Genomic DNA, 57671 nt, shown 5'->3' on the forward strand with positions numbered 1-57671 from the left:
GATGAAGATACCTACAAGATCAGCTACACAACAGATGGTAACGGATCAGCAAATCCTGAAGATGAGACACATCAGGTACTTGATACTCAGGATAAGATAGGTGGCTCCGAGGCGAAAGCAAATGCTGGATATGTATTTGAAGGCTGGTATAAGGGTGAGGAGAAGGTAGCAGATACAGCAACAATCAGTGCAGAGGTTGTATATGCAAACCTCAACACCAGAGCAAAAGACGGACTTCATGATGATACAACCTTCGAAGCAAGATTTGTACTTGATGTTAATGACACCTACAAGGTAGAATACAAGACCGATGGAAACGGAACAGCAACACCTGCAGAAGAGTCACATCAGGTACTTGATACTGCATCCATCACAGGATCCAAGGCGGAAGCTAATCCTGGATATGTATTCGATGGCTGGTATAAGGGCGATGAGAAGATTGCAGGCGCAGGCGAGACAATCGCTCCCGCCTTCGTAATCGACAACCTCGATAAGAGAGAGGACGGACTTCCTGCAAAAGTAACAACCTTTACAGCTAGGTTTAAACTTGACGAGAATGCGAAGTTCACAGTAACTTATCTCACAGACGGCAACGGAACAACAACACCGAGCGAGGAGACACACCAGGTACTTGCAATTGTATCTGATATTACAGGTTCCCTTGCAAAGGCAAATGAAGGTTACAAGTTTGACGGCTGGTACAAGGGCGATACTAAGATCGAAGGAGCAACAGAGCAGTTTAGTCCCGGTCTTGTATATGCAAACCTTGACAAGAAGGCAAACGGACTTCCTGACAACACAACTTACACAGCTAAGTTTGTGAAGGATGAGACTCAGACCAATGAGATCACCTACACTGTTAACCACATAGTTGATGGTGAAACAAAAGCAACTACTAATTACACCTCTAAGGTATGGGTTGGAGATCCTCAGACTGTTAAGGTAACAGCTGAAAGTCTCAAGCCTAACACCTATGACGGATATGAGTACAGCAAGACTGTATATGCAGAGGGCGGCGCAGAAGCCAAGGCTGATGATGAAGTTAAGGATAAGACAGTTATCAACGTGATCTATGAGCCTATAATGATTAACGTCCGCTATGAGTACAGACCTGCAGCAGGAGTAACCCTTCCAAGTGACTTCCCTGCAGCGCCTGCAAGCTTCAAGGTTAAGTACAACGAGCTCTTCGATGTGGCTGACGTACCTACTTACAAGGGATACAAGCTCACTGATTGGGCAATGGAGAGAGATACAAGCGGATTGCTGGAATTCTTTACAGCAGGTGGAAATACATTTAATTTCCTCGGTTTGTTTGCTGCAGGATCCCAGGGACAGATGAGAGCACCTGCTTACGATGTAGTTCTGTACTCTATCGTAACCAGGACCTCAACACCTACACCGCCTACGCCTCCTACACCTAACCCGCCTACACCGGGACCTACACCTACTCCTACACCTGACCCGACACCTGCACCTACACCGACACCTACCCCGGCAGCACCCGTAGCTGCAGCAGGCGGCGGAGAAGCAGTTCTCGGAGCAAGACGTGACACAGGTAACGGACAGGCCGTTCTCGGAGCAAGAAGAGCAAGAACCGATGACACCACCAATCAGACAGCAAGAGGCTTTGCAATTCTTGTATCAGCAGCGGTAGCGATTTCTCTACTTTTCGCAGGAAAGAAAAAAGAAGAGGAAGAGCAGAAATAATAACCAAATAATATTTACTTAACGGTAACTGAAAGTTTCCCCCGGGATGCCCGTACAATGCGGATATCCCGGGGGACTTTTGTATCGTAGTTTTGTCTAACAAAATTGTTATATTATAGTTAAATATTTATATGGAATTTGATATGGATATCTGCTAAAATTAAATCTCGCTCGAGAGAAATAAAATATGAATTAATATTTCGGGGATAATGTAACTGTTTTTTGTTTTTGCCGCTGCATCTGTATCTGCGGCGGATTGGGATGGATAGTATGGGAAGTATCAAAGGGAGCGGGGGGGCTGCGTCCTTACCTTCTAAGTGGGACAACAAGCGCATAATTGCAGTGGTAGTGCTGACTGCAATTTTTATTTTGTCTTATTTTCTCATTCATTTTTTCCTTATTGAAAAAGCAGAGAGCACCAGTGCCAAGTCCGAGTTTGCCAAGGGCAGGGTTGTCAGCGTTTTGCAGGACAACACCCAGAGGGATGAGAGCACCGAAGGAGTCCTTAGAGGCTCCCAGGAGGTAATCGTAGAGATCCTGTCGGGAACTCAGAAGGGGAAGCAGTTTCTGACCACCAATTACCTGAGTGCTTTGTACAATATCAATGCAAAAGAGGGCGCCAAGGTCATCGTAAGACTTGATCCGCAGGGGGATAGCGTCAGCGCCTTTATATACAGTTATGACAGGGGGATGGTCATTCTTGTACTTATTCTTATCTTCGTAGCAAGTCTCCTTATCATCGGCAGAGGAAAAGGCGCCATGGCCTTCATCGCTCTGTTTATCACATTTGTCAGCATAGTAGGGATTCTGTTTCCTCTTTTGGAATACGGATTTCCCGCAATACCTGTTACAGTCTTGATTGTTTTCTACACCACAGTTTTTACCTTTGTTCTAATAGACGGAATTAACAAAAAAACGATAAGCGCGGCCCTTGGAACGCTCTCCGGTGTCGTTATAGCTTCACTGTTTGCGGCTATCGCCGGTGCATTTGCGCATATTACGGGATTCCAGACCAATGAGTCGGAGGAACTCCTTCTTATAGGAAGAGATCACGGTATGAAGATCGGCGGACTTTTTACCTGCGGAATCCTTATCGCAGCCCTGGGAGCTGTTATGGATGTGGCCATGAGCATAGCTTCGGCGGTTCATGAGCTAAGGAGCGTTAACACAGCCCTTTCCGCAAGAGAGCTCTTTGAATCCGGCATGAACATCGGCCGTGACGCCATGGGCACTATGGCCAATACACTTATCCTGGCTTTTGCGGGATCTTCTTTTACACTGCTTTTACTGGTTTATTTTTACGATATCACACCCCTTCAGCTTCTTAGTACAGATCTGATAGCAAGGGAAGTAATACAGGGCGTGTCAGGCAGCATCGGCATTGTCCTTACGGTACCTATTGTGGCGCTTTTATCCGCAAGGATAGAGACCATGAAGAAGGATACCAAGGTGTGATCTGCTTCGGTTCCATCAAAAGGCTTAATTGGGAGAGTGAGTCTTTTGTCTGAACATAAAGTATTGTTTCAAAAGAAAGGTGGGAGCGTATGAAAAACAGAAAACGCATACTGGCGATTCTCCTTGCGGGATTTATGTCAGTATCAACGGCATTCTCGGTTAACACTTCCGTAGCATTTGCTGCAGAGACTACCGAGACTGTTCAGTCCGAGACAGAGAGTGAGGCATCCGGCGAGGCTTCATCAGAGAGCTCATCGGCAGCATCAAGTGAAGCATCAAGTGAGGCATCGAGTGAGGCTTCATCAGAGGCATCAAGCGAAGCTTCATCCGAGAAGCAGACCGAGGCTGCAACTGAAGGCACTACAGAGGCAGCTGCTGTGGAAGCTACAGCAGAGACTGAGGCTGACAAGGAGATCGAGCTTACAACAATCGCTGAGGCCAAAAGCGGCGCAGAAGGCACAACTTACAATGTTAAGGGTGTCGTTAACTACGTATCAGGCAAAAATGTCTATGTAGAGGATGAGACAGGAGCTATCTGCCTCTATCTGTCTGAAGCAGACAAGACAATAAAGGTTGGTAACCTTCTTACTGCAACAGGTGCCCTCAAGAACTACAAGGGACTTGCAGAGCTTGACGCAGCAACAATCGTTGAGAAGGATGAGACCAATACTTTTGACTATGGTTTTAACACCATAGAGGCAGCAAATTTCAAGGATTTTGTTGCAAACTACAACGATTATGAGTGCAAAAAGGTGGAGCTTGAGGGTGTTAAGTTTGCCTCCATCAATGACAAGAAGAACAACGTATATGTAGAAGTTGACGGAACTAAGGCTCTTGTATACGGAAGCAACCTGGACAAGCTCTTTAGCTTCGAGGTTGGTACAACCGTAAACATGACAGCTGTTGTATGCGATTACAACGGAATAGAGCTTCTCCCTATTACAAATGGTGATCGTCCTGCAGTAGAGAAGGTAGATGAGGCAGGCGAAGATCAGCCCGCTGACGATGTGACAGTTGATGATTCTGTTACTCTTCAGGTTGCCAAGTGGGCAGGCACAAATCTTGCTGAGCACATTTCAGACCTTGTTGTTTACGCTGACAAGAGCGCTGACAACGACTTCGCTGATACAGCTCATGAGATCACTGCTTTCGTAGGTGGCAAGCAGGTAGCTCCCGTGTATGACTACACCAGCAGTGGCAGCAAATTAGCTGTTATCGGCTCCAAGGGAATGAAGTCCGGGGATTACTATCTTGTTACTGTTTCAGGTAAGGGCTATGGCCTGTACACACTTCATTTTGACATGAAGGGATCAAACACAGGTGCCAAGAACTGGAAGGCAGCTTACAGTACAGACGGCGAGAACTTCACAGAGATCGGAGATAAATTCGAAGTATCAACAAGCTGGAAGGATGATATCACCTTCAGCGTACCTGCAGAAGTTGCTCACGTTGACAAGGTATACTTCAAGGTAGGCCCTGCAGACAACACTTCCATCAATGGCAAAGAGGTTGCTGCAACAGGAGCTAACCGTTTCACAACCATCAAGGTTACAGCTAGCCCCGCAATTACATCAGACATGGTTGCAGGCGTAAATGTAGAGCCTGAATCAGGCGAGGTTCCTTACGGACAGGCTCTTACAATGGTTACTCCCACCAAGAATGCAACTATCTACTATTCAGTAAATGGCGCAGAGTTCGCAGCATATGACGAGGCTAACAAGCCTGTTCTTGCAGCAGAGGATTTTGTAGCTGCATCAGAGCTTGATCCTGTTAAGAAGGCTATAGTAGTAGCATATGCAACAGCTGAAGGCAAGACAGACTCCATCAAGAAGTCCTTCGTATACAGCCTTGCAGCTGTAGGTAACGTTAAGGCAAGCCCCAACGGCGGCGCTGTAAGAAAGAGCCAGTTCATCACTCTTAAGACAGCTACAGAGGGCGCCAAGATCCTTTACTCCCTTGATAAGGGTGAGACATGGACTGAGTACACAGATCCTTTCAAGCTCTCTGACCTTCCTGCAACAGTTCAGGCCAAGGCTACCTGCGAGGGATATTCAGACAGCGCAGTCTCAACTTTTGAGTTTACAGAGAGAGTTAACGAGGAGTACAACATCTATTTTGGTCAGCTTCATTCACATACCCAGTACTCAGATGGTTCAGGTACCTGTGAGGAGGCATTTAACCACGCAGCCAACGAAGTTGAGAACCTTGACTTCCTGGCAGTAACTGACCACTCCAACTCTTTTGACAACGACACATCAGCAACAATTTCAGACGGCAGCGCATCCTCAGAGTGGAAAGAGGGTCACGAGCTTGCTGACAAGTACACAAGAGACGACTTCGTATCTCTCTATGGCTATGAGATGACCTGGTCAGGCGGAGCTCCCGGTCACATGAATACCTTTAACACCAATGGATTCATGAGCCGTAACATGACAGGCTATGAGAGCAAGTCAAGAACAGCTCTTCAGAACTATTATGCACAGCTGGTTAACACACCTGATTCAATCAGTATGTTCAACCACCCCGGAACAACCTTCGGTGATTTCTATGACTTTGCTTACTATTCAAAGGCAAACGACCAGCAGATCACACTTATCGAGGTTGGTAACGGTGAAGGCGCTATCGGATCCAGCGGATACTTCCCTTCATATGAGTACTACACAAGAGCTCTTGATAAGGGCTGGCATGTAGCACCTGCCAACAACCAGGATAACCACAAGGGAAGATGGGGAGATGCCAACACAGGCAGATCCGTAATCCTTGCTGATTCACTTACAAGAGAAAATATTTACGACGCTATCCGCAACATGCGTGTATATGCAACAGAGGATAACGACCTTTCCATTTACTACACACTTAACGGTGAGATAATGGGAACAGTTCTTGATGAGACACCTTCAGAGGTTAACATCAAGGTTAAGACTTCCGATCCTACAGATTCAGGAATGATGACTGTAGAAGTTGTTACTAACGGCGGATTCGTTGTAGCAAGCAAGAGGGTTAACGAGGCTTCTGACGTAGCAGAGTTTAACCTTTATCCTGACAAGAACTATTATTACATCAGAGTTACACAGGCTGACGGAAATATCGCAGTTACAGCACCTGTATGGGTTTCAGCCGTTGAGGCTGTAGGAATCAGCTCTCTTTCAACTGATACATCACTTCCTGTAGCAGGACAAGAGCTCAATATCAATGCAACCTTCTATAACAATGAAGCAACAGATTTTGACGTAAGATCAATCGTTTACTCAGCTAACGGCGCAGTTATCCACGTAACAGATGTTACAGGAGATATGAAGGCTATCAAGTCTCAGGGCGAGATCAACGATACTTTCAAATATCTGTGCGACAAGGCCGGCAAGCAGACTATCGATGTAATTCTTCTTGGATACTTGAACGGCGTGGAAAAGAAGTACACAGCTACCCTTGATCTTGTTTATGTATCAGACGAGATGGTTACACACGTAGTAGTTGACGGATCACACCTCAATGACTATGTATCAGGCTATTACAGCGGAAACGTTGGTAACTTCGCAGATATCGCAGCAAGCGATTATGTTAAGGTAGACGTTGTTAATACAGAGATCACCAAAGAGACTCTTGCAAATGCAGCAGTTTTTGTTGTTTCAGCACCTAACAAGAACACCAAGAACGGTGAGATCAAGCACTTCGAGGATTCTTTCATAGAACTGGTAAAAGAGTATGTTGCAGGCGGCGGCAACCTTATTGTCTGCGGTCTTGCTGACTATCAGGATACCAAGGACTGCCAGTCATCTGTTGAGATCAACAAGCTCCTTGCAGCTATCGGAGCAACCACAAGGATCAACTCAGATGAGGTCTGCGATGATGATAACAACGGCGGACAGAACTACAGACTGTATCCTACTAACTTCAACAGAAACAGCTACCTCCTCAAGGGCGTAACAAGCACTCAGAAGTACAGCGCTTACAGCGGATGCTCAGTCCTTGTTGATGAAGAGGCTGTAGCAGCAGGTAAGGCAGAAGCTCTTGTTATGGGCTATGACACAACCTACACCAAGGATTGCAAGCAGTTCGACGATCAGTACAAAGAAGTTCCCAAGGGAAGCGTTGTATTTGCAGCAAGAGAAGAGCTGTCATCAGGCTCAGACGTTCTTGTGACAGGTACAGTATTCCTCAGTAACTTCGAGGTTAAGTCAGAACTTGATAATGGCGGAGACGAGTACTACGCTAACAGAAACATCCTTCTCAACTACCTTTCAAACAACAGAAAGGAGATCAAGGTAAGCACAATTGCCGAGATGAGAAAGGGTAACCCCGGCGACATCTTCACAGTTGAGGGTTATGTAACAGCCGGAACAGCAGTTGAAGGCAACAAGTTCTTCGACACTATCTATGTTCAGGATGAGACAGCAGGAACCACGGTATTCCCTATAGCAGATGCAGGTATCGAGATCGGAACCAAGGTAAGACTTACAGGTTTCGTTGACGGATATCAGGGCGACAAGGAGATCCAGATCTACAACTACAAGGTTCTTGATGCTGAGCCTTATGTATTTGCTCCTAAGGCAGTAACCACCAAGGAAGCAGCTGATTACGAAGCCCTCGGTGGATCACTCCTTCAGGTAGAGGGTAAGGTAACAAAGGTTGTAACCAACACAGCAGGCGTTGACTACTTCTACGTTGTAGATGAGTCAGGCGTAGAGGCAAGAGTATTCATCGACGGATACATCCTTGCATCTGACGGAAACGACACTGTTAACGAAGACGTTGTTGTTGGCAACACCATCAAGGCGGTTGGTCTGTCATACTATAATCCTGACGGAGCATGCCTCAGAGTTCGTGACAGAGCAGAGATCGAGCTTGTAAAAGTAGCTGAGCCCGAGGTAAAGGCAACTCTTATCACCAAGTGGGGATCAACCTACTATGTTGACGAGAAGGGCAACAAGCTTAAGGGATTCCAGGTAATTGACGGAGATACCTATTTCTTCAACCTTAAGAGCGGCGGCATGGTAAGGCAGGACTTCGTTACTGTAGACGGCAAGAAGTATTACCTTGATTCCAAGGGTAAGCTTGTAAAGGGCCGCTTCATGGATAAGTGGCTGTCCACCTACTACTTTGATGAGAATGGTGTAATGGCTACCGGTATGACAGATATCGACGGAGCACGTTACTACTTTGACAATAAGGGACATCAGGTTAAGCAGGCATGGATCAAGGAGAACGGCGTTAACAAGTATTACGCCAAGGCTGACGGCAAGCTTGCCAAGAGTGAGACAATCACTAAGTGGGGCAAGAAGTACAGCTTCGATGAGAACTATGAACTTATCAAATAATTGACTTGGAACTAAATAAGAGTCTGTGATACAAACTCCGCGGTGGGCTAACCCATCGCGGAGTTTTGTGCTATACTATAATGAGTAATGTCTGTGGTTTGGGGGAAGAGGACAGGAATATGCCAAATAGATCACGAGTGAAGTTAAAAGGAAAACTTAAGACTTATCTTCGTATTTTTACATATCTGGGGATTCTGCTTGTTTTGGTAAATGCGGCGGTATTTACGGTTAATTTTACTGCCGGGCTTATCGTGCTTGCGTTTACCGGACTGTATTTTATAGCGGTTCTGTATCTCAATTTCTATAACAAACCCATTATCATGAATGAGCTTGTGAGTTTTGCCACCGAGTACGGACAGATTCAGAAGAGACTCCTCAGGGAGCTGGATCTTGCCCATGCGGTTCTTGATGACACCGGCAAGATTGTATGGACCAATGCAGCCTTTGAGAGGATAGTTCACCAGGACAAGGGCTACAGGAAGAGTATTACCAATCTTTTCCCGACCATCACACCCGACAAGTTTCCGGAAGGACCGGAGGAGCTGTCCTTTGATCTTGACTATGACAACAGCAATTTTACCCTCAAGATGAAGAGGATATCTCTGTATGAGATGGCTCAGAACAGCGATATCATCGATGCTGATGGCTACGAGGGCAGTCTTATAGCCGTATACCTTTTTGACGAGACGGCTCTCAAGCTGGCGATCCAGGAGGTTGATAACCAGTCACTGGCAGCAGGTCTTATCTACCTTGATAACTACGACGAGGCTCTGGACAGTGTCGAGGAAGTCAGAAGATCTCTTTTGACAGCTCTTATAGATCGTAAGATCAACAAGTACATCGCTTCCTGTAACGGTATCGCCAAGAGACTTGAGAAGGACAAATACTTCGTTGTTATGCCCAAGAAGTCCTGCGAGATGCTAAGGGAGCAGAGATTCGATATCTTGGAGGATGTTAAGACCGTTAACATCGGCAATGAGATGGCGGTTACCTTGAGTATAGGTATGGGACTTGACGGTCTGTCCTATGCACAGAACTACGAATTTGCCCGCAATGCCATTGATCTGGCCCTTGGACGAGGCGGAGATCAGGCAGTTGTTAAGAGCGCAGACCACATCGCCTATTACGGCGGTAAGAGTCAGCAGATGGAGAAGAGCACCAGGGTTAAGGCAAGAGTTAAGGCTCACGCCCTTAGAGAGATCATTTCCGGCAAGGACAATGTCATTGTTATGGGACACAGGATCGGAGATGTGGACTCTTTTGGCTCATCGGTTGGTATCTACAGGATTGCCAAGACTCTGGACAGGAAGTGCCATATTGTTCTTAATGATGTGACCACCTCCATGCAGCCTCTGGTTGACCTGTTCAAGAACAATCCGGATTATGAGAATGACATGATCATCAATAATCAGCAGGCCATCGATATGGCAGGCAGCAACACGGTTCTGGTGGTTGTAGACGTTAATAAGCCCAGTATCACTGAGTGTCCGGAATTACTTCGTTTCTGCAAGACCATCGTTGTGCTGGACCACCACAGGCAGGGCACAGAGGTTATCGAGAATGCAACGCTGTCCTATGTTGAGCCCTATGCTTCATCAGCCTGTGAGATGGTATCGGAGATACTTCAGTATATCGGCGAGAATGTGAAGATCAGCAATGAAGAAGCTGACAGCATGTATTCAGGAATGATGGTAGACACCAACAACTTCATGAACAAGACAGGTGTCAGAACCTTTGAGGCGGCAGCTTTCCTTAGAAGAAACGGCGCGGATGTCACAAGAGTCCGCAAGCTCTTCAGAGAGGATGCAAGAGAGTACAAGGCCAAGGCTGATGCAGTCAGCCAGGCTGAGATCTACAGAGAGCGCTATGCTATGTCGGTGCTTGATACAGAAGGCCTTGCCAGTCCCACTATTGTGGCGGCCCAGGCGGCCAATGAGCTCCTTAATATCAAGGGAGTAAGAGCAAGCTTTGTCTGCACCGAATACATGGGCCAGACCTATGTCAGTGCCAGATCCATAGATGAAGTCAACGTTCAGATCATCATGGAGAAGCTTGGCGGCGGCGGACATATGAGCAGCGCAGGATGTCAGTTTGAGGGAATATCAGCGGCTGCAGCCATTGAAAGAGTCAAGGAGACTCTGGATAAAATGACAGAAGAAGGAGATTTGAATTAATATGCAGGTTATTTTATTACAGGATGTTAAGACCCTTGGTAAAAAGGGAGAAATAGTAAAGGTTAGCGACGGATATGCCAAGAACTACGTAATTCCTCAGAAGCTGGGAGTAGAGGCAACCGACAAGAACAAGAACGAGCTTAAGAATCAGCAGAAGAGAGACGCCATCGTTGCACAGCAGCAGCTGGACGAGGCCAAGGCCTTTGGAGAGAAGATTGGCGAGAAGACTGTTCAGGTGACCATGAAGGCCGGTGAGGGCGGAAGAGTATTCGGAAGCGTATCCTCCAAGGAAATCGTAAGTGAAGCCGAGAAGCAGTTTGGCTTTAAGCTTGATAAGAAAAAGCTTCAGCTTCCTGAACCCATCAAGGCTTTCGGAACCTACGAGATTCCCGTTAAGCTTCATCCCCAGGTAACAGCAACACTCAAAGTTTGTGTAAAGGAACAGTAATCTATGCCGGAAGAACAACTCTTAAAAAGAGTGGCCCCCAACAGCCTTGAGGCCGAGCAATCGGTGGTGGGAGCCATGCTCATAGACAAAGACGCCATAGAGGTGGCTTCGGAGATTGTGAATCCGGAGGATTTCTACAACAGGCAGCTGGGAACGCTGTTTGAGACCATGGTTGAGCTAAACAGAGAGGGCAGCGCCGTTGACGTTGTTACCCTTCAGAACAGGCTCAGGGAAAAGAATGTTCCGCCCCAGGTTTCCAGTGTTGAGTTCATCGGTGAACTGGTATCCGCTGTTCCCACTTCCGCCAACGTCAAGTATTATGCCCAGATCGTTGCGGACAAGTCCACTTTGAGGAAGCTTATCAAGGTCAGCGAGGATACCATCAACAACTGCTACACCAACCAGGAAGATATGGAGGCCCTTCTCAATGATGTTGAGAAGGACATCTTTAAGATAACCCAGAAGAGAAGTGCCGGAGACTTTGTTTCCATCGATCAGGTGGTTATGAATACTCTTAACAGTATTGAGATCGCCAGCAAGATGAAGGGCAATGTTACAGGTCTTTCCACGGGCTTTCTCGATCTTGATTACAAGACCGCAGGTTTCCATCCTTCGGAGCTTATTCTTATTGCGGCCCGTCCCGCCATGGGCAAGACCGCTTTTGTACTTAATATTGCAGAGCATATGGCCTTCCACGATGGCAAGTGCATCGCCATCTTTTCGCTGGAAATGAGTAAGGAGCAGCTTGTACAGCGTCTCCTTGCCATGGAATCCCATGTAGACTCCCAGCACATCAGAACCGGTAATATGTCGGATATGGATTGGGAGAAACTTATCGAGAGCGCTGATGTAGTGGGCGGTTCCAAGCTCATCATCGATGACACTCCCGGTATCACCATCCAGGAGCTTCGTTCCAAGTGCAGGAAGTACAAGATGGAGTTCGGCCTTAACCTTATCATGATCGACTACCTGCAGCTCATGAGCGGTGGCGGCGGTAAGAGCTCAGAGTCCAGACAGCAGGAGATCTCAGAAATCTCAAGATCCCTGAAGGCCCTTGCCAGAGAGCTGGACGTACCTGTAATCGCTTTGTCACAGCTGTCTCGTGCCGTTGAGTCAAGACCTGACCACAGACCCATGCTGTCAGACCTTCGTGAGTCCGGAGCCATCGAGCAGGACGCAGATATGGTAATGTTCATCTATCGTGATGATTATTATAATAAGGATTCGGAGAAAAAGGGCGTGGCGGAGATCATCATCGCCAAGCAGAGAAGTGGACCTATCGGAACCATTGATTTGTTGTGGTTGCCGGAATATACGAAATTCGCAAACATGGAGCGATCCCACTGAGCAATGCAAAAAAAGGAATATGAATTCACCGTGTGAGCTTGCTCACAAAGGTGAATTCATATTCCTTTTTTTATACTGCGAAGCAGCGACAACGAGGAACAAGCGAAGCGTTTCCGAGTCTGGCGGCATTGCGAAGTGGGGAAGACTAAAGGGACGCAAAGCGAAGCCAAATGTCAAATAAAAAAAGCACGTTCAATCAAGTAAACTTGATGAAACGTGCTTTTTATTATTTGTCGCTTGGACTCAACCCTGAGAGATAGCAGATACAGGGCACTGAGCTGCGCAAGAACCGCAATCGATACATGTATCAGCATCGATAACGAACTGAGCGTCTCCCTGAGAAATAGCAGATACAGGGCACTGAGCTGCGCAAGATCCACAACTGATGCAACCATCACTAATAACGTATGCCATAATTAAATCTCCTTCCGTAAATACTTAGTTAATTTGAGCATAAAATCACGGCTGGGCTTGCCACACCAACCTTTGATACTTAATTATCATAATATAAGAAAAGTCTTTAATCAATACTCTTAGCGAAAACTTTTTTCAGTTGAAATCATTAAAATTTGGTAAATTGGCAGATAATACAGAAAAAGTCTATGATTGTAAACGCTTACATAAATTCCCGCTAAAGCCTTGAAAACATTGACATTTGTATGGTTAAAATGATACTATTGATTACGGCAGAATATGCTAAAAACACCCGTCACATCTAATTTTCTAGGGAGGAAAAGAATGTGAACGGATTTTTGTGTGCTTTTTTACAAATTATCTGCCAAAAGGATTTAGTGTGAATATATTATTCAAATACAAACCCTAAAACAAGGTAGGAGGAAACAAAATGGCAAGAAACATGAAAACCATGGACGGTAACGAAGCTGCTGCATATGCTTCATATGCATTTACTGAAGTTGCCGCTATGTACCCAATCACACCATCATCTGTTATGCCTGAGCATGTAGATGAATGGGCAACAGCCGGAAAGAAGAATATTTTCGGCAGAACAGTTCAGATTACAGAGATGCAGTCTGAGGCTGGTGCAGCTGGTGCTGTACACGGATCACTTGTAGTAGGTGCTCTTACATCTACATACACAGCTTCTCAGGGCCTTCTTCTTATGATCCCTGACATCTACAAGGTAGCCGGTGAGAGACTTCCCGGTGTATTCAACGTATCAGCTCGCTGCGTAGCTTCACACGCACTGAATATCTTTGGTGATCACTCTGACGTATATGCTTGCCGCCAGACTGGTGCTGCTATGCTTTGCGATTCAAGTGTACAGGAGGTTATGGACTTAACACCTGTTGCTTACTGCGCAGCTATCGAAGGCAGAATTCCTTTTATCAACTTCTTCGATGGATTCCGTACATCACACGAGATCCAGAAGATCGAGGTTTGGGATTACAAGGATCTTGATGAGATGGTTAACCATGATGCAATCGATGCATTCAAGGCCGGCGCTCTCAATCCTAATCACCCTTGCCAGATGGGCTCAGCTCAGAACCCTGATATCTTCTTCCAGACAAGAGAAGCTTGCAACACAGGTTACAACGAGCTTCCTGCAATTGTTCAGAAGTACATGGACAAGGTTAATGCTAAGATCGGTACAGATTACAAGCTCTTCAACTACTACGGCGATCCTAACGCAGAGGTAGTTATCGTAGCTATGGGTTCTGTTAACGATACAATCGAAGAGACTATCGATTACCTTGAGAAGCAGGGCAAGAAGGTCGGCGTTGTTAAGGTTCGTCTCTACAGACCTTTCTCAGCTAAGGCTCTTGTTGATGCTATTCCTGATTCAGTTAAGAGAATCGAAGTTCTCGACAGAACTAAGGAGCCCGGCTCTTATCGTGAGCCTCTTGCTCTTGATGTTATCGCAGCTCTTAAGGGAACCAAGTTTGAGTCAGTTCCTGTATTCTGCGGACGTTACGGCCTTGGTTCCAAGGATACAACTCCTGCTCAGATCGTTGCTGTATTCAACAATGATACTAAGGAAGAGTTCACAATCGGTATCGAGGATGATGTAACAAATCTTTCACTTGATGCAGGTGCTCCTCTCGTTACAACTCCCGAGGGAACAACTAACTGTAAGTTCTGGGGACTTGGTGCTGACGGTACTGTTGGTGCTAACAAGAACTCCATCAAGATCATCGGTGATAACACAGACATGTATGCTCAGGCATACTTCGACTATGACTCCAAGAAGTCCGGCGGTGTTACAATGTCTCACCTTAGATTTGGTAAGAAGCCTATCAAGTCAACTTACCTCATCAAGAAGGCAGACTTCGTAGCTTGCCACAATCCTTCATATATCCGCAAGTTCAACATGGTTCAGGAGCTGGTTGACGGTGGTTCATTCCTCCTTAACTGCCCTTGGTCAGTAGAAGAGCTTGAGAATGAGATTCCCGGACAGGTTAAGAAGTTCATGTATGATCACAAGATCAACTTCTATATCATGAACGGTTCCAAGATCGGTGTTGAAGTTGGAATGGGACCTACAAGAATTAACACAATTCTTCAGTCAGCATTCTTCAACATCACCAAGATCATTCCTGAAGCAGACGCCATCAAGTTCATGAAGGACGCTGCTCAGAAGACCTACGGCCGTAAGGGTGAAGACGTTGTTAAGAAGAACTGGGATGCTATCGATGCAGGTGCAGATCCCAAGAACCTTATCAAGGTTGAGATTCCTGAGAGCTGGAAGGATGCCAAGGACGAAGGCCTTGACTTCAAGAAGGCTGAAGGCTCAAGAAAGGATGTTATCGACTTCGTTAACAACATCCAGGCTAAGGTTAATGCACAGGAAGGTAACACTCTTAAGGTTTCAGATTGTCTTCCTTATGTTGACGGTGCTACACCTTCAGGATCAGCTGCCTTCGAGAAGAGAGGTATCGCTGTTAACGTTCCTAAGTGGGATGCTACAACATGTATCGGTTGTGGATTCTGCTCACTTGTATGTCCTCACGCTGCTATCAGAACCATCGCAATGACCGATGATGAGATCGCTAAGGCTCCTGAGGGACTTCAGACCAAGCCTCTTGCCGGAATGGACGGCTACAAGTATTCAGTTGTTATTTCTGCTCTTGACTGTACAGGTTGCGGATCTTGCGCAAATGTATGTCCTGGTAATAACAAGGGCGAGACACTTAAGATGGGTGCTATCGCAGCTAACAAGGACGAGCAGAAGTACTTCGATTATGCTGTTACACTTCCTATTAAGGAAGATGTTGTTGCTAAGTTCGGTGAAGGCTCCATCAAGGGCTCACAGTTCAAGCAGCCTCTCCTTGAGTTCTCAGGCGCTTGCGCAGGTTGTGGTGAGACTCCTTATGTTAAGCTTGTTACTCAGCTCTTCGGTGACAGAATGTACGTTGCAAACGCTACAGGATGTACATCAATCTGGGGTAACTCTTCACCTTCAACACCTTACACTGTAAATGCCAAGGGACAGGGCCCTGCATGGGATAACTCACTGTTCGAGGATAACGCAGAGTTTGGTATGGGTATGGTACTTGCTCAGAACGCACTCCGTGATGCTATCAAGGAGCAGGTTGAGGCTGTTGTAGCTGCAGGCGGCGCTGCTAAGGATGCTGCTCAGAAGTGGCTCGACACATTCTCAAACGGTGCTGAGAACACAGCTGCTACAGAGGCTCTTGTTGAGGCTCTTAAGGGCGACAGCTCAGATGCAGCTAAGTACATCATCAAGAACAAAGACTTCGCAGCTAAGAAGTCACAGTGGATCTTCGGTGGTGACGGATGGGCATTCGATATCGGATTCGGTGGTCTCGATCACGTACTTGCTTCCGGTAAGGATGTAAACGTTCTCGTTGTAAACACTGAGGTTTACTCAAATACAGGCGGACAGTCATCTAAGGCTACTCCTACAGGTGCTGTTGCTCAGTTCGCTGCAGGCGGAAAAGAGATCAAGCAGAAGGATCTTGCTTCTATCGCAATGAGCTATGGTTATGTATATGTAGCACAGATCGCTATGGGTGCTAACATGCAGCAGACCATCAACGCAATCAAAGAGGCTGAGGCTTATCCGGGACCTTCACTTATCATCGCTTATGCTCCTTGTATCAACCAGGGTCTTAAGGCCGGCATGAACAAGGTTATGGATGAGGAGAAGAAGGCTGTAGCTACAGGATACTGGGATATGTTCAGATTCAATCCTCAGGCGGAGAACAAGTTCACACTTGATTCCAAGCCTGCTACAGAGGACTTCCAGAGCTTCCTTGACGGTGAGGTTAGATACCTTTCACTCAAGCTCAAGAATCCTGAGAGAGCAGCTAAGCTCAACGCAGCAGCTGCAGAGCACGCTAAGGAGCACAGAGCTTACCTTGAGAAACTTGTTTCTCTCTATGGCAAGCAGGACTGATTCTTTAGTCAGCTGAGATAAAAAATAGGCCCCGCAACTTAAAGTTGCGGGGCCTTGTTTTTTTAATTATTTAAATTTTAGATAATGCCTGCACCGCGTTATCCTTGATAACGATGGTGAAGTGCTCATCCAGATATGACTGCTCAGCAGTGCTTCCGAGCTCTGTCTTACCATATTCGGTAAGGAGTGAACAGATGTTGGCGAACATTCCGTCCTCTATGTTGCCCTGGTGAAGTATCAGGTAGAACTTACCGTTAGCTTCGTTCTTGTACAGGGTGTTGATTCCATCGAATTTCCTGCTGACTATTCCAGCGAACCTTGTAACCTCATGAAGTGAACCAAAGGAGAAGATCTTGGACCCCTTCCTTCCGGGGGTACCTTTTTTCTTGGGACCTGTGGTCTTTTCTTTTAACTTCTTGTTATCGGGAGCTCCCAGGAATGGAGAATCCATGAAGTCTGACATGTTGCTGCGCTGAAGGCGCTTGAACAGTCCCATAACATCCTCATCTTCCTCAGCTTCGTCGTATTCCTCATCCTCTTCGTAGTACTCGTCTTCTTCCTCATCGTCCTCATGAACGGAAGGAGCGAAGTTGGAAAAGCGGGTATCCAGCTCTTCCGGGTCCTCAACCTTGGTGATGATAAGGACTATACATTCTGAATTGATGGGGATTGCCTCGATCATCAAAGGAGTATCCTCTGCGTCAAAGCCATATTGTAAATTCGCCTGCTGCATCATGTCCTGGAACAACTCTTTGGCCTTATCCGTTCCATATGCAAGCTCTGTAATCTTAAGGTCTCGCTTCGCAAGGTCATCTCTGGTAAGTGTGCATCGAATCTGGTGATCATTGACTTTTTCAATTTTCATGATGCCTACCTCCTCTCCTGACTTGTGAATACATAGATACTAAGTGAAAGTCTGTACTATGTCAATAGATATATCGTCATAAACGAGGAAAATGTGTCCAAATGTTCACAATCTTAAGAAAATCTTAAGAAATTTCGACGGTAAATCTTAAGAATTTCCTGCTAGAATAGTTTTTGTGAGATGCCTGACCCAATCCGGTAAGCCCGGAAGGGAGGCGAATATCAGGGAAAATACTAATGTTCTAACTTTCATTTTTCTTGCGATCAGGTCGTAAGATGTCTTACAGTTAGTTTCTATAAAAATTCCCCGGATTTATAACATCAAACAACAACTATCTATTAACACGTAGCAATTATTTATTTGGAAAAAAATGCGACTAAAAACATCTAGTATCTTTGTTAATTAGATTATACCATATTTGGTGCAGCATTAAGCGCAAAATGTGGGAGGGCTTGAGGGTTAGACATCGACCATATTAAAAAACGTCAACGAAGTGCGATATCACCGTAAAAACTTTGCAGGAATTTATCACATTTGAAAGCCTTTTGGCGGATGATATTGCATAAGTTCTATCAAATTAATTTTTTAGAAAGTGGTCCCCGCCATGCTTCTAAAATAAACTAAGACTGATTTAATGACGTAAACTTAATATTATGGTATACTTGAGGGCGATTGTAAAGGAGCTAGAACATGAAAAAGAAAGTGATTCCGGCGATTATTATAATTGCCCTTATTTTTATCATCGGCGCTATTTACGCCGGCCAGTTATATCTTCAGAAGTTTTCCTACAGCACAGAGAAGGCTGATCTGGACGATTATTTCAAGGTCACATCGGATACGGATGTGGCAATTATCCACGGTAACAAGAGAATAGATGAGACGGCAAGGAATTTTGACGGCCGTATTTATTTTGAGTTTGCGCTGGTTCAGAGTCTTTTGAATGACAGATTCTACTATGGAATCGCAGACAATACTCTTCTCTACACACTTCCCGACAGGGTCATCACTGCGCCGATAGGTGGCAGCGCCTGGTCAGATTCTATGGGAGAGTCAGGGGATGAGGGCTATATCATAGCCAGAATCGATAACGATGGCGGAGAAGACAAGCTTTATGTTGCCCTTGACTATGTCAAGAAATACACTAACTTTGGATACGAGTTTTTTGACGACGGCTATCATATGCAGCTTACGACCAGCTGGGAGGATGAGACCGTTGCCACTATTAATAAGGATACACAGATCCGTCTTCGCGGCGGAGTTAAGAGCGAGGTCCTTGAGCAGGTCAAGAAGGGTGACACCGTAGTCATCCTTGAGGAGCTCGAGAACTGGAGCAAGGTTAAGAGCGAGAACTCTTTTATCGGGTATGTGGAGAACAAGAGGCTCTCAGATCAGACCACAAGAAGTCCGATACCTGTAACCGACTACGTTGAACCCGAGTACACCGGAGTTTCAAGGGATCACAAGATCAACCTTGGCTTCCATAATCTTGGAGGAGCAGGCGGAAACGATACTCTGGAGGATTATATCGCAGGCACCAAGAGCCTTAACGTTATTTCTCCCACCTGGTTCTATATTTCAGCCAATGACGGAACAGTAACCAGCATCGCTTCCAAGAGCTACGTTGACAGAGCACATAACAAGGGCCTTGAGGTCTGGGCTCTCTTTAATAACTTCAATGCCGGCAACAGCGTGTCAACATCAGAGGCGCTCTCTACTTCCGAGAACAGAGCAAGGATGATAAGCACTGTTGTAAATGAGTGCGCAGAGATCGGCGCAGACGGCGTTAATCTTGACTTTGAGACAATTGCTACCGAGGACGGACAGAACTACATTCAGTTTGTCAGAGAGATGTCAATTGCCTGCAGGGCTAAGGGCCTTGTTTTTTCCATTGATAACTATGTTCCCATGAATTTCAACGACCACTACAATCTCAAAGAGCAGGGCGTTGTTGCTGATTATATCATCATCATGGGCTACGATGAGCACTACGCAGGAAGCACTGAGGCAGGCTCAGTTGCATCCCTTAGCTATGTGGAGAACGGCATCATTAAGGCTCTTGAGAAGGCTCCTGCCTCCAAGATCATCAATGCTGTTCCTTTCTACACCAGAATCTGGCACACCGCTGACGGCAAGCTCTCCAGCGAGGCTGTGTCAATGAAGGTGGCAAAAGAGTATATTGCCAATCATAATATCCAGATGAGCTGGGATGAAGGCGCCGGTCAGAACTACGGCGAATTCACAGACGGCAAGGGACTTCACCAGATCTGGATGGAGGATGTGGATTCCATGACCCAGAAGCTTCAGTCAATGAAACATCATGAGATCGCCGGCATAGCCGAGTGGAGTCTTGGCATGGAGACTGCGGACATGTGGGATATCATCTCCGCTTATGTTAACGAGTAATAAGGAAGTAATGAATTGGATACGAAAGTAGTAGTAATAGAAGAAAATAATATAGATAACGAAGCGAAGGAGGCCCTTACCGAAGCCGGCAACATCATAAGAGACGGCGGCCTTGTGGCTTTTCCCACTGAGACTGTGTACGGTCTTGGGGGCGATGCCCTTAATCCTTCTTCGTCCAAGAAGATATATGCGGCCAAGGGAAGACCCTCGGACAACCCGCTTATCGTGCACATTCACAGATTTGAGGACCTTACGGCAATAGTTAAGGAGGTTCCGGAAGCGGCAAGGAAGCTGGCGGACGCCTTTTGGCCAGGCCCTCTTACCATGATCATGGAGAAAAACGGCAAGGTTCCCTATGAGACCACAGGCGGCCTTGATACCGTGGCAATCAGAATGCCCAATAATAAGATTGCTCTGGAGCTGATAGAGAAATCCGGCGGATACATCGCAGCTCCCAGCGCCAACACATCAGGAAGGCCGAGCCCTACTGTTGCAAGATACTGCGTTGAGGACCTCTCCGGCAAGATTGAGATGATCATCGACGGAGGTCAGGTGGGAATTGGCCTTGAGTCCACGATCGTGGATCTTACTTCTGACGTCCCCATGATCTTAAGACCCGGCTATATCACAGCGGATATGTTAAAAGAGGTCCTTGGAGATATCTCCATCGACAGAACAATAATAGACAGCACATCAACCGAGAAGCCCAAGGCTCCCGGCATGAAATACAGACATTACGCCCCCAAGGGTTCACTTATGATAGTTGAGGGAGCCCAGGACAAGGTTGTTTCTTATATTAACGAAGAAGCAAGGAAAGCTCAGGCAGAAGGTAAGCGCGTTGGCGTTATCGGAACCGACGTAACCAAGGCACTCTACAGCGCAGACGTTGTTAAAAGTGTCGGTAACCGCGAGGATGAGAGCACTATAGCCCACGAGCTCTTCAAGGTCCTCAGAGAATTTGATGATGAGAATGTTGATGTTATGTTCTCAGAGTCCTTTGATGACAGCGGAATAGGACAGGCCATTATGAACCGCCTTCTCAAGGCAGCAGGCCATCAGATCACTAAAGTGTGATCCTTGTAACGTATATCATTAATGTATTAAAACCATTATAATAATATAGGAAAAGAGGAAAAACGGTATGATAGCTTTAGGTAGTGATCACGGAGGATTTGAGCTCAAGGAGACCATCAAAAAGCACCTTGAGGAAAGAGGAATAGAGTACAAGGATTTTGGAACCTACAGTCTTGATTCCTGCGATTATCCGGATTTTGGTAAGGCAGCAGCAGAGGCGGTTGCAAGCGGCGAATGCGAGAAGGGAATCGTTGTCTGCACCACAGGAATCGGTATTTCAATTGTAGCCAACAAGGTTAAAGGCGTAAGATGCGCTCTCTGCTCAGAGACCACATCAGCCCGCCTCACAAGAGAGCACAACGACGCCAACGTCCTCGCCCTCGGCGGCGGCATGACAGGCCCGCTCCTTGCTCTCGAGATCGTGGATACCTTCCTCGACACCCCCTTCTCAGGCCTCGAGAAACACGCCCGCCGCATCTCCAAAATCTCTGCTATCGAAGAGTAATTTCGGGAAGCACCAAGATATTTGTTTATTAAGAGGTACATTATCGGGTAATGCTAATATAGCAGTTATTATTTCTTAAGAAGTACATAACCGGAGAATATCCAGATATCCATTTCTCAATGAAAACACAACCGGGCAACACCCAGATTGCAGTTCCTAAGAAATGGAACATACTCGGATCACCACATCCGATAAACGTAATTAATCCATAGACAGGAATCGAAGGGCATGGATATGAAAATCTATTGCGATTTTGATGCTGTGTAGGCGAGACCTATGAAATACGAGTGCCTTATGCACGACTATTTCATGCCCAGGGCTCACCGAAGCGTTTAGCATCATGAGCTATATATTTTTATATCCGGGACAATCGATTCCGTCCTATATTCAATACACTCACGGGAGGAACACAGTATGTCAAAAGTAGTTATTATGGATCATCCTCTGATCCAGCACAAGATTGGAATGATCAGGAGAACCGACACAGGAACCAAGGATTTCAGACAGACCATCAGCGAGATCGCAATGCTCATCTGCTACGAGGCCACCAGAGACCTTCAGCTCAAGGACGTTGAGATCGAGACCCCTATCTGCAAGACCACAGTAAAACAGCTCAAGGGAAGAAAGCTCTGCGTAGTACCCATTCTTCGTGCAGGTCTTGGCATGGTAGACGGAATGCTGGCACTTATACCTGCAGCTAAGGTTGGTCACATCGGACTTTACAGAGATCCCGAGACACTTAAGCCTGTTGAGTACTATTGCAAGATGCCTGCAGACGTAGCAGACAGAGAGATTTTTGTAGTGGATCCCATGCTTGCAACAGGCGGATCCTCAGTTGCAGCTATTCAGATGCTCAAGGACAGAGGCTGCAAGAACATTCACTTCATGTGCATCATCGCAGCTCCTGAAGGACTGGAAGCAATGAAGAACGCACATCCTGATGTAGATATCTACGTAGGATCACTTGACGAGAGACTTAACGAGCACGGTTACATCGTACCCGGACTTGGAGACGCCGGAGATAGGATCTTCGGAACCAAGTGAGCGATATAGGGACGAAAAGTTACATTTTTGACTGCTTGCAGACATAAAAATGTAACCTTGAGGACCTAACGTACATGAGGAAGAAGAGCGGTAGCTCGGATTCCGAATGTACGTAGGATTGCGAGAGCGTAAGCGGAGCAATCCGTATATCGCGGAGCAGACTCAATCATTCAAAGCGAGCATGGCGATTTCCGAATATCGCTTAGCAATTTAGATTTTTATTGGAGGGGGAAATGAAGCGAGAGGACTATATCAGCTGGGATGAATACTTCATGGGCGTAGCCAAGCTGGCCGCCATGCGCAGCAAGGATCCCAACACACAGGTTGGAAGCTGCATAGTAAGTGAGGACAACAACATTCTGTCCATGGGTTACAACGGTTTTCCCAAGGGGTGCTCCGATGAGGATTTTCCCTGGGAGAGGGACGGAGAGGATGAGCTGTCCACCAAATATCCTTTCGTTACCCACAGCGAGCTCAACGCTATATTAAACTACAGAGGCGGAAGCCTCGTGGGGGCCAAGATCTACGTATCTCTTTTCCCCTGCAATGAATGTGCCAAGGCCATAATTCAGGCCGGCATCAAGACCGTTGTTTTTGACAGTGACAAATACAGTACTTCCGCATCAACCAGAGCTTCCAAGAAGATGTTCGATGCAGCGGGAGTCAGATATTATCAGTATCAGCGAAGTGGCAGAAGTATCAAGATTACCATTTAACGACATGACTAACGGGCATTGGGATAAAAAAACTAAATATACTGGTGCAGGGAAAGGCTTAATGGCCTTTCTTTGTGCTATATGCATAGCTTTCGTATCCATCCCCATAGCTTCCAAGGCTACCGAGTCCACCAAGGAAAAGCTGGAGAAGGCCAAAGAGGCCAAGAAGGAATCCCAGAATCAGCTTGAGGGCACCAAGGATGATATCGCCGAGATGAATGAGGAGAAATCCTCGCTTCAGGGGCAGCTCAATTCCCTTAACACTCAGCTCAGCGAAGTCAGCTCCAACCTTGAGGAGATCGAGGAGCAGATAGAGAACAAAGAGAACGAGATTGAGAATACTCAGGCAGAGCTGGAGGTCGCAAGACAGACCGAGGCCAATCAGTATGCTTCCATGAAAAAGAGAGTACAGTTCATATATGAGAAGCAGAATTTCGTTCTTATCGATATGCTCACCGGTTCATCGAGTTTTGCAGACTTCCTCAACCAGAATAACTACGTGGAGCAGCTCTCAGCCTACGACAGGAAGATGTTCAGGCAATACATCGAGACCAGGAAGGCCATCGAGGAGAAAGAGGCAACTCTTGAAGAGGAGATGGTTGCCCTTGAAGATTATCAGATGAAGCAGAAGGCGGAACAGAGCAGGGTTTCAGGCCTGGTGACCCAGACCTCCGGCAGTATCAAGCAGTACGCCAACGACATCTCTGACGCTGAGGCCAGAGCAGAAGCGCTGGAAGCTCAGATCAAGGAGCAGGAAAAAGATATCAAGGCTCTGGAAGCCAAGCTGGCGGAGGAGCAGAGACTATCCAAGCTTGCCAGAAATTCCACCTGGCGAAACATCTCTGAGGTTACCTTTGCAGAGGGCGACAGATATCTTCTGGCCAATCTTATCTACTGTGAGGCAGGATCCGAACCCTATGAGGGCAAGGTTGCGGTTGGCGCTGTTGTTATAAACAGAGTGCTGTCTTCGGTTTATCCGGATACGGTGGTGGGAGTTATCTATCAGGGAAAGCAATTTTCGCCTGTAGCCAGCGGAAGACTGGCCCTGGCTCTTGCAGAGGGCAGAGCGAATGCAGCCTGTTATCAGGCCGCGGATGAAGCCATGAAGGGCTATTCGAACGTAGGAAGCTGCGTTTATTTCAGAACGCCGGTGCCGGGACTTAGCGGAATCACCATCGGCGGACATGTTTTTTACTAGTATTATTTCAGGATATGTATTTCTCTATCGGGGCGATGAGTTCATCAATGCCCTTGGAGTAAATTTCATCAAGGAGCTTGCTCAGTGACAGCAGGCTCTTTTTAAGAAGAGCTTCATCGATAAGCCTATTTTCAAAGGCCTCGGAGAGTTCGTCAAGATCCACGACCTTGATACGGCCGTCGGGGAAGATGATAACGTCGGCGAGAAGGTCAACCATTATGAGTTTGTTCTCTTCGGGGATGTGCTCATAGGTAAGAATATCGCAGTACCAGCACTTAAGGGAACCATCCTCTCTGAGGAACTTGCTGATGCGAAAGCCTCTGTTTAAATAACAGCAGGAATAACCACAGAACAGGTCATCACATCTTTCGTGGAGGAATTTCCATTTGGTGACGAGGATATCCTCGTTGTATTCAAGGATGATATCGTCCTTTAGCAGATTGCATTCATTTGGGATAAAGCGTTTGCGGTACAAGATCGGTTTGTTCATGGCTGTACCCTCTTTCGTCCATAAGAAGAATGGAAATATCTGAAATTGTGTTATGAAAATATTACTATTATTGAAATTGAAAGTCAATTATGCGTGATAATACAAAGAAAATTACGATAATAAAAATCATATATGCCATTGTGCTGTTTACGGTGTCCCTTTTTGTGATAGGGAGCCTGTCCCATGACGATAATGCGGACATGACAGCACAGATGTCCAAGGCAACCCTTCCTGTTGTGAATCTCCTTAGCGGTGACAGGGAGATCAACCCGCTTCACGGCTACACAGGCGAAATGGATGTGAGCCATATGAGGGGGACTGTTTTCCCGGTGGGCTCCGACAGACAGATAAGATTCAGGATCAATACCTATGGCGGCAATGTCATGAATCTTAAGTTCGAGGTCAGGACCATAGATGGCAAGAGCCTTGTGGAGAGCACTCCCATTGTTGATTACAGCGAGAATGCCCAGACCATAAACGGGAGCCTGCAGATCAAGGATCTGATAACCGCCGGCAACGAGTACATGCTGGTTTTTGTCATGGATACCGGTGTGGGCGAAGCCAGATACTATTCCAGAATTGTCTGGACTGAGGACAGCAGATACAACATCGATGAGGAGCTGGACTTTGTCACAGGCTTCAGCGAAGCAACTTTTAATAAGACTGAGGCAAAAGAGTACACGAAATACCTTGAGTCCAACTCAGAGGGTGACAATACCACTTTTAGCAAGGTTAATATCCACAGCAGTTTTAATCAGGTAACCTGGGGTGAACTTAACATCACCAAGCATACAGAGCCTGAAATATATGTAACGGATATCCATTCCCAGACGGGATCCTACAAGCTCTGCTACAGAGTTACAGTAAGAGACGGCAATGTGAGCAGGCTCTACAACGTGGAGGAGGCCTTCAGAGTTCGTCACACCTCAGACAGGATGTATTTGCTCAACTATGAGAGAACCATGAACTACATCTTTGATGCGGGTTCATATTCAATAAGCAGTAACAGCATTGGTCTTAGCATTTCAGACCCGGGACTGCAGCTGGTGGAGAACGGTGGAGGAACGGCGTTTGCCTTTGTCAGCGAGAACAGACTTTTTATGTTCAACAATTCAGAGAGCAGGCTGGCTTACCTCTTCGGCTTCTATGACACAGATAACAACGACATCAGAACCAGGTGGAACAACAATACCATCAAGATCCTGAAGGTGGATGAGGCCGGCAATGTCAAATTCGCAGTGGCAGGTTACATGGCCAGAGGAATTCACGAAGGCCAGGTGGGAATTGCCGTATATGACTACAATGCTTCCATAAATGCGGTGGAGGAGCAGGTTTTTGCCCCCAGCAGTCAGTCTCCGGAGGTACTGGTATCTTTTGTTGATACCCTTGCATACCTTGGAAACGGCGATGTTTTCTATGTGATGCTTGAGCAGAATATTTATGCTATTGACCTTATCGGCAGAACCGCAGGCACCGTTGCTACGGATATCGGAAGCGGAGATTACAAGATATCGGAATCCGAGAGGACAATTGCCTGGCAGACCAAGGATCTGACCAGCTTCAAGATGATGAACCTCAACACAAGAGGCCAGAGCGAGATCCAGGCTGATGACGGAGACTATATCGTGGTTCTTGGATTCATGGGAGAGGACCTTGTTTACGGCCTTGTACACTCTGAGGACGTTCACAAGGACAAAATGGGCAATCCGATTTATCCCATGTATGCCATTAAGATTCAGGACAGCGACGGGAATCTCCTTGAGAACTATCATCCTGAGGGAGTATACGTCACTTCCGTTGAGATTACTGACAATCAGATCAGACTCTCCAGAGTTGAGAAGGACGATAACGGCGAGTACGTCAGCACCTACGACGATCAGATTATGAGTACCCTCAAGGCTGAGGACGGCAGCAACTCAGTGAATCAGGTATCAGTTGATATTTTTGAAAAAATTGTTCAGATAAATGTAAGAAATGAGATCAAGCTTAAGTCTCTTCGTGTACTTACACCTAATCAGACTCTATTTGAGGGAACGAGAGATGTGGAGCTGGATATAGACAGAGACAGACAGGAGCAGCCTTTTTACTATGTCTACGGACTCTTTGGAATAGAGGGAATCTACACGGATCCTTCTGAGGCGGTAAAAAGGGCAAATGAAGCTTCCGGAACTGTAACCGGCGACAATAACGGATATGTCTGGGTTAAGGGCAATCTTCTTCGCTCCAACCAGATCATGGCTATAACGAGAAATGCCGAGAGCTATGAGAATATGATGGCTACACCGCCAACAGTTGTCTGCCTTGATCTCATCCTTCAGTTTGAGGGAATTAACAGAAATGTGGATGCTATGCTGGATGCGGGCTCTTCTGTCACGGATATCCTAAGGGAATCACTTCCTGAGACAACGGTATTGGATCTTGACGGATGTCCCATGTCGGCAATGCTGTACTATGTTAATCAGGATCTGCCGGTTATGGCTATGCTCAACGATGGCACGGCGGTTCTGATCATCGGATTTAACGATCTTAACACTGTTCTTATGAATCCTTTGACGGGACAGGTGTACAAATACGGAATGAATGATTCGGACAAGCTTTTTAATGAAAACGGCAATCATTTTGTGACATACATAAGGAACAGTCGATGATTTTTGTTTCCATTTTGCGGAGGGTTACAACATGAAGAATTTTACTTTTGATATGGTGAAGGATCCTGAGATTTTCAAGGATAATGTGCTTCCTCAGACAGCCGATTTTGTGGCTTATCAGAACGAGGAAGAGATTGAGGGAAGGGTTTCTTCACTCAGGCTGTCACTTAACGGACTGTGGAAGTTCCATTATGCCAGGAATTACCGATCGGTTATTCCGGGCTTTGAAAAAGAGGATTATGACTGCAGTTATTTTGATGATATAAGAGTTCCTGCCCATATTCAGATGGAAGGGTATGATATTCCCGCTTACATCAATATCCAGTATCCCTGGGATGGACACGAGGATATCGAGCTGGGACAGGTGCCGGAGGAGTTCAATCCGGTGGGCAGCTATGTGAAGTATTTTAACCTTCCCGCAGATTGGGAGGGGCAGCAGGTTCACATTGTTTTTGACGGCGTTGAGAGCGGATATGCTCTGTGGCTTAACGGACAGTATGTGGGCTACAGCGAGGATACTTTTACTCCTTCAGAGTTTGATCTTACAGGTTTGCTAAGGAGCGGCGTCAACAAGCTGGCGGTGCAGGTGTTTAAATGGACCAGCGGCAGCTGGTTTGAGGACCAGGATTTCTTCAGATTCTCAGGTATCTACAGAAATGTATATCTGAAGCTCGTGCCTGCCACACATCTTGAGGACTTCAAGGTTCGTACTCCTTTAAATGACGATTTTACCAAGGCTGAGCTGGAGGTTACTCTTAGGACAACGGGATCCGGCTCTGTTGATTATATTCTTTACCGCAATAATCATCCCATGATAAAGGGAAGTGCAGAGCTTGCCGGAAACGGCGGTGATGGCCCTAGTGTATCCCTTAATGTTGTAAGGGAAGAGGTGCTGCAGCCCCAGCTCTGGAGTGCTGAGGATCCGCAGCTCTATCAGCTTCTTTTGAAGGTTAAGGATTCTGAGGGAGAGGTTCTGGAGGTTGTCAGACAGAATGTGGGCTTCAGGAAGTTCGAGATGAAGGACGGACTGATGCTTCTTAACGGCAAGCGCATTGTGTTCAAGGGTGTCAACAGACACGAATTCTCCTGTGAGACCGGAAGAGTTGTTTCTAATGAGGAGACCCTTCTTGATATCATTACCATGAAGAAGAACAATATCAATGCTATCAGAACCAGCCATTATCAGAATTCAGCTTATATATACGAACTCTGCGATATCTACGGTCTGTACATGATCGCCGAGAACAATATGGAGACCCACGGAACCTGGTCCTTGTACGGAGATGAGGGTGCCCACGGCAAGCGCCTTCCGGGCAGCAGAGAGAACTGCATGGAGCATCTTCTGGACAGGATCAATTCCACCTATCAGCTGGATAAGAACCATCCGTCAGTGCTGATCTGGTCCATCGGTAATGAGTCCCATGGCGGCAAAGTGCCCTATGAGATGAGTCAGCTCTTTAGAAAGCTCGATCCCGACAGACTGGTTCACTACGAGGGAATCTGTCACGACAGAACCTATAACGATACCAGCGATATGGAAAGTCAGATGTATCCTTCGGTTGCCAGCATTGAGAAGTTCCTTAAGGAGCATGATGACAAGCCTTATATCTGCTGTGAGTACACCCATGCAATGGCCAACTCCTGCGGAGGCATGTTCAAATACACGGATCTGGCTGAGAGAGAGCCAAGATACCAGGGCGGATTTATCTGGGATTATGTGGACCAGTCAATTCGTGAGAAGAACCGCTTCGGAGAGGATTATCAGGCCTACGGCGGAGACCACGGCGAGAGACCCTGTGATTATAATTTCAGCGGCAACGGTATAGTTGACGGTGAGAGAAGACCCTATGCGAAGATGCAGGAGGTTAAGTTCAACTACCAGAACATCCGCGTATATGTGGAGAGCGACAAGGTTAAGGTCGTTAACAATTCTCTTTTTACCAATACCGGTGAATTCGATTGCTTCGTAACATTATACAAGGACGGAGTTAAGCTCCTTGAGAAGCACATGGCTACTTCGGTAGAGCCACTTAGTGAGGGCGAGTATGAGCTGCCCGATGCCATTATCGAGAAGATGGCAGTGGTGGGCTTTGGGCCTTTTGATGAAAATGGACCTTTCCCTCTTGATGAGTATGTGATAAATGTGTCCTTCAGGTTAAGGGATGATACTTTGTGGGCTCAGAGGGGCCATGAAGTTGCCTTCGGTGAGGGTGTGTTCAGGAAGTCAGCATCCACCTTTGTGACCTGTGCACCGGTTAAGTTTACTCAGGGACTGTATAACTACGGAGTTAAGGGCAATCATTTTGAGGTTCTCTTTAACAGAGATCAGGGAAATATCACATCCTACAGATATGCCGGCAGAGAGCTTATCAGGGAGATGCCAAGAGCAAACTTCTGGAGAGCACCTGTTGATAACGACAACGGCAACAGAATGCCCCAGAGATATGCACAGTGGAAGCTGGCAAGCTCCTATGCTATTGCGGCTCCTATCATTGAGGAGAGCACAGGCTATGCCAACGGTACAGAGGACCAGGGCAGGTATCCTGTTGTGGATGTTAAGGAAAACAGCGTGAGCCTTACCTTCAAGCACTATCTTCCTACAGTTCCGGCTTCTTCAGTGCTTCTAACCTACACGGTCACAGGGGATGGAAGAGTCTGGATAAAAGAGGAATATGAAGGCGTCAAGGGTCTCAGCCCCATGCCTGAGTTTGGTATGCTCTTTAAATTTGATGCTGATTTTGACAGGGTTGAGTACTACGGCAAGGGCCCTGCAGAGAACTATATAGACAGAAACCGCGGAGCAAAGCTTGGAATCTACCGCGACAAGGTAGAGGACATGATGGAGCACTATCTTGTGCCTCAGGAGACCGGCAACAGGACCGGAGTAAGATGGGCCAAGATCCTAAACAACAAGGGAAGAGGACTGCTATTCGAAGCTCCCGATACCATGAATTTCAGCGCATTGCCTTACACTCCGGGAGAGCTGGAGGAGGCAAGACATCCTTACGAGCTGCCCCGCTACTGCAAGACAGTGGTACGCTGCAGCCTGTGCCAGATGGGTATCGCCGGAGATGACAGCTGGGGAGCCAAGACACATCCCGAGTTCCTTATTCCAAGTGATGAGAAGCTGACATTTACCATGAGTTTCAAGGGAATCTGAGGAGGTAAACCATGGAAGAGACTATGAAGAAGATTGCAATGGGAATGAGCATCAGAATGGGCCTGGTCATGAGCTTTTGCATGTCATTGTTAGGAAATCTTATAGGCATGAAAAATTCCGGAAAGTTCTCCATAGTTGGATTTTTGCTGAGCTTTGTGATAAGTACTGTTATCAGCTTTGCCATTGGATTTCTGATTCCCATGGGCAAACTGGGAGCAGGGGCCTGCAGAAGATATAAACTGCAGCGGGGATCACTTCCCGCAAGACTCCTAGAGAGCCTTATATCCAATTGCATTTATACTCCCATAATGACTCTTGTTATGGTTATTCTGGCCTACAGAAACGCCATGAGACAGAGCGGCGGCATGGCGAAGATAAGCTTTTTGCCCATGTTCCTCAGTTCACTTGTGATCTGCTTTATTGTGGGCTATGTAATTATTTTCATTATTCAGCCGCTCTTTATGAAGCAGCTGATGAAGAAATATGGGGTGAATCCCAAAGGATAAACATGTTGTGAAAGGTAGGAGGGATAGGCATGAACGAGAACATTACCAAGAGAAATGAACTGCTGGCACAAAAGACAATCGAGGGGCTTAAGTCCAGAAATATGACAGGCTACTACGCAGCCACCAAAGAGGAGGCTCTTAAGATAGCACTGGAGATCATTCCTGAGGGCAGCAGCGTTACCATGGGCGGAGCCATGAGTGCTCATGAGATTGGCCTTGTGGAGGCAATCAAAAACGGCAATTACAATTTCATCGACAGAGATAAGGCTAAGACTCCCGAGGAGAAGAGAGCCGCAATGCTGGCAGGCTACGATGCCGATTTCTTCCTTTCCAGCTGCAATGCCATGACAGATGACGGTATTCTTGTAAATATCGATGGTAATTCCAACCGCGTGTCCATGATCTGCCAGGGACCCAAGAAGGTTATTTTCATCGTGGGAATGAACAAGGTCTGCGGCGATCTTGACGGAGCCATGAAGAGAGCCCGCAACGTTGCAGCTCCGATAAATGCCCAGAGATTCGGCCTTGCAACTCCCTGCGCCAAGACCGGAAAATGCATGGACTGCAAATCTCCCGACACGATCTGCTGTCAGTTTCTGACAACCCGCTATTCAAGACATGCGGACAGAATACATGTCATTCTTGTAAATGATAATCTTGGATTTTGATGGAGCTGACCTATGAGGATACTTTTCATACGCCATGGGGACCCTGACTATGTCAACGACACACTTACTGAGCAGGGGAAAATTGAGGCAAGACTTCTTGCGGATATGATCAACGATCTTGGAATCGATGAAGCCTATGTATCTCCCCTCGGAAGAGCTGTGGATACTGCGGAGTATTCACTTAGGGCGCTTGGAAAAAAGGCGACGACTCTGGACTGGCTCAGGGAATTCCCCGCAGAGGTGGATCCCAATACTTCTGAAGTTGCAAGGAAAGCCTATGCCACAGAGTTGTGGACAGATGAAGAGACGGGAAAGTACAAAAAGCGCATAATCTGGGATGTTTTGCCATCATATTTTGGTCAGCACCCGGAGCTTTTTGATGTGAATGCCTTCATGGACTCGGAGTTGGTAAAAGAGAGCGACATGAAGGAGAAGTATGAATATGTCATCAGCTCTTTTGATCGTTTTCTGGCTGATAACGGATATGTGAGGGATGGAAGCGTATATAGAGTTGAGAAAGGAAACAGCAAGACTATTGCGTTTTTCTGCCACTTTGGAATTACGGCAGTTCTTCTGTCAAGACTGTGGAATGTGTCACCCTTTGTGACTTTGCAGTCCCTGGCAACGGCGCCTACGTCCGTTACCGAGGTGGTGACCGAAGAGAGGCAGAAGGGCATTGCAACCTTCCGCACTCTCAGGGTCGGTGACCTGACCCACTTAATCAGCGCCGGTGTGGAACCTTCTTTTTCCGGAAGATTCTGCGAGCGTTATGAGAACGAAGACCAGCGGCACTAATCGGAAAAAAGGCCTGTCCCCATGTGGCAACGGGGGCAGGCTCATTTTGTTTAGACAGTGTAACGCTTGGACAGCTCCTCAATTACATGAGCTGTACTCTTTTCAACTGTGCCGGCATCGAAGGGACTTAAGAGATTTCCGATTTTCAGAAGCTCTAAGTATCCTTTGGTTCCGCCGGCGCGGCAAAGACGAAGATAATCCTCCCAGGCCTTCTGTCTATCCTCTTTCATGCGGCCATAGTACTGGAACGCACAGATCTGTGACATGGCATATTCGATGTAGTAGAAAGGATAGAGGAAGATGTGTTGTTTCTGCATCCAGAAACCACCGGCCTCCAGGAATTCATTTCCGTCATAATCACGCCAGGGCATGTATTTCTGCTCAATCTCATGCCAGGTTCTCTTCCAGTCAGCGGCTGAGTATTCAGGATGCGCATAAACTTCGTGCTGGAATTCATCAACACTAACCAGATAAGGAATTGTGCAGAGGGCTCCAAGCAGATGTGAAGTAACATACTTCTCTGTATTTTCCTCAAAGAACAGCTCCATCCAAGGGTAAGCGAAGTGTTCCATTGACATGGAATGAATCTCGTTTATCTCTGCTGTTGAGCCTCTAAGTGCATCTACATCAATGGATCTCAGTGCGAGATATCCCTGGAATGCATGACCTGCCTCATGGGTAAGAACGTCCACATCCGCTGAGGTTCCGTTGAAATTGCTGAAGATGAAAGGAGCCTTGAAAAGGGACATAGAGGTCATATAGCCGCCCATGTGCTTACCGGGTCTCGTCTCCAGATCAAAGAGCTCATATTTTTTCATGAAATCAAAGAATTCACCTGTCTCGGCGCTCATCTCTGTGTACATCTTCTGAGCCTTATCAATAAGCTCCTGTGTGGTTCCGATCGGTGTAGCATTTCCATCGGGGAAAATAAGCTCTTCATCATAGTAATAAAGCTTATCAACGCCGAGTTTTTCCTGCTGGATCTTGCGCAGCTTAGCAACCGCCGGAGTGATTATCTCTCTGACCTGCTCACGGAATTTGGCCGCATCTTCTGCTTTATAATCGAAACGGTTTCTATTGACGTAAGCCATCTCAGTATAGTTGTTAAATCCCATTTTCAGAGCCATCTCGTTACGGAGCTTAACCAGCTCTGCGTACTGTGCCTCAAGCTCAGGGCTTATTTTTTCATAGAGGGCAGCCCAGGCTTCGAAGGCTTCCTTGCGCTCTGCGCGGTCTGTGCTCTGCATGTGCTTAAGAAGTCCATAGAAATTACATTCTTCACCTCTAAAGTTAGTTGTAGCACCGGCTGCTGTTTTACTGTATTCCTGGCTGACCTGTTCGCAGCGAATGGTCTCGGGAATGATCTTCTCATCGCTTGTAAGTAGAGAAGCGTCCAGCTTCCTAAGGAGCTGTGCACCGAACTCTTCCTCAAACTGCGGTCTGAACTGAGAGCTTGTCAGTGCTTTTGCCAAAGCATTGTACTGGGGAATAGTCCCGGCAAATGCCTCCTGAAGCCATTGGAGTTCATTGTCATAAAACTCATCCTTCATGTTGATGGTGTTGCGGATATGAGCCACAGTATACATGGTTTCATCGGCCTGTTCGCGCTCCTGCAGAGCAAAATAGGCGTCTTTGACCTCCTGATAGCTCTTGGCATCACGAATCTTGGCGGCAGTATCTTCTACAGCTCTTTTAAGCGCCTCAACATCTGGACGCTTATATTCGATTTCACTAAATTTCTTCATATATAACCGACCTCCTTAAATTGTTCACAATTGAATTATATATAAAAGCCCCAAAAAGCGCAATGGATGACATGGGGATGGTTCTTTTGTCACTTTAGTGAAAATTTTTCTGTAAAAAAAGATGTTGACATGGTATTGTCAGACAGATATACTTACAACTAATAATTTTCAGAAAGGATTACGAGATGGAAAGATTGTATCCCGTCACTAAATGCATGATGCTCGTGGTCGATTCCGTGAATACTATTCAGGGGACTGTTTTTGATATGCATGATGAGGACGAGATTATATGCAAGGCGTAGTCTAAGTTTATAATCTATATAGAGATTTTGAAGCCTCATCAAGGGAAAACCTGGTGAGGCTTTTTTGTGATAGGAGGATATATGGCAAACTTAATTGTGGTATGCGGACCCCAGGCGGTGGGGAAGATGACTGTGGCGGAGAGCTTAAGGGATAAACTCAGATACAACATGATGATGAATCACGACAGCATCGAGGTTTCGGATAGGATATTTGGATTTGGGACTCCGGCCCAGCGAGAGTTTAACAGCTATTTCAGGGAAAAGGCCTTTGAACTGGCAGTGAAGCATGATGTAGACCTGATCTTTACGTATGTTGCCGCTTTTGATCTGCAGGAAGAGCATGATTATCTTCATTCTTTGGAAAAAATGTTTGAGGAGGCGGGAGGTCATTTCTACTTTGTGGAACTAAGTGCCACCCTGGAGGAGAGGCTTGCGAGAAATGAAACGCCACATCGAATGGAGAAGAAAGCTTCCAAGAAGGATGTGGAATGGAGCAGGGCTAATCTTTTGGAGGATGCTAAGAAGTATAGATTGAACACTAATGAGGATGAAGTGCTTTTTGAGCATCACCTTAAGATTGATAATACAGAACTATTGCCAGATGAAGTGGCGGATAGAGTTATTGCAGAATTTGGGCTGGTGGCGAATGTGAAGGAAGAGAAGGAATATAGATTTGGAGCGTAAGTAATAGGACGGATGCGAGTCAATGGGGACGGTTTTATACCAATGGGGACGGTTCTCTATGGTATAGTTTTCGTCAATACAAAATTTTGCATATTATTACATGCACAAAACTATACCATAAAGAACCGTCCCCATTGGTATAAAACCGTCCCCAATATACATAGGATAAAAACAAGGAGGAATGAAGAATGAAAGTAATGATTGAAACAGAAAGATTAGTGTTAAGACCCTTGGTACCGGAGGATTATGAGGCAGTATACAAGTGGGGGTCCGATCCGATTGTAAATGAATACATGATATATCCACTTTATAAATGCGCAGAAGATGTAAAGGCCTGGCTTGAGGGGCGGGATGATGACAATCCGGATAGTTATGACCTTGGCATAGAGCTGAAGGAAACCGGGGAGCTCATCGGTAGTGGCGGTTTTGTTTACCATCCTGAAAGAGATGCCTGGGAAGTAGGCTACAACATCAGAAGAGACCAGTGGGGCAAGGGCTATGTTCCTGAAGCTATGCAGGGAATACTTGATCACATCAAGGAGCACAGAACAGTCCGCGCCATCGAAGGAACCTTTGCAAAAGAGAATCACAAGAGCCAGCGCGTAATGGAGAAGCTCGGCATGCACTACCTGGAGGACACCGAATTCCGGAAACTCGACGGCAGCAGGAAGTATGATGCAAAGACCTTTATCAGAGAGTTCTGGAACTGCCATTAAGAAGGTGCCGTCCCCATCCCCGGAGTCCCGGGATCTCAAGGCACCCTCCGAAAATGCTTGTTGTCATCTGTGCTGTGCTTTTTTTTAGGGTCAGTAAGCAGAAACGCCTCATATCGACTTCACTCAGAACAATCTAAGGAGAATAGAATGAGTATAGAAATTAAGAAGATGGAAACTGATGATGAATTCAAGGGGAAGGCCTATGTTCACTGGAAAGGCTGGCAGGAAGCTTATACCGGGATTGTGGATCAGGGATATCTTGATGGACTTACTTTGGAGAAGTGTGGCTTTAGATCAGATGGGACGGAAAAAGAGATTGAACTAGGAGCGCAAATCATTGAAATAAGAATGGTCAGGAAACGGTGATGAGTCAGGACGAACCGTCCCCGTGCCATACATTCCCCCAAAAAGCAAATTAACTCCCTGCATTTTCCTAACTCAGAAATGTATTTTCAATTTTAAAACCTTTAAAATTGAAGAAAAAAATATGCCTGAGAATCATGAGGCTATAGTCAAAGGAATACAGTGGAGAAAGGAAGGCTTCAGCAACAAATGAAAAAGCAGTCCCCCAAAAAATATCTGGCACTAGCAGTCATCTTCATCGTCTTTGCCATAACCGTTGTCCATCAGCTTACAGCCATGGCAAGTCGTGCTAAATCACCCGAAGAAATAAAAGCATATATTACAGATAATAATGATGCCTTAACCGCTTTTGCCAAAGACTTATATGATACTCAGAGTCAAGAACTGATTATCTACGATTCGCCAAAAGAATTACCTAAATCTTCCAAAAAAATCTGCAACCCCTTCGCTGATTCAAGAATCCTTTATATATCAGTGGAAAAAGGTGTTCATCCGGAAGGCGACAGAGTATTCTTTATTCTGAAAGACAGACCTGATGATAAGCGCTATTACAACAGTGGTTTCTATTACTCTCCTACAGGTACAATATCTGATCTATACGGAAATGCCAAGGAGGGTGACTATTTTGAACACGATGGGGGTCAAACCGGAGAGCGCTCCCGCTACAGAACCGAAAAGATCTGCGACAACTGGTATTATTTTGAAGAAGCAGTATGGTAAAGAAGAACCGTCCCTCTGTCATAATCGTGCTCGTCCCCATCCCCGGAGTCCCGGTATCTCAAGGTACACTTCGGAAATGTGCAGTTCTTGATCGAGGCAGATGTTTTTCAAGGTGAAGGAAGACGAAAATGACGATTGCTCTGAGCGAAGTCGATATGAGGCATTTTCGTCTTACTGAGCCTTAGAAAAACACGACGCAGATGACAACAAGCATTTTCGGAGGGTGCCTTGAGATACCGGGGCTCCGGGGATGGGGACGGGCACTTGTCTTATCACCCCCTCTTGACTCGTATCTATGTCAGTGTTAGTATGAAAAGGGTTTGAAAATATAAAGAAAGAGCGCTATGCGTTTAGGTGAAGGAATGATTATTAGATAATTTAGCTTGAGTGAACACGATATTTGTTTTATTAGCTGCTATTGCGGCTGTTTTGTGTACGCTTAATCTGGATTATCATGCATTCGAAACCTAAATTGCTTAGTCTGAATATAGAGACTGGGTATATCAGCAGGTCTATTTGTGTGAGTCTATTTTGCGTATGCATTATAGGCTTATTTTTTTGCAGCACAGTAGGAGGGTAGTGAATGTTACAAGTAAAAAACCTCACAATAACACATCGTAAGGACCTGCGGATCATTCTGGAGAATTTCAGTATGGTGCTGAATGATGGGGACAAAGCGGTGATCATCGGAGAAGAGGGGAACGGCAAGTCCACTCTTATGAAATGGATATATGATCCGGAGATGGCTGAAGAATACACGGAGTGCGAAGGGGAAAGAGTGATGGCCGGGGAAATGCCGGGGTATCTGCCCCAGGAGCTGCCGGAAGCTGATAAGGAGAAGACTTTGTACGAGTATTTCTCGGAGGCGCAGCTGTTTTTTGACAAGGAGCCAAAGGAACTGGCTCGGATGGCAGCGGAGTTTCAGGTGGCCACGGACTTTTTTTACAGTGACCAGAAAATGGGAAGTCTCTCCGGCGGAGAAAAGGTAAAGGCGCAGCTGATGCGGCTTCTGATGGATAATCCCACAGTGCTGCTTCTGGACGAGCCGTCCAACGACATTGATATCAGCACGTTGGAGCTATTGGAGAAGCTGATAAATAACTGGAAGCACATTGTTTTGTTCATATCCCATGACGAGACGCTGATCGAGAACACAGCCAATGTGGTGATTCATATTGAGCAGATCATGAGAAAGACTAAGAGCAGATACACCATCGTAAAGGATAATTATCAGAACTATATAAAGAACAGGGCTGCAAATTTTGAGAGGCAGGAGCAGCAGGCTCTGAACGATAGGCGTGATAAGAAGCTCCGCGACGAGAAGTACAGAAGGCTGATGCAGAGCGTAAACAGGGCCCAGACCACCATTGGTAGCGTTGATACCGGACATATCGGTGATCCCATGCAGGCTGCAAGGAATCTCAAGGACAAGATGCATACTGTAAAGGCCATGGGCAGACGTTTTGAAAAAGAAGATGAGAACATGACGGAGAGGCCGGAGCAGGAGGAAGCTATTTTCTTTAAGCTTGGAGATAAGAACGCGGGAATGCCTGCGGGAAAAACGGTTATTGAGTATTCCCTGGATAAGCTGACGACGCCGGATGGTTCCAAGGTTCTTTCCAAAGATATTTTTCTTAGAGTCAGGGGGCCGGAGAAAATCTGCATTGTGGGTACCAATGGTGTGGGAAAGACGACGCTTTTGAAGAAGATGGCGGAGGAGATGCTAAGTAGGAGCGACATCAGAGCTCAGTATATGCCGCAGAACTACGAGGAGCTGCTGGACCTGGATGTGACGCCCGTGGAATTCCTTGACGACACCGGGGATAAAGCGGTGCGAACCCGCATCAGAACTTATCTTGGGTCGCTGAAATATACCGCAGATGAGATGGATCACCCCATAAGGGAGTTGTCCGGCGGGCAGAAGGCGAAGGTGCTGCTTCTTAAGATGAGTCTGTCCGATGCGAATGTGCTTATACTGGATGAGCCCACGAGAAACTTTTCGCCACTGTCGGGACCGGTCATAAGGAAGATGATAGCCTCTTTTCCCGGAGCAGTTATCAGTATCTCCCACGACCGCAAGTACATCGAGGAAGTCTGCACCAAGACCTACACGCTGACCGAAGATGGCCTGAAGTGATATGGAGGGCCGGTCGCCTATCCCCGGAGGTCCGGCATCTCAAGGCACACTTCGGAAATGCTTGTTGTCATCTGTGTTGTGTTTTTCTAAGGCTCAGTAAGATGAAAATACCTCATATCGACTTCGCTCAAAGAAATCGGTGTTTTCATCTTCCTTCGCCTTGAAAAACATCGCCTCGATCAAGAACTGCGCATTTTCGAATGATGCCTTGAGATACCGGACCTCCGGGGATGGGCTCGGAATCATGAAATACTTAGAGCGGCTCGGAAGCATGAAACACTCCAAGGATGAGTTAAGAATTATGGAGCACTTTTTGGAAGCGAATCATGAAACACTTAGGGATGGGCTCGGAATCAAGAAGCAATCCGGGGGGAACGTGGGATTTTGAAATTATCAGGGATGTACTTGGACGTTTGAAACAATAGAGCGAGATGGGGGATAGAATCTTAAAAAATGGAGGAATAAAGTATGAGAGAAAATATTAGAGTAGTACCTTTTGAGATGAAATATATTGAGGATTATCATAAGAATTTTAATGAGGAAATCACAAAGTATCAGTGGCCGGATCCCTTTGAGAACCTTGAGGATGCAAGAGCGCTGCTGCAGGAGTTTCTTGATGAGATGGAAAAGGGGGAGACGCTTATTTTTGCAGTGGTGGATGATGCTGACAGATTTATTGGAAGTACAGAGATTCATGGGCTGACCGACGATTGTAACGAGCTTGGAGTTTGGATTATTGAATCTGAGCAGGGAAAGGGCTATGCATATGAAGCGCTGAAGTACACTTTGGATCAGGCCTATGAAAAGTATGGAAAGACTGAGTTTTTCTACGAAGCAGATATTAGAAATGAAGGCAGTAATAAATTGCTGAAGAAATTCTCAGATAGTTATGAGATTACTGAACTTGAGACAGAGGAGCTTGTGACGGATTCTGGAAAAGAGCTGAAGCTTCGAGGAAATGTACTGAAGAGGAGATAAAAATGAGCGAATATACATATATCAATTTAAGACAAAGACCTGAGATTAGTAAGGCAGCAGCTAACTGGTTTCATGAGAAGTGGGGAGTGCCCACCGAGGCTTATCAGGAGTGCATTGATGCCTATCTGAATGGGACCACAGAATATGGCTGGTATCTGTGTCTTGATGGAGACAAGATTGTAAGCGGACTGGGGGTAATCGAGAACGATTTCCATGATAGAAAAGACCTTTCGCCTAATGTATGTGCGGTTTACACAGAGGAAGATTACCGCTGTCAGGGAATAAGCGGCTATCTCTTGAACATGGTAGTAGACGATATGAAGTCAAAGGGTATTACACCTATTTACCTGGTGACCGATCACACCGGATTCTACGAGAAATACGGCTGGGAGTTCTTCTGTATGGCCCAGGGCGACGGAGAGCCTGAACCCACAAGACTGTATATACATAGATGACAACAAATATTTACGGAGGGTGCCTTGAGCCACCGGGCCTCCGGGGATGAGCTCGGGATATAGAAAAGGAGGAATGATCTTGAATTACTTTATAGAGGGATTACAGGGAAGTGGAAAGAGTACACTTGTTAGACGGCTGTCTGAGAAGTATGCGGATCATAAAGCAATCTGCGAGGGGGAGTATTCTCCGGTGGAGCTGGCTTGGTGCGCTTATGTGAGCAGGCAGCAGTATGAGGAAATTTTGGATAAGTATAGTGAGATTCGAAGCGAGATAAAGGAGAAGAGCTTCGAAGAAGGCGACCACAGGGTTATCTGCTACACCAAGATAATCACTGATATTCCGGGATTTCACAAGGATCTTGAGCAGTATGAGATTTACAATGGACGAATTGATTTTGACAGCTTTAAGAAGATAGTGTTAGAGCGATTTCGCAGGTGGGATACAGATAACAACATTTTTGAGTGTTCTCTTTTCCAGAATATAGTTGAAGATATGATTTTGTTTAGGAACTTCAGTGATGAGCAGATTCTGGACTTTTACAAGGAAGTGAAAGAGGCGCTGGAGGGTAGGGACTATCAGATCATGTATCTGGAGACTCCGGATATCGCGGCGAACATTGATGTTATTAGAAAAGAGCGTTCCGATGATAAGGGAAATGAGATGTGGTACCCTTTAATGATCGGCTATTTTGACAATTCACCTTATGCTCTTGCGAGAAATAAGTCCGGGCACGAGGCAATGCTTGAGCATTTGGGGCACAGGCAGGAGCTGGAGCTTAGGATATGCCGGGAAATCTTTGATGGAAAGTTCACTTTATTGAAATCAAAGGACTATAGTTTGCTATAATATGATGTCAGGGCATCTTATTATGTAAATTGGGAGTGAAGTATGAAAGCATCAGCGTTTTGGCCGCTTATGCGGTTTGGGGTAAGAACTGTTTTATTTAAGAAGAAGGATCCCATCCTTGGGACCGTTATTATAACCGACAGGTGCAACCTTAAGTGCAAGCACTGCTCGGTGAACAATATCACTGCGGTGATGCATCCTTTTGAACAGATTAAAAAGGAGATGCAGCAGCTGTTTGACCTGGGAGTAAAGATACTCTTTTTCTGCGGTGGTGAGACTTTTATCTGGAGAGACGGCGACAGGACCATCAAGGATCTGGTCAGGGAAGCCAAGGCTATGGGCTTTCTGATCGTCAATGTGGTGACCAACGGAACCTTTCCGATTGACCTTCCGGAGGCGGACCTGATCCTTCTTAGCCTTGACGGAGACAGGGAGCGCCACAACGCGGTGAGGGGCGATACCTATGATACCATCATGGAGAATATCAGAAACGCAACCTCTGATAACATCTGTTTTTATATGGCTGTGAATCAGATCAACAAGGATGCGATCCGCGAGGTATGTCGCACCGCAAGGGATACTAAGAACGTCCGAGCAGTTTCCTTCAATTTCCACACACCTTATCCGGACACTCGCGACCTGGCGCTTTCCAAGGAAGATAAGAAAAAGTGCTGCGATGTGATAGCGGAGATGATGGATGAGGGGGTACCGGTCTTTAATCTTAAGAGCGCTTTTCCATATCTGATAAACAATAGTTTTCCCACGCCCTGTTATCAGTGCCTTGTAATCGAGAACGGCAAGATTTCCGTCTGCGGGCGCTGCATTGATGTACCGGGACTGTGCGAGGAGTGCGGCTACTTTTTTGTGGCGGAATACACGCTTTTGTTCAGCGGCAAGCTCAAGGTTATATTCGAGATGTTCCGAACATATTTAAAGTACGTATGATTACAAGAAGCAGGAGCACTCGCCATGAGCATTAAGACCGACCTGACAAGGATGTGGTTTACCAGAAGCCTGTCACCCTTTGTCTTTACAAATGAATATGATGAAAAGCTGGATTTCGAGGATTGCACACAGCTTGGGCTCTATGTCCATATCCCCTTTTGCAGGTCCATATGTAACTTCTGCCCCTATTGCAAGGAAATCTATAGTGAGGAGAAGCTTGACCGCTACATCGATGCGCTCATCAAAGAGATTCATATGGTGGGGAGCACATTGAGGGGAAAAAAGACTGTGACGAGCCTTTACTTCGGAGGCGGAACCCCGGCCCTTGCGGCGAGCAGAATAGGCGAGATCATTGATGCGCTGAGTGACCACTTTGAAATCACCGAAGGCATCGGACTTGAGCTTCATCCTGATAACGTAACGTCTGATATATTAAGACAGCTCAAGGCAGCAGGCGTTACCAGAATCAGCATCGGTGTTCAGAGCTTCCTTGATAAGTATGTGGGAGTGCTTGGAAGAGCGGCCGTTGATGCGAAGGCCATGAATGCAGCGCTCGCGGAGGTTCCATTTGAGACCGTATCCATGGATCTGATTTTTGCCCTTCCCGGGCAGACCATAGACGATCTGAAAGCCGATATCGATAAGGCCTTCGAGACCGGGGCCAACCATGTGGCGGTGTACCCTTTTATCGATTTTACCTTCACTTCAAGTCCTGTTAAGGCCATGGCTAAGCGAAGGAAACGAGCGCTGATGGATGCCATGACGGAGTATTTTGAGGAAAAAGGCTACTACAGGAGCTCCATCTGGACTTTTTCCACCGGTGAGGAAGCCAAGTATTCATCAATGACAAGGGAGAACTTCCTGGGCTTTGGATGCTCTGCGACCACTTTGCTGCGGGACTGCTTCAAGGTGAATACTTTTTCGACCAAGGAGTACATCGCGCGCATAGATGGAGGTAAGCTCCCGACATCCCTTACAACCCGCTTCAGGAAAAGACAGAGAATGGTCTATTACCTGTTCTGGACAGCCTACAGCACCAGAGTGGGGCTGCGGGAATTTGAAGAGTTTTTTGGCGTTCCTTTGAAAAAGATGTATGGCCTTGAGATATTCCTGGCCAAGGTCTTAGGCTACATAACAGAAGAGAATGGAATCATTACCCTGACTAAGAAAGGGGCATTTTACTTCCATTACTATGAGAACTACTATACGCTATCTTACATTGATAAGATGTGGGGGCTTATGAGAAAAGAAGCATTCCCGGATGGGATGGAGTTATAGACGAAAAATATACCAAAGAGAACCGTCCCCATTGGTATAAATCCGACAGGACATACCGTGTCCGGTGGCTAAATATGGGCATTTCTCGCTTTGTGTCGTTGTATTTGGCGGAGGACTTTTTTACACTTGGTATATCCTAAGGAAGAGGAGGAGAACACATTTGGATCAGCAAAAGTCAGGCAGATTTTTGAGAGAACTAAGGCATGAGAAACAGATGACACAACAGCAGCTGGCACAGGTTTTTAACGTGAGCACCAGATCCATTTCAAGGTGGGAGACCGGGAGCAATCTTCCGGATATATCGCTGCTGGTGGAGATCGCAGATTTCTACGGAGTTGATGTCAGAGAGATTATTGAAGGGGAGAGAAAAAGCGAGATGATGGATAAGGAAGTAAGGGAAGTGGCCACCAAGATGGCGGATTATGCCAATGAGGAAAAGAGTAAGCTCCTTCGCAGGATGCAGATCATAAGCTTCATAGGAGTTCTGGTTCTGCTACTGTCGATAGGATTACAGACGATTGGGATCGCTTCAAACAAGATAAACAAAGGAGTCCTGTTCGTTACATTTATAGCGCTGGTTATAATGTCAGTTGTTACCTTATATGTGACAGGGCTTTTGGAGAAGATTGTGAAGAACAAGAAGCTTGTACGCAGTATTAAGCTCGCGACTATTATAGGCCTGGCCGTAGCATTCTGGCGTGTTATCGTAATGACTGTTATTGTTGGAACCCTCATGGTTATGGTGGAGCTGTCGCCAATTGAAGAGTACGACGATGTTTCACATTACAACGAATATATGAACTTCTCCAACGGAGCATATCAGGAAGGCGTGGATACTCAGTGGACCAAGTGGGGCATGGATGAGACCATATGGCCTGAGAAGATCACTGACTCCATGAAGGTGGAGGATTTCAAGATGGTCTACTACAACCCCTGGGATGCCCAGTATCTGGGATACCTTGTGGTTGACTATACACCGTCAGAGTATGATGCAGAGGTAAACAGGCTGAAAGCCTATGAATCCACTGAATACACCGGCTACTACGACGTGGAAGAGGAAAAGACCTATCAGCTGCTCGCTGTAAATGCGGATTCCTACAACGGCTTTGTCTATGCGCTGACAGACGGCGAGGGCCGGATTATCTACGCTGAGCAGATCTTCTGCAATTACTTTATGGATCTTGACTATGAACAATATATGCCAAAGGAATACTTCCTTGATGGCTTCAACGCAACTACAGACAGCAAGTACTACAAAGATGTACATGGAGACAACTAACTAATGAAGGACTATAAGATTATTCTTGCCACGGAAAAAGACAGGGACGAGATCCTTGCCCTGTACGACATGCAGAAGGGCCGCGAGTTCTGCCCCTGGGATGAGGACTATCCTTCTGATCAGACCATAGATTTTGACCTGTCCAGAGATGCTCTGTATGTTCTTAAAATTGATGGCAGGATCCACGCCGCCATCTCACTGGAGGAGGATCCGGACGTGGACGCCCTTGAATGCTGGAACCCGAATCTTAATCCCTCAAGCGAGCTTGCCAGACTGGCAGTGCTTCCGGATGAGCAGAGTAGGGGCCTTGGCCGGGTAATGCTGGGGTTCGGAATGGAAGAACTGAAAAGACGCGGCTACAAGGGAATTCATTTCTTAGTTAATAAGCACAATATCAAGGCAATCCGCTGTTATGCCACCTTTGGATTCAACGTGGTTGGGGAGTGCTTTATGTACGACCAGGATTTCCTGTGCTATGAGAAGGAACTGTAATACATGACAAAAGAACCGTCCCTGTGTCATCAGGTATAATCGATTTTTATAGCGTGAGATAAATTAAACTAAATAGCCAGTTCTTTTACGGTGTTGTATATTAAAATCATCATAACACCAAAACGAACGGTACTGACTGGAAAAACCAGAGGTAGCTTTATAGCAGGCCTCTGGTTTTTTGCGTATATGGGAAATCTATTCCAGACGTAGGCTAGAGAGGCAGCAACAAGGGAGGAAATGAAAGTGGTCAGAGTAAAAGAGGCGGTAAGCAAACTTGCGGAATACAAGCCCGCCAGATCAATTGTTGAAGTGAGCCGGGAATATGGGATCAAGGAAAAAGACTTGATCAAGCTTGCCGGAAATGAAAACAGATTCGGCTGTTCGGAAAATGTCATAAAAGCCATCAACGACAGCAAGACATACTTTTCCTATTACCCTGATGTGAATGTAACAAAGCTTCGGGAAAAGTTGTCGGAAAAACTAAACGTTCCCGGTAAAAATTTAATATTCGGAAACGGATCATTTGAGCTTTTGACACTGATAGGTGAGACCTATATTGAAAAAGACGATGAAGTGATCTACAACGATCCTTCTTTTGGATGGTATCTGAATGTGACGCTGAAAAACGAAGGCACCGTGGTAAGAGTTCCCGTAACAGAGGAAAAGGCGGTGGACACAGAGGGGATTCTCAAGAGAATAAATGAAAAGACCAAGGTAATCTGGCTCTGTAATCCCAACAACCCCACAGGAACAGTGATAGCGCCGGTGGTGCTTACAGATTTCATCGAAAGAGTACCGGAGCATGTTCTGATAGTTCTTGATGAAGCCTATATCGATTTTATAGACGGCGATTACATCGACACTATAGAACTTGCCCAAAGGCACAGCAACGTGATCATTCTCAGAACCTTTTCCAAATCCTACGGACTGGCGTCCTTCAGAGTAGGCTATGGAATCGCATCGGAGGACATAATACGGAACCTTCTTAAGGTAAAGCTTCCCATAAACTTAAGCTTTACTGCTCAGGTCGCAGCGCTGGCTGCCCTTGAGGATGAGGAGTTCACAGAATTTGTCATTTCGCAGAACAGAAAGGAGCTAGGGCGCTACTACAGTGAATTCGAAGCTCTGGGACTTAAGTACATTCCCTCCAACGGCAACTTCATTCTTGTAAGAACCGGCCTGGATGGAGAATATGTGGAAACCGAATTTGCCAAAGAAGGAATCATCATCAGAAAAGGTGAGGAATTCGGCCTTGATAAGTGGCTCAGGATCTCGGTGGGAAGACCTGAAGAAAACAGCAGGGTTATAGAGCTTTTGAAGAAAATATTGGAGGAGATAAGAAAAAATGATCGTAAAAACGCCTAAGTTATACATAAGTGAAAAGGATGCTTTAAAGACAGCGGGACAGTACATAAAGGAATATTCCAAGAATCCTCTTATCATAGGCAGCAGAAAGGCCTTGAACGCAGCATTTTCGGAGCTCCAGCAGTCCCTTGAGGATAACGGCGTAAATTCCGCCAACGTTGACCTTTTTTCCGGATATCCTTCTGAGAACAAGTTCAATTACTATACGGAGCTGGTAAAAAAATACAATGCAGATGCCATCATCGGAATAGGAGGAGGAAGAGTTCTTGACACCGCCAAGGCAACAGCGGATCTGCTGGATATCCCCGTCATCACGATTCCCACAATCGCAGCCACCTGCGCTGCCTGGGCCGGGCTCACAATCCAGTATGACGACGAGGGAAGCTATGTAAAGCCAAGACCTCTGAAGAAGGCTCCGGAACTGATAATAGCTGACACGAGGATCATTCTTTCAGCTCCAAAGAGATATCTTTTTGCCGGAACAATCGATACCTTTGCCAAGTTTTATGAGATTCGTCCAAGTCTTGAACATGCCAAGGATTCACTGAATCTTGATATCTCTTTTTACTCAGCAAAGCTTGCCTACGAAAAGCTTGAAAACAACGTATTCAAGGCAATCAGAGAGGCGGATGAAGGGTACATCGGACAGAGCGCCAAGGATGTGGTGGATTCAATCATATACCTTGCGGGATTTGCGGGAAGCTTCCAGACAAACACAGGATATTACAGCTTCGCCCACCCCTTTTACCACATATCCGCAAGATTTCCCAATACAAGGCACAAGCTTCACGGGGAAAAAGTTGCATATGGCATAGTGGCACAGCTGTTCCTTGAGAACAAGGATGAAAAAGAAATTGAGGAAGTAATAAAGAACTTTGATAAATATCACAACGCGTTTACGCTGGCAGATATCGGACTTGATAAGGACAACTGTAGCGAGCTGGAGAATCTTGCCACTCAGATCAAGGAAGCATTCGACCATGTTGAATGGAATATAAAGGCAATTGTGGATGCGCTTTTGCAGACAGATTCACTGGTACTTAAGTTAAAGGAGGAAGGATGATTATGAAAAAATTTATTGCAGGACTATTGGTAACGGCTATGACAGCTGCGCTCCTTACGGGCTGCGGAAAGGACGTGGCAGGAGCTAAGAGAGATGGAGAGACAGGTGGATATACGCTTAATCTTGGCGCTTCAGGAGATGCGGCGCTTAACAATCCGCTGGTACAGCTGGCTGATGAAAAAGGCTATTTTGCAGAAAACAATCTGACTATTACTCAGACCAAGCTTGAGAATTCGGGGGCGGTAATGTATGACGCATTAAGCGTTGGAAAGATAGATGCAGCCTATGCGCAGGTAGTACCGCCTGTAAGCTACGGCGCCCAGGGATATGATGTAACACTGATAGGAGGAGTTCTCTCCGGAGGTATGGTCTGCGTAACACTTCCCGAGAACTATGAGGAGCTTAAGGATATCAGCAACTGGAAAGGCCATTCCATAGGCGTTGTCCAGATGTCAACAAGTGAGCTGACAACCAGAAACGCACTAAAGGACTACGGTCTTACAGCCGATGATGTTGAGTATGTAATGATAGAGGATTATTCCAGCATCGCGCTTTCTACAGCTAAGGGCAACGTGGATATCGGATTTGTTTCAAGTAACTATGTTGACCAGGCGCTGGAGGCAGGCTGCGTCGTACTTACAACGCTTTATGATATCAAAAAAGATTATGTATGCTGCCGTCAGTCTGCATATACCAAGAATCTTGAGCAGAATCGCGATGCCTATGTTTATTACCTGGAAGGCCAGATAAAAGCCTATAAAGACATTAAAACCGATGAGGAAGGCACAATACAGAGTCTTGTTAAAGCTACCGGTGAGACAGAGGACTACATCCGGACATATATTTACGATGAGGTTGGAAGTGCTCACCGTACCTATAATCCGGATCCTAATTACAACGGAGTTCAGGGACTCTACGACATCATTCTTGAGCAGAAATATGTGGAATCAGATCTCACACTGGATAAGTTCTATGATATTTCTGTATATGCAGATGCGCTTAAGAACGTGATAGCTGATAATCCTGATGACGATTTTTACAAGGATATGAAGGCATATTTCCTGGAGAATAACACTGAGTTTCCTGATTTTGCCAACATTTACGGCGAAGAATTCTGGGGGTGATCTTATTGGCACTTATTGAGATAAAGGATCTGGGACTTACCTACGAAACGGAAAAAGAGAGCTTTGAAGCCCTGAATGACATAAATCTTGAGGTGGAAAAAGGAGAATTCGTCTGCCTTATAGGCCCCTCCGGCTGCGGAAAGAGCACGCTCCTTGGGGTTCTGGAGGGGCTGCTTGAACCCACCAGGGGAAAGGTTCTTATCAACGACAAAGAGATAAACGGCCCCGGCCGGGACAGGGCAGTGGTATTTCAGAACTACTCTCTTTTCCCCTGGATGAGTGCCAGAAGAAATGTGGCTTTTGCCATTATCGAGTCTAAGAGGGGGTATCAGAAGGTAAAAAAGAGCGATGCCTACAGGATAGCTGATGAATTCCTTGAAAAGGTGGGACTCTCCGAATATAAGAATAAGCAGCCCGGGGAGCTGTCAGGAGGAATGCAGCAAAGGGTGGCAATAGCAAGAGCCCTTGCCTGCAATCCGGAGATCCTTCTTATGGATGAGCCCTTCGGAGCCATTGATGCCAAGACAAGGGATGTGCTTCAGCAGCTTCTTTTAAAGCTCTGGGCTGAGGACAAGGAGAAAAAGACGATCGTATTTGTCACTCATGATCTGGAGGAAGCAATCTTCCTTGCGGATAAGATTGTTTTCATGGAGCCAAAAGGAATAAAGAAGATCATCGATGTGAAGATTGACAGGCCCAGATATAAGGAGAAGATGCTGGGGAATGACAGATACAGGACTCTTCGAAGTCAGTTGGTCAGAATGTTCAGTAATGAGGACGAAGAAATAGCTCTTACAGGAGGTGCCGGAATATGAGTAGTTATGCAGAGGCTCCGGCCATTGCTTTTGAAAAGCCGGAAAGAGTAAGGAAAAATACTAATGTGGCATGGCAGAAAAGAATAATCAACATAGCTAATTTCTTTTTTGTTCTAATATGGCTGGCATCGCTTTTGCCCAGCAGATATGACGCAGAGATGAGGATCGGACTCAAGGATTTTAAGGCCTTTGGACTGGTGCTGATTATTATAGAAATCGTATTTCTTTTGAGCAATGGTTCGGAAAAGAGAAGCAGAGCTCAGAGGGACATTGTGGGATTTGTGTATGGGTTCCTTCTTTTATGGGAAGTGGGAGTCAGCCGCTTTAATCTTTTGCCCTATGCCTTTGTGCCTGCGCCGGAAAACGTGTTTTATGTTTTCTTTGAGGATTATGCAAACATCCTGGAGGGCTTCAAGAGCTCAATGGTACTGATCATACTTGGAGTTTTTCTGGCACTGCTTTTTGCAGTAATTCTGGGAACTTTGGTGGGATGGGTGCCAAGGCTTACAAATGCCATATATCCGGTGGTAAAGGCAATCTCAACAGTTCCGCCACTTATATACACCTCCTACATTGTGCTTATAATGCCCACATTTTTCCTTGCATCGCTTACGGTAGTGTTCCTGTCGGTGTTCTGGGGAAGCTTTATGGGAAGCATCAATAATACAGCTTTTGTGGAAAAGAAGGTCATCAACTCGGCGAAAGTTCTGAATATGAAGACACTGCCCATGCTGTTTAAAATCATCATTCCCTTTAACCTTCCGAGAATCATCAACAATCTGCCCATCAATCTGGCCACCGCCCTTATGACTCTGACGGCTGCGGAGATGATAGGCGCATCCAGTGGAATGGGATATTACGTGAGAGTGGCACTGACCTATGCCAATTATACCAAGGCCATAGCCGGTATTATCTTTATCGGCCTTGTGGTTTCACTTCTGAACATCATCATTGGTGTGCTGAAAAAGAAGTTCGTCACATGGGAATATTAAAAAACAAAGGAGAAGTGTAATGGGGGAGATCAGAGTGTGTAAACCCAGATACAGTGAGAAGGATTATCTTGCTGAAGTTAAGAGGATGGTAAAGGAGATAGAATACGGGAGCATCACCATTGTCATCCAGGATGGCAAGGTAATACAGATCAACAAAAATGAAAAGGTGAAGTTTTAAGGAGAAGAATCAGGTATGAAAAGATTTATGATAGTCATGATAGCGGCAACGCTGTTTGCCGGCACGCTTACAGGCTGCAGCGCAAAGACCAGCAGTGCATCCGGACACAAAAATGCCTGCTGCGAGCAGGAAGCGGCGGGCGCAGCATCTTCCTGTTGCGAGGAAAATGCTACAGAAACAAAGAAATCCTGTTGTGACTGAATGATGATATTATGATATAGGTGTCAAAAGTGTTGGAAATTTTTTTTGAAAAATTTCCAACACTTTTTCTTTTTCAAACGTTATATATACAGAAAGCGCTTTTGAACTGTGACAAATGGTTATGAATTATTTTAATTCGTTGGAGGGTAATTATGATGAATTTATATCTGGTACAGCTGGCGCTTAGGAAAAATACGTATTTTCACTCGTGGTACCGATTGGAATCGTTATATAATTGTGAGTATGATAGCGTGGCAACGAGAGCAGCAATTAACCGGGGGCTGACCCAATTAACAAACTGTGAACAACGTTGACATCTGCCAGCCGGTAAAGTTCACAATTTGTTGATGGGGACTGACCACTAAGGGGAGCCGAAATATGGAGCAGGAAATTACCGACTTGTATAAACAACTAAATACCGAACTGCTCAGATGGTGCTGCATCATGACTCAGGACGAGGACATGGCCAGGGAGCTGGTTCAGGAGGGGTTCCTAAGGGCCATCGATCACTACGACGAGATTGAGGGCCTGACATTTCAGCAGAAAAGAGCCTGGCTCTACCGCACCATCAAGAATGTTTTTATCGACACCGTGAGGAAAAGAAAAAACGAGTGCCTTCAGGGAAAGCTGACAGACTCCGAGGAGTTGCCTATGCAGCAGAGCTTCTATGACAAGTACTCGGAAAAAGAGATTCTGGAGGTGCTTAAGACCATGGATGTTCTGGAGGCCAAGCTACTGATCCTTCGGCATGTGGAGGGCTTTTCCTCCAAACAGATAGGAGAAATGCTGGGACTTCCCCCGGGGACAGTCAGAAGCAAGCTCCATGAGGCAAGAGAACATCTAAAGAAAAAGATAATTTAAGAGCATAAATACATACGTTTGAAAGGGGAAAAACATGAAACTCAGAATCAACTGCGAAACCTGTGACGCAAGAAGAATTAACGAAGACAACTACAAGGAGTTTTCCAGTATCAGAATTTATACAGAGAACCTTATCGTTGATGACAGAAGTAAAGAAATCCTCAACAGACTTCCCTTTAACATCAAGGCAGAGGAGGTCAGGAGCAAGGACATCGGCGAAGCTCCCGGCAACATGACCCAGACCATCAACGGTGTATATGAGATTTCGCCCAATTCAACCGTGGCAGAGGGTACCGCTATCTCCGTCAACGGAATGCTTAAGATTGCCCCCGGTTCTCAGGAGGTTTTGAAAAAGTACTGCCGCATAACCGTCAACGGAATCATCCTTTGCCCCAAAAGCATTGCAGCAATGCTGCCTTTCCCGGGACTTTCCATAAACGGCATGACAAAGGCATATCCCGATGACTACGTGCTCATGGACAATCGCTACAGGCTGGATAAGTATTTCCCTGTGAGAGCGCCAAGGGATACTGGCTATTTCGCAGCTACTTTTATCTACGACAATGATCCCGAGACCGATTTTGCCAAACTCTCTGAGAAGAACGTGAAGTTTTCAACGGACAAGATCTATATCAGACAGAGTCACTTGGAGACGGCGCTTCCTCTTTTTAACATAGAGGCGGAGATCGTGGAGATACCCGATAACTGCAGGGTTGTCGTTTCTGATGAGAACGAGATCGACGAGCAGTTCGTCAATACCTACGGAACCAACCTGTATATCATCGGAGATGCTCACATTTCCTCAGCTAATATGAGCGCTCTTAACAGGCTTGAATCCCTTGTTGTGGAGGGCGAGCTGGTCACCAATCAGGAGTGTGTTCCAAGACTTAACGAGATCAAGGCTTCCTACAAAAAAATCGTTGTCGCCAAAGGCATCGTAATAGAAGATATGCCGATTGCCAACCTTGACAGAGTAACCCTTGAAGCGGCAGAAGATGGTATACTGATAAGAGACTGTGCTCTTCTTAAGATTGCAAAAGATATCCCTGCTGAGCTCATCAGAGAAAGGCTCAAGATCAGGGACTGCGCCAAGGTTACCTGCAGCGATGAACAGAAAGGGGCTGTAAGCTCTGTTTCCTCAGACGTTGCATTCATTGGATCGGACACTGTGAAGTCGCTGATCACAAGTATCTTTGGAGGCGGAAATACCGTGGAAGTGAATGAAACACACACTGAGCCCTCAGCCTTTGAGGATGATACGAAATATATTAATGCAGAATACTACGAGCTTTGATAGACCTGACAAGGGGACGGCTTGTGATAAAAAGGAACAGATAAAAATGTCTAAAAACATTAAAGCAGTAATTTTCGACTTAGACGGTACCCTGACCGATACCGAGAAATTCTATCAGATAGCCTGGCCTAAGGCTCTGGCTCACTTTGGATATGAGTGCGAGCCCTGGATGCCTCTGGAGATGCGTTCACTGGGAAGGCCTTTTGCACCGGTTAAGTTCAAGGAGTGGTTCGGAGAGGATTTCGACTATCATACAGTAAGAGAATACAGAAGAGGCCTTGTGGCAGATATTATTAAAGAGCAGGGGATTCCCCTTAAGCCAGGTGCTGTGGAGATCCTGACATGGCTGCGCGAGCGCGGCATTCTTACCTGTATCGCAACCGCCAATGAATATGAGAGAACTAAGGGCTATCTTACTAAGCTCGGACTCTTTGACCATTTTGACAGAATAATTTGTGCAGATATGGTAAAGCAGGGTAAGCCCGCGCCCGATATCTATGCCTATGCCTGTAAGGAGCTTGGACTTTCTCCGGAAGAGACCTTCGCTGTTGAGGATTCGCCAAACGGTGTTACCAGTGCATATGAGGCCGGTTGTAATGTCATCATGGTGCCGGATCTGACACAGCCGGACGAGGAACTGAGTAAAAAGTTGTATGCCTGTGTTCCGTCGCTACTTGATATTAAGGGACTTTTGACACCTACATCATAAAAATACGATGCCATAATTTGCTTTTATACATGTTTATCTCATCCCGCAAATACTATATACTTTCTGATATAAGAGCTTATTAAACAAATTTTTTTACATAAAAGCGGAGAGAGAAAATGAAAAAGAAGTTGTGGTTCCTTAATTTCATACCTGTAATATTGTATATGTCTACATTTGTGATTGACAGCTATATTCAACGCAGGGGATTAACTCTTGGAGACTTCGGTACTGCCTTACTCCTTGGCCTTATGAGTTCCGCCCTTGGAGTTGGCTACAGCACAATGGCTTTTGTAGGCTTTCTTTTTGCAAATGGCAAAGAAAGGTCTCTGGATATAGGCCTTATGATTGCGGTACTTACAGGAACTGTAATAAGCTTCTGCACAGGATTCGCCGGAAGATATATATTGTCGATTGAAGGCGCAGTTCCGGATGTGGGACTTAAGATGAATACCTGCTTTGGAATATGTTACTCGATATTAGCCGTGATAATCACGATACATAATTCCCCCAAATATAACAATAAGGTGGAGAGAATGTGAAAAAAAGAAATACGCTGTTATTAGTGCTTATTATTACGCTGAGAATAATTGCATCATTAATTATTTTTATAGCGATAATATTTTCTATGTTTAAGCCTACTCTTGAAGGAAGTAGTCCGGAGATTGTAACAGCAGGTTCATCCGGTAAAACTTCAGGCAATGAGATTTGCGTAGAAAGGGATGGTGTTAAGTACTACTACTATAAGAGCCTCTTCTCCAAGATTAAGTTTGACAGGTTCGAACTCAGTGTCCAGGCAGAACCTCCTACCGACGGATATCGTTTTGAGAATGATAAGGTAGATATTACTGTAACGAAAGAGGGAAAAAATAGGTTTGAGGTGCGCGTTACAGATGTACTTATTTATAACAATAATCAGGGCAAAGAAATTCATAGTAAAGAGTATATAGGGTTTATCTGTCCCGATAATTTCAGCGATTCACTAATAAAAAATAAGAAATTTGATTCTGCCAAGTATGGAAAGTACTATCATGAAATAACTACGTATTATTATTCTCAGGAGCAGTTTCGTAATACCTACGAGACGGCACTGGATATAGAGGATGAACTAAACGGATAATAAGCTTATAGAGGGCGAGAAAAGGATAATGGATATAGCAGCAAAAAGCAGTACAATGAATTGCGCCGGACGCATGAAAAAGACTATGCCTTCTATAGTATATAGAAAAGACATAGTCTTAATTTATTTATGCGCAATTGATTTCATTCCCGTAGGGAAATTCAGATCTTCTTTTCTGCTTCCATAGAAGCTCTCAGCTCTCCTGAATTGTATCTCTCGATAATATTATTTATTCTCTCTACCGGATTCAGCAGATCACTGATGGAAGCATCATGATTCAGTGTATCAATGAGGTAAGCAATATACTTACTCATATCGCAGCTGATGTACCACTCACGGGAGAGAAGCTCCGGAGTCTGGTAGATCAGGTTGGTTGTAAGGATTCTGTCGATAATGCCTTCTTCGTAGGCCTTGTCGAACTGTTCAAGTCCGCTTGTGAAAAGACCGAAGGTTGAGAAGGCGTAGATTCTTGCAGCCTTTCTCTCCTTGAGGGCTCTTGCTACATCCAGCATGCTCTCGCCGGAGGAGATCATATCATCAACGATGATAACTGACTTGCCCTCAACGCTGGTTCCGAGGAACTCATGGGATACGATAGGGTTCCTGCCGTCGATAACCTGTGTGTAGTCACGTCTCTTATAGAACATTCCAACATCAAGGCCAAGAACGCTGGCAAGATAGATTGCACGACCCATTCCGCCCTCATCGGGAGAAATAACCATCATGTGGTCTGAGTCGATCTTAAGGTCCCAAACATTGCGAAGGAGAGCCTTAATAAACTGATATGTAGTACGAACGGTCTCAAAACCGTTTAAAGGAATAGCATTCTGAACTCTGGGATCGTGAGCGTCAAAGGTAATGATATTGTCAACACCCATGCTCACCAGCTCCTGAAGAGCGATAGCACAGTCAAGAGATTCTCTTGAACTTCTCTTATGCTGTCTTGACTCGTAGAGGAAAGGCATGATAACTGTGATTCTTCTTGCCTTGCCGCCTACAGCAGCGATGATTCTTTTAAGATCCTGATAGTGATCATCAGGGGACATGTGGTTTTCCTGACCAAACAGAGAATAGGTCTGAGAGTAGTTACAAACATCTACAAGAAGGTATAGATCATCTCCGCGGACCGAAGCCTTGATAACACCCTTTGCCTCACCGGTACCAAATCTTGGAACCTCCGCATCAAGAATATAGGAAGGACGCTCATAGCCGGTAAAAGCCAGGCTTCCTTTATGTTCATTCTCTCGTTCTGCTCTCCACTTAACGAGATAGTAATCAACCTTATCTGCAAGTGACCTTACACCTTTAAGTGGTATGATACCCAGGGAACCTACAGGAATGGTCTCCAGATTACGTTTCTCTTCTCTTCTTGGCATTACTGCACAACCTCACTTTCTTTTTGAGCAAGTTTTTTAATACTTCTGATGTCCTGACCTGATAGCTTAAGAAGTCGGTAGTTACTGGTGATCCTTGAGAAAATACGGTCAGAATAGGTGGCCTGTAATTGCTCAAGAGAAAGGTTGGTGGTGATGATGGTGCTCTTTTTGCGGATATCTCGCTCATTGATGCAGGAGAATAGCTCCGAGGCAACAAAAGAGTTGATGAGCTCCGTTCCAAGATCGTCGATCACCAGAAGGTCACACCCGTAAATATCATCGTAGGTGCTCTGTCTGTCGACCTTTTTCTGAGGATTAAAGGCGTTGTCCGCCAGTAACTGGAACAAACCCGAAGAGCTGAAATATATCACTGAGTTTCCCTTTTTGAGGAGCTCGTTGGCGATACAAACAGACAGGAAGGATTTGCCAGTACCCACTGTACCATAAATGAATAAATTTTGGTAGTGTTCCTTAAAACTATTTATAAAATCTTCAGCAGCCTTCTTTGCTCCGTGAAAGCGCTTAAGATCTTCTCCCTGATAGTATTTATCTGTTAAAATCTTGAAATTGGCCTTCTTGGCGAGGGCCTTCAGATTGGACTTGTCATATAACACATCGATTATCTTCTGCTTGAAGCAGTGGCATTTCTCATTGCCGATATAACCTGTGTCCTTGCAGTCGGGGCAGGTGTAGCCCATATCCAGAAAGTCGGAAGAAAACTGAGCTTCCGTCAAAAGAA

48 protein-coding genes (1 of these 48 running past the window's edge) are annotated in these 57671 nt (G+C 45.9%); 42 read left to right on the plus strand and 6 right to left on the minus strand.

The window, feature by feature from the left end:
• The 6 genes from G588_RS0111215 to dnaB form a co-directional block, all read left to right on the plus strand.
• On the plus strand, nucleotides 1-1707 hold a 1707-nt coding region (locus G588_RS0111215), incomplete at its 5' end, for an InlB B-repeat-containing protein (RefSeq protein ID WP_022778832.1).
• A gap of 270 nt (nucleotides 1708-1977) precedes the next feature.
• Nucleotides 1978-3162 (plus strand): YibE/F family protein, encoded by a 1185-nt coding sequence (locus G588_RS20005; RefSeq protein ID WP_051139939.1) that lies wholly within the window; start codon nucleotides 1978-1980, stop codon nucleotides 3160-3162.
• A gap of 89 nt (nucleotides 3163-3251) precedes the next feature.
• On the plus strand, nucleotides 3252-8477 hold the full coding sequence (locus tag G588_RS21575; RefSeq protein ID WP_022778834.1) for a CehA/McbA family metallohydrolase: 5226 nt from the start codon (nucleotides 3252-3254) through the stop codon (nucleotides 8475-8477).
• A 119-nt stretch (nucleotides 8478-8596) separates the two neighbouring features.
• The gene (locus tag G588_RS0111230; RefSeq protein WP_026668735.1) at nucleotides 8597-10651 is read left to right on the plus strand and encodes a DHH family phosphoesterase; all 2055 of its coding nucleotides are present in this window, start codon (nucleotides 8597-8599) and stop codon (nucleotides 10649-10651) included.
• Between the two features lies 1 nt (nucleotide 10652).
• Nucleotides 10653-11099, plus strand: coding sequence for a 50S ribosomal protein L9 (gene rplI, locus G588_RS0111235; RefSeq protein ID WP_022778836.1), 447 nt, complete (start codon nucleotides 10653-10655; stop codon nucleotides 11097-11099).
• A gap of 3 nt (nucleotides 11100-11102) precedes the next feature.
• Complete coding sequence (gene dnaB, locus G588_RS0111240; protein WP_022778837.1) at nucleotides 11103-12446, plus strand: replicative DNA helicase; 1344 nt, start codon at nucleotides 11103-11105, stop codon at nucleotides 12444-12446.
• Between the two features lie 243 nt (nucleotides 12447-12689).
• Here the strand turns inward: dnaB and G588_RS0111245 are convergent, their stop codons facing one another.
• The gene (locus G588_RS0111245) at nucleotides 12690-12860 is read right to left on the minus strand and encodes a DUF362 domain-containing protein (protein WP_081644326.1); all 171 of its coding nucleotides are present in this window, start codon (nucleotides 12858-12860) and stop codon (nucleotides 12690-12692) included.
• Nucleotides 12861-13290: 430 nt separating this feature from the next.
• On the opposite strand from G588_RS0111245, the gene nifJ reads away from it, so the two are divergent.
• Complete coding sequence (gene nifJ, locus G588_RS0111250) at nucleotides 13291-16824, plus strand: pyruvate:ferredoxin (flavodoxin) oxidoreductase (protein WP_022778839.1); 3534 nt, start codon at nucleotides 13291-13293, stop codon at nucleotides 16822-16824.
• Nucleotides 16825-16894: 70 nt separating this feature from the next.
• On the opposite strand, the gene G588_RS0111255 is transcribed toward nifJ, so the two are convergent.
• The gene (locus G588_RS0111255; RefSeq protein ID WP_022778840.1) at nucleotides 16895-17689 is read right to left on the minus strand and encodes an adaptor protein MecA; all 795 of its coding nucleotides are present in this window, start codon (nucleotides 17687-17689) and stop codon (nucleotides 16895-16897) included.
• A gap of 690 nt (nucleotides 17690-18379) precedes the next feature.
• On the opposite strand from G588_RS0111255, the gene G588_RS0111260 reads away from it, so the two are divergent.
• The 6 genes from G588_RS0111260 (at nucleotide 18380) to G588_RS0111285 (ending at nucleotide 24629) form a co-directional block, all read left to right on the plus strand.
• Nucleotides 18380-20092 carry a glycosyl hydrolase family 18 protein gene (locus G588_RS0111260; protein WP_022778841.1) on the plus strand — a complete coding sequence of 571 codons (1713 nt, stop codon included), beginning with the start codon at nucleotides 18380-18382 and terminating at the stop codon, nucleotides 20090-20092.
• A gap of 15 nt (nucleotides 20093-20107) precedes the next feature.
• Complete coding sequence (locus tag G588_RS0111265) at nucleotides 20108-21166, plus strand: L-threonylcarbamoyladenylate synthase (RefSeq protein ID WP_022778842.1); 1059 nt, start codon at nucleotides 20108-20110, stop codon at nucleotides 21164-21166.
• Nucleotides 21167-21233: 67 nt separating this feature from the next.
• A complete protein-coding gene (gene rpiB, locus G588_RS0111270) occupies nucleotides 21234-21671 on the plus strand; it encodes a ribose 5-phosphate isomerase B (protein ID WP_022778843.1) in 438 nt (145 codons plus the stop codon).
• Between the two features lie 414 nt (nucleotides 21672-22085).
• On the plus strand, nucleotides 22086-22715 hold the full coding sequence (gene upp, locus G588_RS0111275; protein WP_022778844.1) for a uracil phosphoribosyltransferase: 630 nt from the start codon (nucleotides 22086-22088) through the stop codon (nucleotides 22713-22715).
• A gap of 233 nt (nucleotides 22716-22948) precedes the next feature.
• Nucleotides 22949-23431 carry a deoxycytidylate deaminase gene (locus tag G588_RS0111280; RefSeq protein ID WP_022778845.1) on the plus strand — a complete coding sequence of 161 codons (483 nt, stop codon included), beginning with the start codon at nucleotides 22949-22951 and terminating at the stop codon, nucleotides 23429-23431.
• A gap of 61 nt (nucleotides 23432-23492) precedes the next feature.
• Nucleotides 23493-24629, plus strand: coding sequence for a cell wall hydrolase (locus G588_RS0111285; RefSeq protein WP_022778846.1), 1137 nt, complete (start codon nucleotides 23493-23495; stop codon nucleotides 24627-24629).
• A 7-nt stretch (nucleotides 24630-24636) separates the two neighbouring features.
• Here G588_RS0111285 and G588_RS0111290 read toward each other — a convergent pair whose 3' ends face one another.
• Entirely contained in the window at nucleotides 24637-25119 is a 483-nt protein-coding gene (locus tag G588_RS0111290; protein ID WP_022778847.1) for a DUF402 domain-containing protein, read from the minus strand.
• An 89-nt stretch (nucleotides 25120-25208) separates the two neighbouring features.
• Here G588_RS0111290 and G588_RS0111295 point away from each other — a divergent pair, with 89 nt between their 5' ends.
• From G588_RS0111295 to G588_RS0111315, 5 genes are read left to right on the plus strand one after another with little or no spacing between them, the layout of a single operon-like run.
• Entirely contained in the window at nucleotides 25209-27767 is a 2559-nt protein-coding gene (locus G588_RS0111295; RefSeq protein WP_022778848.1) for a hypothetical protein, read from the plus strand.
• A gap of 31 nt (nucleotides 27768-27798) precedes the next feature.
• Nucleotides 27799-30927, plus strand: coding sequence for a glycoside hydrolase family 2 TIM barrel-domain containing protein (locus tag G588_RS0111300; RefSeq protein WP_022778849.1), 3129 nt, complete (start codon nucleotides 27799-27801; stop codon nucleotides 30925-30927).
• A gap of 11 nt (nucleotides 30928-30938) precedes the next feature.
• On the plus strand, nucleotides 30939-31433 hold the full coding sequence (locus G588_RS0111305) for a hypothetical protein (RefSeq protein ID WP_022778850.1): 495 nt from the start codon (nucleotides 30939-30941) through the stop codon (nucleotides 31431-31433).
• A 29-nt stretch (nucleotides 31434-31462) separates the two neighbouring features.
• Entirely contained in the window at nucleotides 31463-32101 is a 639-nt protein-coding gene (locus G588_RS0111310; protein ID WP_022778851.1) for a lactate utilization protein, read from the plus strand.
• Between the two features lie 12 nt (nucleotides 32102-32113).
• On the plus strand, nucleotides 32114-32896 hold the full coding sequence (locus tag G588_RS0111315; RefSeq protein ID WP_022778852.1) for a histidine phosphatase family protein: 783 nt from the start codon (nucleotides 32114-32116) through the stop codon (nucleotides 32894-32896).
• A 50-nt stretch (nucleotides 32897-32946) separates the two neighbouring features.
• Here G588_RS0111315 and G588_RS0111320 read toward each other — a convergent pair whose 3' ends face one another.
• Nucleotides 32947-34641 (minus strand): M3 family oligoendopeptidase, encoded by a 1695-nt coding sequence (locus G588_RS0111320; RefSeq protein ID WP_022778853.1) that lies wholly within the window; start codon nucleotides 34639-34641, stop codon nucleotides 32947-32949.
• Between the two features lie 383 nt (nucleotides 34642-35024).
• Here G588_RS0111320 and G588_RS0111325 point away from each other — a divergent pair, with 383 nt between their 5' ends.
• The 24 genes from G588_RS0111325 (at nucleotide 35025) to G588_RS0111450 (ending at nucleotide 55556) form a co-directional block, all read left to right on the plus strand.
• Nucleotides 35025-35627, plus strand: coding sequence for an AAA family ATPase (locus G588_RS0111325; RefSeq protein WP_022778854.1), 603 nt, complete (start codon nucleotides 35025-35027; stop codon nucleotides 35625-35627).
• Nucleotides 35628-35815: 188 nt separating this feature from the next.
• Entirely contained in the window at nucleotides 35816-36343 is a 528-nt protein-coding gene (locus G588_RS21580; RefSeq protein ID WP_022778855.1) for a GNAT family N-acetyltransferase, read from the plus strand.
• Nucleotides 36344-36490: 147 nt separating this feature from the next.
• A complete protein-coding gene (locus G588_RS0111335) occupies nucleotides 36491-36709 on the plus strand; it encodes a hypothetical protein (protein WP_022778856.1) in 219 nt (72 codons plus the stop codon).
• A 186-nt stretch (nucleotides 36710-36895) separates the two neighbouring features.
• On the plus strand, nucleotides 36896-37426 hold the full coding sequence (locus G588_RS0111340) for a hypothetical protein (protein WP_022778858.1): 531 nt from the start codon (nucleotides 36896-36898) through the stop codon (nucleotides 37424-37426).
• Between the two features lie 583 nt (nucleotides 37427-38009).
• A complete protein-coding gene (locus G588_RS0111345) occupies nucleotides 38010-39563 on the plus strand; it encodes an ATP-binding cassette domain-containing protein (protein ID WP_022778859.1) in 1554 nt (517 codons plus the stop codon).
• 468 nt (nucleotides 39564-40031) lie between these two features.
• Nucleotides 40032-40541, plus strand: a complete 510-nt coding sequence (locus tag G588_RS20020) for a GNAT family N-acetyltransferase (RefSeq protein WP_022778862.1) — start codon at nucleotides 40032-40034, stop codon at nucleotides 40539-40541.
• Nucleotides 40542-40543: 2 nt separating this feature from the next.
• Nucleotides 40544-40996: a GNAT family N-acetyltransferase gene (locus G588_RS0111365; RefSeq protein ID WP_022778863.1), complete on the plus strand. Its 453-nt coding sequence runs from the start codon at nucleotides 40544-40546 to the stop codon at nucleotides 40994-40996.
• A 79-nt stretch (nucleotides 40997-41075) separates the two neighbouring features.
• Nucleotides 41076-41843 (plus strand): hypothetical protein, encoded by a 768-nt coding sequence (locus G588_RS20025; RefSeq protein ID WP_022778864.1) that lies wholly within the window; start codon nucleotides 41076-41078, stop codon nucleotides 41841-41843.
• A 42-nt stretch (nucleotides 41844-41885) separates the two neighbouring features.
• Entirely contained in the window at nucleotides 41886-42788 is a 903-nt protein-coding gene (locus G588_RS0111375; RefSeq protein ID WP_022778865.1) for a radical SAM protein, read from the plus strand.
• A gap of 24 nt (nucleotides 42789-42812) precedes the next feature.
• A complete protein-coding gene (locus G588_RS0111380; RefSeq protein ID WP_022778866.1) occupies nucleotides 42813-44066 on the plus strand; it encodes a coproporphyrinogen-III oxidase family protein in 1254 nt (417 codons plus the stop codon).
• A gap of 160 nt (nucleotides 44067-44226) precedes the next feature.
• Nucleotides 44227-45345, plus strand: a complete 1119-nt coding sequence (locus tag G588_RS21585; RefSeq protein ID WP_022778867.1) for a helix-turn-helix domain-containing protein — start codon at nucleotides 44227-44229, stop codon at nucleotides 45343-45345.
• A gap of 3 nt (nucleotides 45346-45348) precedes the next feature.
• Nucleotides 45349-45837, plus strand: a complete 489-nt coding sequence (locus G588_RS0111390; RefSeq protein WP_022778868.1) for a GNAT family N-acetyltransferase — start codon at nucleotides 45349-45351, stop codon at nucleotides 45835-45837.
• A 243-nt stretch (nucleotides 45838-46080) separates the two neighbouring features.
• Complete coding sequence (gene hisC / locus G588_RS0111395; protein WP_330361417.1) at nucleotides 46081-47202, plus strand: histidinol-phosphate transaminase; 1122 nt, start codon at nucleotides 46081-46083, stop codon at nucleotides 47200-47202.
• On the plus strand, nucleotides 47183-48265 hold the full coding sequence (locus G588_RS20035) for an iron-containing alcohol dehydrogenase family protein (protein ID WP_022778870.1): 1083 nt from the start codon (nucleotides 47183-47185) through the stop codon (nucleotides 48263-48265). The genes hisC and G588_RS20035 overlap by 20 nt, the downstream gene beginning before the upstream one ends.
• A 2-nt stretch (nucleotides 48266-48267) precedes the next feature.
• The gene (locus G588_RS0111405) at nucleotides 48268-49389 is read left to right on the plus strand and encodes an ABC transporter substrate-binding protein (RefSeq protein WP_196804979.1); all 1122 of its coding nucleotides are present in this window, start codon (nucleotides 48268-48270) and stop codon (nucleotides 49387-49389) included.
• 5 nt (nucleotides 49390-49394) lie between these two features.
• Complete coding sequence (locus G588_RS0111410; protein WP_022778872.1) at nucleotides 49395-50204, plus strand: ABC transporter ATP-binding protein; 810 nt, start codon at nucleotides 49395-49397, stop codon at nucleotides 50202-50204.
• Complete coding sequence (locus G588_RS0111415; RefSeq protein WP_022778873.1) at nucleotides 50201-51196, plus strand: ABC transporter permease; 996 nt, start codon at nucleotides 50201-50203, stop codon at nucleotides 51194-51196. The genes G588_RS0111410 and G588_RS0111415 overlap by 4 nt, the downstream gene beginning before the upstream one ends.
• Nucleotides 51197-51215: 19 nt before the next feature.
• Nucleotides 51216-51374 carry a YezD family protein gene (locus G588_RS22095; protein ID WP_022778874.1) on the plus strand — a complete coding sequence of 53 codons (159 nt, stop codon included), beginning with the start codon at nucleotides 51216-51218 and terminating at the stop codon, nucleotides 51372-51374.
• 15 nt (nucleotides 51375-51389) lie between these two features.
• A complete protein-coding gene (locus tag G588_RS0111425; RefSeq protein ID WP_022778875.1) occupies nucleotides 51390-51575 on the plus strand; it encodes a hypothetical protein in 186 nt (61 codons plus the stop codon).
• A gap of 378 nt (nucleotides 51576-51953) precedes the next feature.
• The gene (locus G588_RS0111430; protein WP_026668738.1) at nucleotides 51954-52436 is read left to right on the plus strand and encodes an RNA polymerase sigma factor; all 483 of its coding nucleotides are present in this window, start codon (nucleotides 51954-51956) and stop codon (nucleotides 52434-52436) included.
• 34 nt (nucleotides 52437-52470) lie between these two features.
• Complete coding sequence (locus tag G588_RS0111435; protein ID WP_022778876.1) at nucleotides 52471-53730, plus strand: hypothetical protein; 1260 nt, start codon at nucleotides 52471-52473, stop codon at nucleotides 53728-53730.
• Between the two features lie 46 nt (nucleotides 53731-53776).
• Entirely contained in the window at nucleotides 53777-54439 is a 663-nt protein-coding gene (locus G588_RS0111440; RefSeq protein WP_022778877.1) for an HAD family hydrolase, read from the plus strand.
• Nucleotides 54440-54555: 116 nt separating this feature from the next.
• Nucleotides 54556-54978, plus strand: coding sequence for a hypothetical protein (locus G588_RS0111445; protein ID WP_022778878.1), 423 nt, complete (start codon nucleotides 54556-54558; stop codon nucleotides 54976-54978).
• 86 nt (nucleotides 54979-55064) lie between these two features.
• Nucleotides 55065-55556, plus strand: coding sequence for a hypothetical protein (locus G588_RS0111450; protein ID WP_022778879.1), 492 nt, complete (start codon nucleotides 55065-55067; stop codon nucleotides 55554-55556).
• A gap of 161 nt (nucleotides 55557-55717) precedes the next feature.
• On the opposite strand, the gene G588_RS0111455 is transcribed toward G588_RS0111450, so the two are convergent.
• A complete protein-coding gene (locus G588_RS0111455; RefSeq protein ID WP_022778880.1) occupies nucleotides 55718-56932 on the minus strand; it encodes a ribose-phosphate pyrophosphokinase in 1215 nt (404 codons plus the stop codon).
• On the minus strand, nucleotides 56932-57671 hold the 3' portion of the coding sequence (locus G588_RS0111460; protein ID WP_022778881.1) for an ATP-binding protein. Its footprint extends 244 nt past the window's final position; 740 of the gene's 984 nt are visible here — the last part of the coding sequence; its start codon lies beyond the right edge, outside the window; its stop codon occupies nucleotides 56932-56934. The genes G588_RS0111455 and G588_RS0111460 overlap by 1 nt, the downstream gene beginning before the upstream one ends.

The organism is Butyrivibrio sp. AE3009, from assembly GCF_000420845.1.
Classification (GTDB): Bacteria; Bacillota; Clostridia; order Lachnospirales; family Lachnospiraceae; genus Butyrivibrio.

Excerpts from the sequence above, each read along its gene's own strand:
- G588_RS20005 (WP_051139939.1), top strand. The coding sequence starts at position 1,978 with ATGGGAAGTATCAAAGGGAGCGGGGGGGCTGCGTCCTTACCTTCTAAG.
- G588_RS21575 (WP_022778834.1), top strand. The coding sequence starts at position 3,252 with ATGAAAAACAGAAAACGCATACTGGCGATTCTCCTTGCGGGATTTATG.
- G588_RS0111230 (WP_026668735.1), top strand. The coding sequence starts at position 8,597 with ATGCCAAATAGATCACGAGTGAAGTTAAAAGGAAAACTTAAGACTTAT.
- rplI (WP_022778836.1), top strand. The coding sequence starts at position 10,653 with ATGCAGGTTATTTTATTACAGGATGTTAAGACCCTTGGTAAAAAGGGA.
- dnaB (WP_022778837.1), top strand. The coding sequence starts at position 11,103 with ATGCCGGAAGAACAACTCTTAAAAAGAGTGGCCCCCAACAGCCTTGAG.
- G588_RS0111245 (WP_081644326.1), bottom strand. The coding sequence starts at position 12,860 with ATGGCATACGTTATTAGTGATGGTTGCATCAGTTGTGGATCTTGCGCA.
- nifJ (WP_022778839.1), top strand. The coding sequence starts at position 13,291 with ATGGCAAGAAACATGAAAACCATGGACGGTAACGAAGCTGCTGCATAT.
- G588_RS0111255 (WP_022778840.1), bottom strand. The coding sequence starts at position 17,689 with ATGAAAATTGAAAAAGTCAATGATCACCAGATTCGATGCACACTTACC.
- G588_RS0111260 (WP_022778841.1), top strand. The coding sequence starts at position 18,380 with ATGAAAAAGAAAGTGATTCCGGCGATTATTATAATTGCCCTTATTTTT.
- rpiB (WP_022778843.1), top strand. The coding sequence starts at position 21,234 with ATGATAGCTTTAGGTAGTGATCACGGAGGATTTGAGCTCAAGGAGACC.
- upp (WP_022778844.1), top strand. The coding sequence starts at position 22,086 with ATGTCAAAAGTAGTTATTATGGATCATCCTCTGATCCAGCACAAGATT.
- G588_RS0111280 (WP_022778845.1), top strand. The coding sequence starts at position 22,949 with ATGAAGCGAGAGGACTATATCAGCTGGGATGAATACTTCATGGGCGTA.
- G588_RS0111285 (WP_022778846.1), top strand. The coding sequence starts at position 23,493 with ATGGCCTTTCTTTGTGCTATATGCATAGCTTTCGTATCCATCCCCATA.
- G588_RS0111290 (WP_022778847.1), bottom strand. The coding sequence starts at position 25,119 with ATGAACAAACCGATCTTGTACCGCAAACGCTTTATCCCAAATGAATGC.
- G588_RS0111295 (WP_022778848.1), top strand. The coding sequence starts at position 25,209 with ATGCGTGATAATACAAAGAAAATTACGATAATAAAAATCATATATGCC.
- G588_RS0111300 (WP_022778849.1), top strand. The coding sequence starts at position 27,799 with ATGAAGAATTTTACTTTTGATATGGTGAAGGATCCTGAGATTTTCAAG.
- G588_RS0111305 (WP_022778850.1), top strand. The coding sequence starts at position 30,939 with ATGGAAGAGACTATGAAGAAGATTGCAATGGGAATGAGCATCAGAATG.
- G588_RS0111310 (WP_022778851.1), top strand. The coding sequence starts at position 31,463 with ATGAACGAGAACATTACCAAGAGAAATGAACTGCTGGCACAAAAGACA.
- G588_RS0111315 (WP_022778852.1), top strand. The coding sequence starts at position 32,114 with ATGAGGATACTTTTCATACGCCATGGGGACCCTGACTATGTCAACGAC.
- G588_RS0111320 (WP_022778853.1), bottom strand. The coding sequence starts at position 34,641 with ATGAAGAAATTTAGTGAAATCGAATATAAGCGTCCAGATGTTGAGGCG.
- G588_RS0111325 (WP_022778854.1), top strand. The coding sequence starts at position 35,025 with ATGGCAAACTTAATTGTGGTATGCGGACCCCAGGCGGTGGGGAAGATG.
- G588_RS21580 (WP_022778855.1), top strand. The coding sequence starts at position 35,816 with ATGAAAGTAATGATTGAAACAGAAAGATTAGTGTTAAGACCCTTGGTA.
- G588_RS0111335 (WP_022778856.1), top strand. The coding sequence starts at position 36,491 with ATGAGTATAGAAATTAAGAAGATGGAAACTGATGATGAATTCAAGGGG.
- G588_RS0111340 (WP_022778858.1), top strand. The coding sequence starts at position 36,896 with ATGAAAAAGCAGTCCCCCAAAAAATATCTGGCACTAGCAGTCATCTTC.
- G588_RS0111345 (WP_022778859.1), top strand. The coding sequence starts at position 38,010 with ATGTTACAAGTAAAAAACCTCACAATAACACATCGTAAGGACCTGCGG.
- G588_RS20020 (WP_022778862.1), top strand. The coding sequence starts at position 40,032 with ATGAGAGAAAATATTAGAGTAGTACCTTTTGAGATGAAATATATTGAG.
- G588_RS0111365 (WP_022778863.1), top strand. The coding sequence starts at position 40,544 with ATGAGCGAATATACATATATCAATTTAAGACAAAGACCTGAGATTAGT.
- G588_RS0111375 (WP_022778865.1), top strand. The coding sequence starts at position 41,886 with ATGAAAGCATCAGCGTTTTGGCCGCTTATGCGGTTTGGGGTAAGAACT.
- G588_RS0111380 (WP_022778866.1), top strand. The coding sequence starts at position 42,813 with ATGAGCATTAAGACCGACCTGACAAGGATGTGGTTTACCAGAAGCCTG.
- G588_RS0111390 (WP_022778868.1), top strand. The coding sequence starts at position 45,349 with ATGAAGGACTATAAGATTATTCTTGCCACGGAAAAAGACAGGGACGAG.
- G588_RS20035 (WP_022778870.1), top strand. The coding sequence starts at position 47,183 with ATGATCGTAAAAACGCCTAAGTTATACATAAGTGAAAAGGATGCTTTA.
- G588_RS0111405 (WP_196804979.1), top strand. The coding sequence starts at position 48,268 with ATGAAAAAATTTATTGCAGGACTATTGGTAACGGCTATGACAGCTGCG.
- G588_RS0111415 (WP_022778873.1), top strand. The coding sequence starts at position 50,201 with ATGAGTAGTTATGCAGAGGCTCCGGCCATTGCTTTTGAAAAGCCGGAA.
- G588_RS22095 (WP_022778874.1), top strand. The coding sequence starts at position 51,216 with ATGGGGGAGATCAGAGTGTGTAAACCCAGATACAGTGAGAAGGATTAT.
- G588_RS0111425 (WP_022778875.1), top strand. The coding sequence starts at position 51,390 with ATGAAAAGATTTATGATAGTCATGATAGCGGCAACGCTGTTTGCCGGC.
- G588_RS0111430 (WP_026668738.1), top strand. The coding sequence starts at position 51,954 with ATGGAGCAGGAAATTACCGACTTGTATAAACAACTAAATACCGAACTG.
- G588_RS0111435 (WP_022778876.1), top strand. The coding sequence starts at position 52,471 with ATGAAACTCAGAATCAACTGCGAAACCTGTGACGCAAGAAGAATTAAC.
- G588_RS0111440 (WP_022778877.1), top strand. The coding sequence starts at position 53,777 with ATGTCTAAAAACATTAAAGCAGTAATTTTCGACTTAGACGGTACCCTG.
- G588_RS0111445 (WP_022778878.1), top strand. The coding sequence starts at position 54,556 with ATGAAAAAGAAGTTGTGGTTCCTTAATTTCATACCTGTAATATTGTAT.
- G588_RS0111450 (WP_022778879.1), top strand. The coding sequence starts at position 55,065 with ATGTTTAAGCCTACTCTTGAAGGAAGTAGTCCGGAGATTGTAACAGCA.
- G588_RS0111455 (WP_022778880.1), bottom strand. The coding sequence starts at position 56,932 with ATGCCAAGAAGAGAAGAGAAACGTAATCTGGAGACCATTCCTGTAGGT.